Genomic DNA, 55144 nt, shown 5'->3' with positions numbered 1-55144 from the left:
GGTGGGCCGCGACGCCTTCGACCGCTCGTACTACGGCGGCCAGGACATCTACTCCCTGTTCGAGCAGGAGGCCGAGAAGATCGGCGACCAGTGGCTCTGGGGCCCGCGGATGAGCGCCACCCAGAAGGTCATGCAGGACTCCTTCGCCCGCGTCGGCGGCGGCCAGGGCAGCCTCGTCGAGTCGCTGCGCACCGCGCAGGAGGGCACCATGCCCGACCTCAAGGCCCTCGGCCTGTCCACCACCCAGCACAGCACCTGAGCCGACGAAAGGCAGGTGACACACCCATGACCACGACCACCCCCGCACGGGTGCCGGCCGGCGCCGACCGCGCCGCCTCCCCGGCACCCTCCGCCTCGGGCCCGCGCGCCCGCCGAGCGGCCAAGCGCCGTCAACTGACCGCGGCCGGCGTCCTCATGACGCCGTTCTTCGCCCTGCTGGTCACCGTCTTCCTGATTCCCGTCGGCACCGCCGTCTACCTGAGCTTCTTCAGCGACGACCAGCCCGGTCTCGGCTTCGGCCCCGAGCGCACGGTCTTCGTCGGACTGCGCTCCTACGCGGCCGTCCTGACCGACCCCACCTTCCTCGGCGGGCTCGGCACGGTCGCCCTGTACTGCCTCATCTACATCCCGCTGATGGTCGTCGGCGCACTCGCCCTCGCCCTGCTGCTGGACTCCGGCGTGGTGCGGCTGCGCGCCTTCGCCCAGCTCGGCCTGTTCCTGCCGCACGCGGTGCCCGGCATCATCGCGGCGCTGATCTGGCTGTACCTGTACACCCCCGGCATCAGCCCGGTCATCGAGCTGTTCGCCAAGGGCGACATCACGATCGACTTCCTCGGCGTGCACACGGTGGTCCCGTCCATCGTGAACATCGCCCTGTGGAGCAACCTCGGCTACAACATGGTGATCTTCTACGCCGCCCTCCAGGCCGTGCCGCGCGAGGTGATCGAGGCGTCCGTCGTGGACGGCGCCGGGCCGGTGCGCACGGCGCTCCAGGTCAAGACACCGCTGGTGCGGGCCTCCATCGTGACGGTCTCGATCTTCACCCTGATCTGGGCGCTCCAGCTCTTCACCGAGCCGATGCTGCTCAGCCAGTCCTCCCCCATGATCAGCTCGCGTTTCTCGCCCAGCATGTACATCTACGACGCGGCCTTCACCCGCAACAACTACAGCCTCGCGGCGGCCGCTTCGGTGGTCCTGCTGGTGTGCACCATCGCCCTGTCCTACGGCGTCACCCGCTTCACCAGCCGCACCGACTCCGAGGAGGCCCGATGAGCGCCGCCGACACCTCCCTGCTCCGCCCGAAGCTGCTGGGCCGCGCCACCGTCAACGTGGTCGTCGCCCTCTCCGTCCTCTACACGCTGCTGCCGGTGCTGTGGCTGGTGCTCGCCTCCGCGAAGAACCGCGACGCCCTCTTCAGCAGCGACCTGCTCTCCCTGAGCGACTTCTCCTTCCTGCAGAACCTGAAGGACCTGTTCGCCATGGACGACGGGCTGTACGGCCGCTGGTACGTCAACAGCCTGCTGTACGCGGTGCTCGGCGCGGCGCTCGGCGCGCTGGTGAGCGTGGCCTGCGGCTACGCCTTCGACAAGTACCGCTTCCGGCACAAGGAGAAGCTGTTCGGCCTGGTGCTGGCGGCGGTGATGGTGCCGCAGACGGTGCTGGCGCTGCCGCTGTACCTGATGGCGTCCGAGGCCGGCCTGGTCAACACCTTCTGGGCGGTGTTCATCCCGGTGCTGTTCAATCCGTTCGGCGTCTACCTCGGCCGGATCTTCGCGCGGGGCTACGTGCCCGACGAGGTGCTGGAGGCGGCGCGCGTGGACGGGGCCGGGGAGCTGACCACGTACGTGCGGGTGGCGCTCAGGATGCTCGGGCCCGGCCTGGTCACCGTCTTCCTCTTCCAGCTGACCGCGATCTGGAACAACTTCTTCCTGCCCATGGTGATGCTGTCCGACCAGGACCTGTATCCCGTCAGCCTCGGCCTGTACCAGTGGAACAGTTCGGCGTCCGTGTCGCCCGAGTACTACCCCGTGGTCATCATGGGCTCGCTGCTCGCCGTGCTGCCGCTCATCCTCGCCTTCGTGCTGCTCCAGCGTTTCTGGCGCAGCGGCCTGACCGCCGGAGCCGTCAAGTGACCGTGCACGCCCCCGGACCCGGCCGCCGGCCCCGTGCCGCCGTGGCCATGTCCCCGGACGCCGCCTCGGCCGTCCTCGACCCCGAGTCCCTCGCCGCGTTCCGCGAGGTCTGCGACCTGGCGCCGTTCCCGGTGCTCGACGACCTGACCACGGCGCGGGCGAGATCCGTGCTGGCGGACGTGGAGCTGCTGATCACCGGGTGGGGCTGTCCGCCGCTGGACGCGGAGGTGCTGCGTGCGGCGCCCCGGCTGCGGGCCGTGGTGCACACGGCGGGCAGCGTCCGCGGGCACGTCACCGACGCCTGCTGGGAGCGGGGCGTCGAGGTCTCCTCGGCCGCCGCGGCCAACGCGCTGCCGGTGGCGGAGTACACCCTCGGCATGATCCTGCTGAGCGGCAAGCGGGTGCTGGAGCGGGCCCGTGACTACCGGGCCTCCCGGGTGCGCGGGAACTGGCTGCGCACCCCGCGCGGCGTCGGCAACTACCGGCGCACGGTCGGCATCCTGTCGGCCTCGCTGATCGGCCGCCGGGTCGTGGAGCTGCTGCGCCCGCACGACGTGGAGGTGCTGCTGCACGACCCGTACGTGAGCGACGCGGAGGCCGCCTCGCTGGGCGTCGAGAACGTGGGACTGGCGGAGCTGTTCGCGCGCTGCGACACCGTCAGCGTGCACACGCCGCTGCTGCCGGAGACCCGGCACCTGGTCGGCCGTGCGCTGATCGAGGCGATGCCCGCCGACGCGGTGCTGATCAACACCTCCCGGGGGGCGGTGATCGACCAGGACGCGCTCACCGACGCGGTGCTGGCGGGCCGGATCCGGGCCGTCCTCGACGTCACCGACCCCGAGGCGCTGGCGCCGGACCACCCGCTGTGGGACTGCGAAAACGCCCTGATCACCCCGCACCTGGCCGGTTCCGAGGGCAACGAGTGGCGCCGGCTGGCCGACCTCGCCCTCGCCGAGACGAGCCGCTGGGCCCTCGGGTCCGGCTTCCTCCACCCCGTACGACGCGAAAGGCTGGCGTTCCTGGCATGAGCATCCCGTTCGAACTGCCCACCGAGGACCGTGCGTCGAGCCCCTTCACCGGTTACACCCGCGCCCACTGGGAGGCCGTCGCGGACGGGCTGCTGTGGGCCGCGTGGCGCTGGAGCAGCCCGGGCCGCGCCCTGCTCGACCTGCCGGGCCGCCCCTCGCGCTCGGGCGTGCGCTCCGACGGGCTGGAGGGCTTCGCGCGGACGTTCCTGGCGGCGGGCTTCCGCGTCGCCGGTGCGGGCGGCGCGGATCCCCACGGCTGGCTGGACCGCTACGCCGAGGGCCTCGCCTCGGGCACCCGTACCCCCGGCCGGGACGACACCGAGTCCTGGCCGCTGATCCTCGACCACGACGTCCAGGGCCAGCCCATGGTCGAGTCGGCCTCGGTGGCGCTCGGGCTGCGGCTGACCGCGCCGTGGCTGTGGAAGAACCTCGACTCCGGGGTGCAGGACCGGGTGGAGGAGTGGCTGCGCGGGGCGCTGCGGCACGTGCCGGCGCCGAACAACTGGTACCTGTTCCCGTACACGGTCGCCGGGTTCCTGGAGTCGGTCGGCCGCGGCGACGCCGAGACGGCCGCGGCCCGGCAGCGGGCGCTGGAGCTGATGGAGGGCTGGTACCGGGGCGAGGGCTGGTACGCCGACGGCGACGGGCGCGCCTTCGACCACTACAACGGCTGGGCGCTGCACCTCTATCCGGTGCTCGACGCCCGTCTCGGCGGCGACGGCGACGCCCTCGCCCGGTACGGGGAGCGGTTGCGCGCCCATCTCGACGGCTTCGCCCTGATGTTCGGGGCCGACGGTGCTCCGCTGCACTTCGGCCGCTCGCTCGCCTACCGCTTCGCCGCGTCGGCGGCCGTGGGCCTCGGCGCGCTGACCGGGCACTCGCCGCTGACCCCGGGCGCCTCCCGGCGGCTGGCCAGCGGCAGCCTGCGGTACTTCGTGGACCGGGGGGCGCTGACGGAGGAGGGGCTGCTGAGCCTGGGCTGGTACGGGCCGCACGAGGCGACCCTGCAGCCGTACTCGGGCCCGGCCTCCCCCTACTGGGCGTCGAAGGCGTTCGTGTCGCTCCTCGCCGCGCCGGAGCACCCGCTGTGGACGGCGACGGAGGAGCCCGCGCCGGTGGAGGAGGCGGACCGGGTGCTGGCGCTCACGGCACCCGGGCTGCTGGTGCAGGCGACCCGCGCCGACGGGATCGTACGGCTGCACAACCACGGCAGTGACCATGTCCGCCCGCACGAGGGCGAGTCGGCGGCCGAGGACGACCCGCACTACGGCCGGCAGGCCTACTCGACCCGGACGGGGCCCACTGCTCGGGAGAACGTGGCCGACAACCACCTGTCGGTCGAGGTGAACGGCCGGTCCAGCGTGCGGCGCCGTATCCACCCGCTGGGCGCGGGCGGCGGCGAGGGCTGGGGCTGGGCGGCGTCCTGGCACCGGCCGGTGTTCGCGGCCGGGGCGCCGATGGTGCCGGGACTGCGGGTGGAGAGCGTGACGGTGGCCAGGGGGCCGTACGAGCTGCGGGTGCACCGGGTGGCCGGGGCGCCGGCCGGGGCCCGCGTCACCCACACCGGGTGGGCCACCGGACCCGAGGAGCCGCTGACCTCGGCCCTGCACGGGCTGTACGGCTGGGAGCCCGGGACGGAGACCGTGCGCGCCCCGCAGGGCACCGCGTACGTGCCGTGGGCGGAGCTGCCCCGGTTGTCCGGCGCGGCGGGCGGCACCTCCGTGCACGTCTGCCTGGCCGCGCTGGCGGGCGAGCCGGCGAGCGTTTCGGTGGCCGACGCGGTCGCGGAGGTGGTGGCCGGAGAGGACGCCGTGGAGGTGGTCTGGGCGGCCGACGGCGCCCGCACCCGGGTCTCGTTCGGGCCGGTGGGGGTGACGCACACGCAGGGCTAGGGGCCGTTCGGATCCGCCCCCGGCCCGTCACCGCGCTTTCGAGGGCCCCGGCCGCGGCCGGGGCCCTCCGGCGTGCCCGCTCCCCCGCACGCACGTCCCCGGTGGCGGGCCGTGCCCGGGCCGGTGACGCTGGGACGGCACCCGTGAGAAGGAGCCGTCTCCATGCGCAAGTCGTCGTGCACCGTGATCGCGGCCGCGGCCCTGTGGGTCCTGGGCGCCGCCGGGGCCCAGGCCGCGGTGCCCCGTGTCCCGGGCCTGCCGGGCGACGTGACGGCGGCCGAGTGCGTCGGGGGCGGCGGAGTGATCGTCATTTCGGCGGACGGGGACGGGAGCGGCTCCTTCACGCAGCTCTGCCGGGGCGGCGTCCACGACGGACGGACCATCACCTGAGTGCCGCCGCCTCCGTTCCTCCCGCCCATGCCTTGAGTTCCGCACGCTGGGTACGCGGTCACGGCCCACCACGGCAGTCGGTACTCGAACACGAACGGGCGCGTGCAGCGGCCCGCCCAGAAACGGAGAAAGGCCGATGAGCGAGGCCAATCCCCTCAAGCGAGCAGTACGCAAGGTGACCGAGGGCCTGCACGGCGAGGCCGGTGGACCGCCGGACGGGATCCCCGGCAGGCCCGGGCCCGAGTCGCCTCCCGTCGCCGAGCCGACCGAACTCCGCGAGCCGCTGCCCCCGAAGCCGGACCAGAGCGGGCCGGACACGGTGTCGCCGACCGGGCAGCCCACGGGAGCGGACCAGGCCCGGGTGGCGCAGTCCGGCAGCTACCTCACGGACGCCCAGGGAACCCGGCTGTACGACACGGACCACTCGCTGAAGGCCGGACCGCGCGGTCCCGTCCTGCTGCAGGACCATCACCTGCGCGAGAAGGTCATGCACTTCGACCACGAGCGCATCCCGGAGCGCGTGGTCCACGCCCGGGGCGCCGGGGCGCACGGTGTCTTCCAGAGCTACGGCACGGCCGCCTCGGTGACCAAGGCGGCGTTCCTGGCCGCCGACGTGGAGACGCCGGTGTTCACGCGGTTCTCGACGGTGGTCGGCTCGCGCGGGTCGTCGGACACCGTGCGCGACACCCGCGGGTTCGCGACGAAGTTCTACACCAGCGAGGGCGTCTTCGACCTGGTCGGCAACAACATCCCGGTCTTCTTCATCCAGGACGCCATCAAGTTCCCGGACGTGGTGCACGCGGCCAAGCCGCACCCGGACCGGGAGATCCCGCAGGCGCAGAGCGCCCACGACACCTTCTGGGACTTCGTCTCTCTGCACACCGAGGCGACCCACCACACCCTCTTCTTCATGGGCGACCGGGGCATCCCGCGCTCGTACCGGATGATGGAGGGCTTCGGCGTCCACACCTTCCGGCTGGTGAACGCGGAGGGCGCCACGACGCTGGTGAAGTTCCACTGGAAGCCCAAGCTGGGCGTGCACTCGCTGGTCTGGGACGAGGCGCAGATCATCAACGGCGTCGACCCCGACTTCCACCGCCGCGACCTCGCGGACGCCATCGAGGCGGGCGCGTACCCGCAGTGGGAGCTGGGCATCCAGACCTTCCCCGACACCCCGGAGCAGACCTTCGAGGGCATCGACCTGCTGGACCCGACCAACATCGTGCCGGAGGAGATGGCGCCGGTGCAGCCGGTCGGGCTGCTCACCCTGAACCGCAACCCGTCCAACTTCTTCGCCGAGACCGAGCAGGTCGCCTTCCACGTCGGCCACCTGGTGCCCGGCATCGACATCACCGACGATCCGCTGCTGGCGGGGCGGCTGTTCTCGTACCTGGACACGCAGATCACGCGTCTGGGCGGCCCCAACTTCCCGCAGTTGCCGATCAACCGGCCGCAGGCGCCGGTCAACGACATGCTGCGCGACGGCATGCACCAGACGGCCGTGCACCGGGGTGTGGCGCCCTACCGGCCCAACTCCCTCGACGGCGGCTGCCCGTTCACCGCGGGCGCGGACACGAACGCCTTCGTCGAGGCGCCGGTGCGGGTGCCGGAGGGGCGCAAGGTCCGTGAGGCCCCCGAGTCGTTCGCGGACCACTTCAGCCAGCCGCGCCGCTTCTGGCTGAGCATGAGCCCGGTGGAGCGCGAGCACATCATCGGCGCCTACACCTTCGAACTGGGCAAGTGCTACGAGCAGGCGATCCGGGAGCGGACGCTGCAGGTCCTGGCCAACATCGACCCCGAGCTGTGCGCGGGCGTCGCCGAGGGCCTCGGCCTGCCCGCCCCGGAGCCGACGGTTCCCCTGGCCGACGTCCGGCCCAGCCCGGCGCTGTCCCAGGTGGGCGGCACTTGGCCGCTGGACGGCAGGGTCGTCGGCATCGTGACCGGCGGGGCGGACCTGGAGGGCGTGGCGGCCGTGCGGGAGGCGGTGCTGAACGCCGGGATGGTGCCGCTGGTGGTGGCGCCGACCGGCGGCACCCTCGGTTCCGGCGAGGCCGCGCTGACCGTGCAGCGCAGCTATGTCACCGCGCGGTCGGTCGAGTTCGACGCGGTGCTGGTCGCGGGGACGCCCGACATGGGCGGCGACGCCTACACCCCGCGCGACTACAAGGCGGGCCCGGCGCCCGCGGGTCCGGGGACGGTCGACCCGCGGGTGAGCCTGCTGCTGTCGGAGGCGTTCCGGCACGGCAAGGCGATCGGGGTGTGGGCCGGCGGCACTCCCGCGCTGGAGGCGTCCGGGGTGCCCACCGACGCGCCGGGTGTGATCGTCGCCGACTCCGGCACCGCCGCCCTGGAACAGGTGACGGAGCTGATGGGCTCGCACCGGGTGTGGGAACGCTTCACCACGCCGCGGGGCTGATCCCCGGACCGCGGGGCCGGGCACCGGTGCCGGTGCCCGGCCCCTGCCGTGTCCAAGGGCCGTGTCCAAGGGCCGGGTGCGCGGGCCGCGTTCGGGGGCCGGGTGACCGGGCTCAGGGGCTCAGGGGCTCGGAGATTCAGGGATTCAGGGGTTCAGCACAGGACGCGCAGCGCGCCGGGCAGCACCCGGGCCGTGACGGGCACGACGGCCTCGACCTCGCCGTCGGCGCCGTAGGGTATCGCCCGGTCGGCCTCGATGCGGACCTCCCGGCCGCGCAGGACCCGTACTTGGGGCCGGTGGACGTGGGCGCCCGTCGCCAGTTCGTTCATCAGGGCGAAGAACAGCCGTCGCGGTGCCCGGTGGATCATCACCACGTCGAGCAGCCCGTCGTCCACGCGGGCGGAGGGGGCGATGAGGCGGTTGAAGCCGTAGTAGCCGGAGTTGGCGGCGACCACCGTGTAGCCGGTGAAGGCGTGCTCCTCGCCGTCGACCGTGACGCGGTAGCGCGTCGCGCGCCAGCCCGCGACGGCCCGGACCGCGCCCACGTAGTACGAGGCGGCCCCGCGCAGCAGGCGCGTGGCGTTGGCGTGCCGGTTGGCCAGCGCGTCGACACCGGCGTACACGCTGCCGAGGACGACGGTGCGGTCGTGGACGGCGGAGGTGACCTCGACGGTGTCCACGGGGCGGGGCTCGCCGTGCAACAGCACCTCGGCCAGCGCGGCCGGTTCGGCGGGCAGGTTCAGGGCGCGGGCGAAATCGTTGCCGCGCCCGGCCGGGACGAGCCCGAGCACGGCCGCGGTGCCGCTGAGGGCGCCGCCGATCCCGCCCGCCATGCCGTCGCCGCCCACGGCGAGCACCACCCGCCCCGACTGCCCGGCCCGCCGGGCGAGTTCGCGGGCGTGGGCGAGGCTGTGGCTGTACTCGGTCTCCAGTTCCGCCCCGGCCTCCCGCAGCAGCCGGGCCACCCCGAGGAGCGCGGCGGCCGAGGTGGCGCCGCCCGCGGTGGGGTTGACGACGGCGGTGAACTGTCGCATCGAGGTGCCTCCGGGCTGACGGATGGTGCCGGACTGTTGTCTCACGGGGTGGCGGCTGTCGGCCGGGCGGGGTCAGTCCGCGGGCAGCAGGACGCCCGGGTTGAGCAGTCCGTCGGGGTCCAAGGTGCGCTTGACGGCGCGCAGGGCCCCGACGCCCAGGGGGCCCGCCTCCCGGGCGTACCAGTCGCGGTGGTCGGTGCCGACGGCGTGGTGGTGGGTGATGGTGCCGCCCGCGGCGAGGATCGCGTCGTTGGCGGCGTGCTTGGCCCGGGTCCAGTGCGCCACGGCGTCCTCGCCCTGGGCGGAGACGACCGTGAAGTAGAGGGAGGCGCCGTTCTCGTAGACGTGCGAGATGTGGCACATGACCAGGGGCGGGGTGCCGGACTCGGTGAGGGTGGCGGTGAGCGCCTCGCGGACGGCGGCGTAGAGGGCGGGCAGGCGGGACCAGTAGGCCGCCGTCTCCAGGGTCTCGGCCAGCGCGCCGGCGTCCAGCAGGGAGTCGCGCAGGTACGGCGCCGCGTAACGGCCGTGGGCCCAGCGCTCCCCGGGTCCGTCACCGGCGAAGGTGCCGCCGCACGCGCGCAGGACGGCGGCGGCGCCCTCGCGGCGGTGGGCGGTGTCCTCCTCGGTGCCCTCGAAACCGACGACCGCGAGGCAGCCGGCGTCCGGCTGTTCCAGGGAGGCGCCGATGGCGTCGGGCTGCGCGAGGCCGATCAGGGTCTCGGTCTCGTCGGACAGGCGCAGCACCGTGGGCCGGGGACCGTCCTGGGCGAGGCGGCGCAGGGCGGCGGCGCCCTCGTCGAAGGAGGCGAAGCGCCAGCCCTCGTAGCGGCGGACCGCCGGCCGGGGCCGTACGCGCACGGTGACGGAGGTGATGACACCGAAGGCTCCCTCGGAGCCCAGGACGAGCTGGCGCAGGTCGGGTCCGGCGGCCGAGCGGGGGGCGCGGCCCGTCTCGAGGGTGCCCTCGGGGGTGGCGAGGGTGAGGGCGAGGACCATCTCGTCGAAGCGGCCGTACCCGGCGGAGGCCTGTCCGCTGGAGCGGGTCGCGGCGAAGCCGCCGAGGGTGGCCCACTCGTAGGACTGGGGGAAGTGGCCGAGGGTGTACCCGTGTTCGGCGAGCAGCGCCTCGGCCTCGGGGGCGCGCAGGCCGGGCTGGAGCGTGGCGGTGCGGGAGACCTCGTCGAGGTCGAGCAGGCGGTTCATGCGGCGCAGGTCGAGGGCGACGAACGCGCCGTCGCGTCCGGGGGCGAGGCCGCCGACGACGGAGGTGCCGCCGCCGAAGGGGACGAGGGCCAGGCGGTGTTCCGCGCAGGCGGCCAGTACGGCGAGGACCTCGTCGTGGCCGTCCGGCAGGACGACGGCGGCCGGGGCGTCGGCGGTGTCGCCGGCCCGCATCCGCAGCAGGTCGGGGGTGGACTTGCCGCGGGTGTGCCGGATGCGGCCCTCGGCGTCCGTGCGCACGTCCCCGGCACGGCCGCCGACGGCCGCCTCCAGCGCACGGCGGGCGTCCTCGCCCAGCGGCGGCCCGGGCACCTCGATCTCTGCCAGGGGGAGCGCGGTGTCCTCGCGGGGTGCGACGCCGAGCAGTTCGCGCAGCAGTCCGGTCACCGTGTCGGGCAGCGGCGTCGCCCTGTCCGGGTCGCCCCAGCCGTTCCACAGCATGTCCATGGCCTGTCGTCCTCACGGTCGTGTCGAGGGATGCCGTCCGCACCGCCCCGCGGGGCGTTACACTGTGACACATGACGCCCAACCGTCACAACCATGCGAGCAGACAGACCCCCGCGGACAACGACACGGTGCTGGACGCCGTGCGCGACTGCGTGATGGCCGTCGGCGTGCGCCGTACGACGATGACCGACGTCGCCCGCCGCGCCGGCGTCTCCCGGATGACGCTGTACCGGCGCTGGCCGGACGTGCGCTCCCTGGTCGGCGACCTGATGACCCGGGAGTGGATCGCGGTCGCCACCGGCGCGATCCCGGCGCCCGGCGAGGGCACCGGCACCCACTCGCGCATCGTCGAGGGCCTGGTGGCGGGGGTGGAGGCGTTCCGCGCCCACCCGCTCTTCCGCAAGATCGTCGACGTCGACCCCGAACTGCTCCTGCCCTACGTCCTCGACCGGCGCGGGGCGAGCCAGGAGGCCCTGCTGGAGCTGCTGGCCGACGCGCTGGAGGAGGGCCACGCCGACGGGTCGGTGCGCCGGACGCACACCGGGGCGCAGGCCCGGTCGGTGCTGCTGGTCGTCCAGTCCTTCGCCCTGTCGCTGCGGACCATGACCGACGAGGACGACGCCGGACTGAGCCCCGCGGCCCTCCTCGCGGAACTGCGCACCATCCTGGAGAGGACCCTGACGCCATGAGCCCCGCCGACCGCCCCGCAGCCGGGGCCTCCCTGTCCGCCGCGCGGCGCTCGCGCGAGGTGGCCGACACCGTCGGCGGCCCCGAAGTGGACGTCCTCGTCGTGGGCCTCGGCGCGACCGGTGCCGGTGCCGCCCTGGACGCCGCCGCCCGGGGCCTGAGCGTCGCCGCCGTGGACGCCCACGACCTGGCCTTCGGCACCTCCCGCTGGAGCTCCAAGCTCGTCCACGGGGGCCTGCGCTACCTCGCCTCCGCGCAGGTGGACGTCGCCCACGAGAGCGCGGTGGAGCGCGGCGTGCTGATGGAGCGCACGGCCCCCCACCTGGTGCGCGCACAGCCCTTCGTCCTGCCGCTCACACCCCTGGTCTCCCGCGGTCAGGGTGCGCTGGCCTGGGCGGGGTTCCGGGCCGGCGACGCCCTGCGGCTGGCGGCGCGCACCGCGCGGGCCACGCTGCCCGCGCCGCGGCGCCTGTCCGCCGTGGAGACCCGCCACCTCGCCCCGGTGCTGCGCCCGGACGGGCTGCGCGGCGGGCTGCTCTCCTGGGACGGCCGGCTCACCGACGACGCCCGGCTGGTGACGGCGCTGGCCCGGACCGCCGCGGCCCGCGGAGCCCGGATCCTGACCCGGGTCAGGGCCCTGGAGCTGACCGGGTCCGGCGCCCGCGTGCGGGACGAGCTGACCGGCGAGGAGGGGGTGATACGGGCCCGCGCGGTGGTCAACGCCTCCGGGGTGTGGGCCGGTGCCCTCGTGGACGGCATCCGGATCCGCCCCTCCCGCGGCACCCACCTCGTCCTGCGCTCCGAGCGCCTCGGCCCGCTCCCGGCCGGTCTGCACGTGCCGGTCCCCGGCGAGACCAACCGCTTCGTCCTCGTCCTGCCCCAGGGCGACGGCCGCGTCTACGTCGGCCTGACCGACGAGCCCGTGGACGGGGACGTCCCGGACGTGCCCGAGGTGCCGGAGACGGACGTGGGCTTCCTGCTCGACGTGCTCGGCTCGGTGCTGGACGCCCCGGTCCACCGCGAGGACGTGGTCGGTGCCTTCGCGGGCCTGCGCCCCCTGCTCGACACCACCGCGCCGGACCGCCACGGTGCGGGGCCGCGCACGGCGGACGTCTCGCGCCGGCACGCCGTGCTCACCTCGTCCGAGGGCGTCGTCACCGTGGTCGGCGGCAAGCTCACCACGTACCGGCGCATGGCCGAGGACGCCGTGGACACCGCCGTCGCCGCCAGGGGTCTCGTCGCCGGGCCCTCCCCCACGGCCGCGCTGCCGCTGGTCGGAGCGGCCGCTCCGCAGGCCCTGGCGCGGGTCCGGGCGCCGGGTCGCCTGGTGCGGCACTACGGCACCGAGGCGCCGGCGGTCCAGGCCCTGGCCGCCCGCGACCCCCGCCTCGCCGAGCGGATCCTGCCGGGCCACCCCGTCACCGGGGCCGAACTGGTGTGGGCCCTGCGTCACGAGGGTGCCCTGGACGAGGCCGACGTGCTCGACCGGCGCACCCGGGTCGGCCTGGTCCCCGAGGACCGCGCGGCGGCCCTGGCCGCCGTGCGCGAACTCGTCGGCGAGGTCGGCGGGAGCGGCGCGATCGGCGGATTCGGCGGAACCGGCGGAACCGGCGAGTTCTCGGCGGAGCGGGGCTGAGACCCCGCGGCGGCCCGCCGGCACGGCGCCCGCCCGGCTCGGCGGGCTGGGGCGCCGAGCCGGACGGGGCGGGCCGACGGCGTCGGCCGGTCGGCAGGCGGCCCGGGAACGGGCGCCGCCTGCCCGATCAGATGTCCCGGTCGTCCTCCCGGACGGCCTTGCGCAGTTTCGCCTCGATCTTGTGCTGGGACTGGCCTCCCTCCTTGACGTACTCCGTCATCGCGGTCCGCGCGTCCCGGTCGAGGTCGCGCCAGGCCCGTACGGCCGTCTCGTAGGTGTGGGACTGCCGCGGGGTCCACTCGTGCTGTGTCGGTGGCCCGTACGAGTCGCGCAGCTCCTCGACCCGGTGCTGTGCCAGGTCCGCCGCGCGGCGCTTGTGCACGAGCTCCTCGAATGTGTGTGCCACCACACCTCGACCGTAGCCAGTGGAACGCCTCGGCGCGCGTCGAGCCCGCGGCGGCCGGGGGGCGGGGGCCCGGCCCATGCGCTCCGGCCGGCCCAAGTGGTCCACGCGGACGGCGAAGAGCCTTAACATCAAGCCACCGACGACGGGGCCGGGCACAAGCGGCGACACGAGAGCTGAGGGCGGCGTGACGGAGATCGAGGGAGCGGCGGTACCGGGACGGCTGCTGATCACCCGTACCACCACGGGTGACGGCGTCGACGTCGTGGTCCTCGCCGGAGAGGTCGACCTCGACGGCAGCGGCCACCTGCGCGAGGTCCTGCTGGCGTCGGTGGAGTCGGCGCCGGGCACGGTGGTGGACTTCGGTGAGGTGGGCTTCCTGGACTCCAGCGGCATCAACGTCCTCATCTCCGCGCACCGGGCCGCCGAGTCCCGCGGCGTCTGGCTGCGGCTCGCCGCCCCGCGTGACGCCGTGGAGCGCGTACTGCGGCTGGTGGGCGTCGACGCGCTGATCCCCTGCTACCCGAGCGTGGAGGAGGCCCTCGCCGCCTGACCCGCTCAGGTCAGCGGCAGGCGCGCGTACACCGTCTTGCCCCGCGCGTGCGGCTTGGTGATGACCTCGTCGCACAGCCGCGTGACGATCTCCAGCCCGTGCCGGCCGACCCGCGCGGGGTCGCGGGGCAGGAAGGTGGGAAACGCCTCCCCCGTGTCCGTCACCGCGATCTCCACACCGTCGTCCACGAGGGTCAGCTCCAGCCGGCAGGGGCCGGGCGCGTGGCGCAGCGCGTTCGTCACCAGCTCGCTCGCGACCAGACGAGCGGCGTCCAGGAACGCGTCCGCAAGCTGCACGCCCCGCTCGGCGAGGCGTGCGACGAAGCCGTGGACGACATCCCTGGAGGCGGGGATCATCGCGGATCCGCCCCTGAACTCCACCACCGCGGACACGACGGAGCCGTCGGCGGTGTCGGGTCCGTGCGCCGGAGTCATGCCGAGCCTCACCGTCCGGTCCGGGGCCGAGTGGAGGAGCGGAGGTCCCCGGTTCCCACGATACGCACCAGGGCGCCCACCACGATCCCTTTGCCCCAACTTCCGCCGGACGCGCCGTTTTCTGACCGGACCCGGCCGACTGCGCGCAAGCGGCCGGCCGGACCGGCGGGTCAGGAGGCGGTGCAGGCGCCGACCGCGGGCGCGGCGTCACTGCCGTTCTTGGTCACGGTGAACCCGAAGGTGGTCGATGTGCCGGCCGCCAGGGCGCCGTTCCAACTCGGCCGTACGGTCATGACGTTGCCGTTGAAGGCGGCCGTTCCGTTCCAGAGGGCGGAGACGGACTGCCGCGCGGGCAGGGTGACCGTCGCCGTCCAGGAACCGATCGGCTCGCTGCCCGCGGTGACGGTGACCTCGCCGTTGTACCCGCCGTCCCAGTCCGCGGTCCTGGTGTACGTGGCCGTGCAGGTCGCGGTGCCCTCTCCCGGACCGCCGGGCTCGCCCGGGCCGCCCGAGCCGCCGAGGGCGGACAGCACGGCGTCGTAGGCGGGCTTCTCGGCGTAGTTGCCGTCGAACAGCAGCGGGGTGCCGCCGCTGCGCCACGAGTACTTGTCGGTGACGCCCCACACGGTCATGCCGGTGCAGCGCTCCACCGCGAGGCAGGCCTGGACGACCTTGGTGTAGTCGGCCGCCTGCGCCGAGCCGGAGCCCTCGATGTCCAGCTCCGTGATCTGCACGTCCACGCCGAGGTCGGCGAAGCGCTGGAGGTTCTGCCGGTAGTCCGACGGGACCGGCGAGTTGCTGTTGAAGTGGGACTGGAAGCCGACGCAGTCGATGGGCACGCCGCGGGACGTGAAGTCCTTGACCATGTTGTAGACGGCGGTGGACTTCGCGTTGACGCCGTCGGTGTTGTAGTCGTTGTAGCAGAGCTTGGCGGCCGGGTCGGCGGCGCGTGCGGCGCGGAACGCCTCCTCGATGAAGCCGTCGCCCAGCTTGTCCTGGAAGGGCGAGCTGCGCCGGGCGCCGCTGCCGCCGTCCTGGAACGCCTCGTTGACGACGTCCCAGCTGTGGATCTCGCCCTTGTAGTGGCCCATCAGGCCGCTGATGTGGTCCTTCATGGCCGTGCGCAGGTCGGAGGCGCCCAGCGTGCCCACCCAGGAGGGCAGTTGGGAGTGCCAGACGAGAGTGTGGCCGCGCACGTCCATGCCCCGGCTCTGCGCGTGGTCGACGATCCGGTCGGCCGAGGTGAAGGTGAAGGTGCCCCGACTGGGCTCGGTGGCGTCCCACTTCATCTCGTTCTCGGGCGTCACCGAGCCGAACTCCCGGTCCAGCGTGGCGGTGTAGTCGGCCTCGCCGAGGTGGCCCGCCGCGACGGCGGCGCCGAAGTAGCGGCCCTGTCCGGCCGCCGCGGACCCGAGGGTGTCGGCGGCTTCGGCGGAGTGGGCCGCGGCCGTCAGCGCGGCCGCGGCCACGAGACCGGCGATGGCCGCCCTCGACAGGCGTCTCAATATCATGTTCATGTCATCCCGTTCCCTGAATCGGTGTGCGGAGGCCGTTCGGAAGGGCGGGCAGCCGCCGGACTTCACCCCGAGGGGTCGAAAGTTTCGGACGGCTTTCCGAATGTCGCGGAGCGAGATTACGGACTCCCGTCCGCGGGGTCAACGGCCCGTGACGGTGACGTCACGACGACCGGCGGTGAGGGATCGCCGCCGCTGCCGCGCCACCCGGACGGACGCACCGGGACCCTCGGCCTGCCCGCCGGGGTGGACCCGGCGGGCCCCGCGGGTCCCGTGCGGCGGTCCGCCGGGTCACAGGGGGCGCCCCTCGCCTCCTGGGGCCCGGCAGTGTAGACATGAGCACATGGTCCGACTGATGGGTCGATCGGGAGAACGGTCACCCCGTCGTCCCGGCGGCCCGCACGCCCGACACCGGCAGGACGCGGACCGGTCACGGCGGGGGGCGGACGCGCGGTCCGCCTCGGCGCTGCGCTCGGCGCTGTCCGGACGCAGCGTGGCCGGCCAGGTCTTCGTGATGAACGTGGTCATCGTGCTGCTGCTCGTGGTCGCCGCGGCGGTCGCACTGGTGCTCCAGGTACGCCACGACAGCGACACGGAGGCCCGCAACCGGTCGGTCTCCGTGGCCGCGACGTTCGCCAACTCCCCCGGCATCGTCGAGGCGCTGCGCGGCCCCGACCCCACGGCGGTGCTCCAGCCCCGGGCCGAGGCGGTGCGCAAGGCCACGGACGTGGACTTCGTGGTCGTCACCAACCCGCAGGGCGTCCGCTACACCCACCCGAGGACGAACCGCATCGGCAAGACCTTCGTGGGGAACATCGCCCCGGCGCTGGCCGGGAAGACGGTGACCGAGGAGATCGAGGGCACCATCGGCCCGCTGGTCCAGGCCATCGTGCCCGTCAAGGCCCCCGACGGGAAGGTGGTGGGCCTGGTCTCGGCCGGCATCACGACGGAGAACGTGGGCGGGGTCGCCGACCGTCAGCTCCCCCTCGTCCTGAGCGCGGCGGCCGTCGGGCTGGCCCTGGCGACCGGGGGCACGGCCCTGGTGAGCCGACGGCTGATGCGGCAGACGCACGGCCTGGGGCCGCACGAGATGACCCGGATGTACGAACACCACGACGCCGTCCTGCACAGCGTCCGGGAGGGCGTGCTCATCGTCGGCGGGGAGGGCAGGCTGCTGCTGGCCAACGACGAGGCGCGGCGGCTGCTCAACCTGCCGGCCGACGCCGAGGGCCGGCACGTCGGCGCCCTCGGCCTGCCCTCCGACCTGGCCGGACTGCTGGCCTCGGGCCAGGCCGCCACCGACGAGGTGCACCTGGTCGAGGACCGGCTGCTGGCCATCAACCAGCGGCCCACGGACGTGCGGGGCGGCCCGGCCGGCAGCGTCGCGACGCTGCGCGACTCCACCGAGCTGCGGGCCCTGTCCGGCCGGGCCGAGACCGCCCGGGAACGCCTGGACATCCTGTACGCGGCCGGGGTGGGCATCGGCACCAGCCTGGACGTCACCCGCACCGCCGAGGAACTGGCCGAGCTGGCCGTGCCCCGGTTCGCCGACTACGTCACCGTGGACCTGTTCGACCCCGTGATGGCCGGCGGTCAGCCGGACCGCGCGATGCCGCTGCGCCGGACCGCGCGCAGCGGCATCAGCGAGGACGTCCCGCTCTACCCCGTGGGCGGACAGATCCGCTACGTGGACTCCTCCCCGCAGGGCCGCACGCTCCGCGAGGGCCGGGCCGTCCTGGAGCCCCGCCTCGGCGAGGCCCCGGGCTGGCAGGCGCAGGACTACGAGCGCTCCGCGCAGGTGGTGGCGTACGGCGTCCACTCCCTGATCACCGTCCCGCTGCGCGCGGGCAGCCTGGTGCTCGGAGTGGTGAGCTTCTGGCGTTCGGTCAAGCCCGAGCCGTTCGACGAGGACGAGCTGGCGCTCGGCGAGGAACTGGTCGCACGGGCCGCGGTCTCCATCGACAACGCGCGCCGCTACACCCGCGAGCACAGCATGGCGGTGACCCTCCAGCGCAGTCTGCTGCCTCGCAGGCTGCCCGACCAGAACGCCCTGGACGTCGCCTACCGCTACCTGCCCGCACAGGCGGGAGTGGGCGGCGACTGGTTCGACGTGCTCCCGCTGTCCGGGGCCCGGGTCGCGCTCGTCGTCGGCGACGTCGTCGGGCACGGTCTGCACGCCGCGGCCACCATGGGGCGGCTGCGGACGGCGGTGCACAACTTCACCGCCCTCGACCTGCCGCCCGACGAACTGCTCGGACTGCTGGACGAACTGGTCGGCCGGATCGACCAGGACGAGACGGCCGACGACGGCACCGCCCCGGTGACCGGCGCGACCTGCCTCTACGCGATCTACGACCCGGTCGCGGGCTCCTGTGTGATCGCCCGGGCGGGCCACCCGCCGCCGGCGCTGATTGGGCCCGACGGCACCGTGGAGTTCCCCGAGGTTCCCCCGGGGCCCCCGCTGGGCCTGGGCGGCCTCCCGTTCGAGACGACGGAGCTGCGGCTGGCGGAGGGCAGCCGGCTCGTGCTGTACACCGACGGGCTGGTCGAGGACCGCGCGCACGACATCGACGTCGGCCTGGAGCACCTCCGCCGGGCGCTGGAGACGTCCGGCGAGACGCCCGAGGAGACCTGCCGGACCGTCCTGGACGCCCGGCTTCCGGACCGGCCGGGCGACGACATCGCCCTGCTGGTCGCCCGCACCCGGACGCTGGGCCCGGACCAGGTCGCCGAGTGGGACGTCCCGAACGATCCGGAGGCGGTCGGCGAGGTGCGTTCCCAGGTCACCCGGCGGCTGGGCGAGTGGGGCCTGGACGAGCTGGTGTTCACCACGGAGCTGATCCTCAGCGAGCTGGTCACCAACGCGATCCGGTACGGCGGCGAGACCGTCCACGTGCGGGTGCTGCGCGACCGCAGCCTGATCTGCGAGGTGTTCGACAGCAGCAGTACCTCCCCGCACCTGCGCTACGCCGCCATGACGGACGAGGGCGGGCGCGGTCTGTTCCTGGTCGCTCAGCTCGCCGAGCGCTGGGGCACCCGCTACACACCGGCCGGCAAGGTCATCTGGGCGGAGCAGCCGGTGCCCTGACGGGCTCGCGGGGGCGGTCGCGCCGCGAGGGGCGCGGGGTCCGGCGCGCTGGGTCCGTACCGATCCGGTGCCGGACGGGTGTGCAGCACGCGGATTGTCTGGTAGGAAACTTTCCTGTCAGTGCCCGCACTCCCCCCACACACCTGGAGTTTCCGTGAGGCACCCGTTCCCCGACCCGGCGCGCCCCGCAGGCCCCTCGCGCCGTACCGTGCTCGCCATGGCTGTTCCGGCGACGGTTCCCTTCCTCACCCCCTCGCACGCCGCGGCTGCGTCCGCGCGCCCGGCGGGACTAGACGACCCGGCGAAGAAGGAGATCGCCATGCAACTGGTGTCGAGCGCGGAGAACTCCACGCTCGACTGGAAGGCGCAGTACCGCTACATCGAGGACATCGGCGACGGCCGCGGCTACACCGCGGGCATCATCGGCTTCTGCTCCGGCACCGGCGACATGCTCGACCTGGTGGAGTCGTACGCCGAGCGCAGCCCCGGCAACGTCCTCGCGCCCTATCTGCCGGCGCTGCGCCGGGTGGACGGATCCGACTCGCACGAGGGGCTCGACCCCGGGTTCCCTCGGGACTGGCGCCGGGCCGCCGACGAGGACCCCGTCTTCCGCCGGGCCCAGGACGACGAGCGCGACCGCGTCTACTTCGACCCGGCCGTGCGGCGCGCCCAGGAGGACGGGCTGCGGACGCTGGGGCAGTTCGCGTACTACGACGCGATCGTCATGCACGGCGACGGCGGTGCCCTCGGCTTCGGCAGCATCCGCGAGCGTGCCCTGGGCCGGGCCCGGCCGCCGGCCCGGGGCGGCGACGAGGTCGCCTACCTGCACGCCTTCCTCGACGAGCGGGTACGGGCCATGAAGCAGGAGGAGGCGCACAGCGACACCAGCCGGGTCGACACGGCCCAGCGCGTCTTCCTGGACGAGGGCAACCTGGACCTCGAACCGCCGCTGGACTGGCACGTCTACGGGGACGCCTACCACATCGGCTGACCCCGGGCACGGGGCGGGCCGCGGAACCGGCCGTGTGCCGGATTCCGCGGCCCGTGTGCCGCCAGGACGGTACCGGTGTCAGTGCCGGAACGCGTCCTTGCCCTTCTCCTTGGCCTGCCGGGCGTCGCCCTTGGACTGGGCGGCGCGGCCCTCGGCCGTCATCCTCTCGTTGCCGACGGCCCGGCCGACCGCTTCCTTGGCCTTCCCCTTGGCCTGCTCCATCTTGGCCTTGGACTTCTGATTGCCGGCCACAGTGGTTCACCTCTCGGCGTTGGCTTGCGCTGTCTGCCCGGCGGGTCGCCCGGTACGGCGGTTCCAAACGTGCCGGTTCGGGCGGGGCGGTCAGTTCTGCCCGGCGTGCGTGTGGCTGTGGGAGGTCTCCGGCGGGCAGCTCCGGTCGCCGCCGGCACGGTCCCGGTGCCAGTCGCGGACCGCGACGGTCAGCGCGCACAGCATGGCGGCGACGCCGGTGCCCACCGACAGGCCCACCGCCCGGTGGTAGTCGTCGTGGGTGGCGTTCAGCGTCAGGTAGAAGAGCCCCGGCAGCGCGGCGGTGCCCACGGCGCCGCCCAGCCGCTGGCCGGTCTGCAGGGCGCCGCCGGCCGCGCCCGCCATCCGCACCGGCACGTCGCGCAGGGTCATCGTGATGTTCGGGGAGATCACGCAGCCGCTGCCCAGTCCACCGAGGAGCAGGGCGGGCGCGGCGAGCCAGGCGCCCGTGTCGGAGGGGACGAGCCAGAGCAGCAGCGCGGTGGTGCCCAGACCCACCATGACCGCGACCAGTCCCCAGACGGTCAGCAGCCGCCCCAGCCGCTCCACCAGCCGGCCCGCCACGGCCGCGGCGACGGCCGAGCCCGCGGCGAACGGGGTCACCGCCAGGCCGGACATGAGGGGCGAGTAGCCCAGTCCGTTCTGGAAGAAGAGCGCGAAGACGAGCCAGACCCCGCTGAACCCGACGAAGTACAGGGCTCCCAGTCCCGCGCCGGTGGCGTAGCCGCGGGTCTCGGTGAGCAGTCCCGGCTCCAGGAGCGGCTGGCCGCCCCGGCGGGCGACGCGGCGCTCCCAGCGCGCGAAGGCGAGGAGGACGACGGCACCCGCCGGGAACAGCCACCACACCCGGGTCAGGCCGCCGCCCTCGGCGAGCACCAGCGGCAGCATCAGGGCCAGGATCCCCGCCCCGAGCAGCGCCACGCCCACGGGGTCGAGCCGTCCCCGGCCGCCGGGCGCCACCCGGGGCAGCAGACGGAAGCCGAGGAACAGGGCGACCAGGCCGACCGGCACGTTCACGTAGAAGATCCACCGCCAGCCCCCGGCTCCCGCCAGCGCGAGGATCAGACCGCCGACCACCGGGCCCACGGCGCTGGACACGCCCACGGTGGCGCCGAAGAGCCCGAACGCGCGCCCGCGTTCCGCACCCCGGAACAGCTGCTGGATGAGTGCCGAGTTCTGCGGGGCCAGGCTGCCCGCGGCGACTCCCTGGGCGAGCCGGGCGGCGACCAGCAGTTCGATGCCGGGCGCGGCCCCCGAGGCGGCGCTGAAGAGCACGAAGGCGGCCAGGGCCGCGAGGAAGACGCGCCGCCTGCCGAACGCGTCGCCGATCCGGCCCGCGGTCACCAGGGTCAGGGCGAACGCCAGCGCGTATCCGGACACGACCCACTGCACGGACGTCGGCGAGGCGTGCAGCTCCCGTTGCATGGAAGGCAGGGCCACGGCGACGATCGTCACGTCCAGCAGGGTCATGAAACCGGCGACCAGGGTCACCCACAGGGCCCGCCACCGGCGGGGGTCGGGTTCGTCCTCCGTATCCTGCACACGGGCTCCCCTCGTGAGGCTGCACGGGACGCGCCACTTCGCCCCACGCCTGCGTCACCCGTGGCGGGCCCTTCAAACACCGTGCTCAACGACCTGCTCGACCGGCGACCCCCAACCTCAACCATGAGATCCCATAAGGTGTGCTTATGACCTCATAGACCGGACCCGCGTACCGACTTAGGCTTGCCTTAGCTTAGGCTTCCCCGAGAGTCGATCTGTTACCGCTCGAAGGGAACCTGAACATGCCCCGCCCACTGCGGGTGGCCATCGTCGGATCCGGCCCGGCCGGGATCTACGCCGCTGACGCCCTGCTCAAGTCCGAAGTGGCCGCCGACCCCGGTGTTTCCATCGACATCTTCGAGCGGATGCCCGCCCCGTTCGGACTCATCCGGTACGGCGTGGCACCCGACCACCCGCGGATCAAGGGCATCATCACGGCCCTGCACCAGGTCCTCGACAAGCCGCAGATCCGCCTCTTCGGCAACGTCGACTACCCGAGCGACATCAGCCTGGACGACCTGCGCGCCTTCTACGACGGTGTGATCTTCGCCACCGGCGCCACGGCCGACCGTGACCTGCCGGTCCCCGGCATCGACCTCGACGGCTCGTACGGCGCGGCCGACTTCGTCGCCTGGTACGACGGCCACCCCGACTTCCCGCGCACCTGGCCGCTGGAGGCGGAGAAGGTCGCCGTCCTCGGCGTCGGCAACGTCGCCCTGGACATCGCCCGGGTCCTCGCCAAGACGGCGGACGAGCTGCTGCCCACCGAGATCCCGCCGAACGTGTACGAGGGTCTCAAGGCCAACAAGGCGCTGGAGGTCCACGTCTTCGGCCGCCGCGGCCCGGCGCAGGCGAAGTTCAGCCCGATGGAGCTGCGGGAGCTGGACCACTCCCCCAACATCGAGGTGATCGTCGACCCCGAGGACATCGACTACGACGAGGGCTCGATCGCGACCCGGCGCGGCAACAAGCAGGCCGACATGGTCGCCAAGACCCTGGAGAACTGGGCGATCCGCGACGTCGGCGACCGGCCGCACAAGCTCTTCCTGCACTTCTTCGAGTCGCCCTCGGAGATCCTCGGCAAGGACGGAAAGGTCGTCGGCCTGCGCACCGAGCGCACCGAGCTGGACGGCACGGGCAACGTCAAGGGCACCGGCACGTTCAAGGACTGGGACGTCCAGGCGGTCTACCGGGCCGTCGGCTACCTCTCCGACCGGCTCCCCAAGCTGCCCTGGGACCTGGAGACGGGCACGGTCCCGGACGTGGGCGGCCGGGTGGTCCAGGAGTCCGGCGAGCACCTGCAGTCGACGTACGTCACCGGCTGGATCCGGCGCGGCCCGGTCGGCCTGATCGGCCACACCAAGGGCGACGCCAACGAGACGGTGTCCAACCTGCTGGAGGACTACGCGGGCGGCCGTCTCCAGACGCCCGCCTCGCCCGAGCCGGAAGCGGTGGACGCCTTCCTCGCCGAGCGGAACATCCGCTTCACCACCTGGGACGGCTGGTACAAGCTCGACGCCGCGGAGAAGGCGCAGGGCGAGCCGCAGGGCCGTGAGCGCGTGAAGTACGTCGAGCGCGAGGACATGCTCCGGGAGAGCGGCGCCTGAGCCGTGCACGTCCGGCACCGGCCCTCCCAAGGGGTGGCCGGTGCCGGACGTGTCCCGCCGGATCGGGACGGGCTGACGCGGGGAGGGGTTCAGACCTCCAGTTCGCCCTCGATCCGGCGCAGCTGGTGGCGGGCCATCGCCAGGTTGGCGCGGTTCGCGTCCAGCACCAGGTAGAGGAAGAGACCGTTGCCGCCGCGCCCCTTGAGCAGGCGGATCATGTGGTACTGGGTGTTGAGCGTGATCAGGATGTCCTCGATCTCGTCCTTGAGCCCGAGGTGCTCCATCGTGCGCAGCTTGGACCGCACGACGTCGGTGTTCCCCGCGGCGGCGACCTCCAGGTTGAAGTCCTTGCCGCCGCCCAGGGTGCCGAGCGCCATGCCGCTGGTGTAGTCGACCAGCGCGACGGCGGTCGATCCGTCGATGGAGCTGAGGCATTCCTTGAGCGAGGTCTCCAGGTTGGCCATGGTGTTCCCTTTCCGGACGTGTTCGGTGTGCGGTCGGTGCTTCAGGTCGGCCGGTGGTGGCCGCCGGCCTGGGGGGTGGGCTGGTGGGTGGGCCGCTGCGGGGCGCGCACCGGCAGGGTGCCGATGGGGCGGGCCGTCCCCTCGACGGGCGCCGTGACGGCTTCGGCGGCCGGGGCGCGGCCGCGTTCCGGCCCGAGGCCGGCGGCGACCAGTTCCCCGATCCGCGCGCCGCTGCGCCGGCCCTCCAGGTGCAGCCGGCCCACGTTGACCCGGCCGTCGGCGAGCAGGGTGAGCACGGCGGCCGGACCGGCGGCGTAGGTGGCCACGTAGCCGTCGGCCCCGCGCAGCAGCAGCTCGCGGAAGTCGCCGCGCGCGGTGGCCTCCGCCATGCGGTGCGCGACGCCGAGGGCGGCTGCGGTGAGCGCGGCGAGCCCCTCGGGCTCGGTGCCCGGCGCGTCGTGGGCCAGGACGAGCCCGTCCACGGTGGCCGCGAGCGACCCGGTCATCCGGGGAACGCGGTTGCGCAGCCGGTGCAGTTCCTCCAGGACGTCGCTCTCGACGGCCATGAGCAGTCTCCTTTCGTCGCGCCTGCGGCGCGCGCGGATCACAGGGCCTCCAAGGCGTCTCGAAGCCGTCGCAGCAGGGCCGTGTCGGGGTCGTCCCACACCACCGCCCGCGGTGGCGGCCCGGGCGGCAGGGGCGGAGCGGCGGGCGGTGCCGCGCGCACGAGCCCGTCGGCGGCCAGTCGGCGCAGTTCCACGAGGGTGTGGTACGTGCGGCAGGCGAGCGCCGAGGCGATCTGCGCGGCGGTGCGGACGCCGTCGACCTGGGTCAGGGTGCGGCCGCGCCGCACGGGCAGCGCGGCGGACCCGGTGCCCGGCACCCGGGTCAGCGGGAGGGTGTCGATGGCGGGGTCGGGCCAGATGCGGTCCAGCAGGGCGCGCCGGCGCCCGGACTCGCGCACGACGACGTCCACCGGCACCGAGCGGACCGCACCGAGCCAGTGCGCCGCGCCGGGCCGGAAGCGCTGCGCGCGGCCGTCGTGGGCCAGGACGAAGTAGGCGGCGTCGAACAGGGCGCCCAGGTGGCAGACCTCCAGCGCGCCGGCGGCAAGCCTGCCACTGTCGACGAGCCGGTGGCCGACCCGGTGCTGGGTGCCGCCCCGGTCGACCGCCTCCCACCAGCCGTCCGGCGGCACGGCGCCGCTGCGGGTGAGCAGCGCGCCGAGGTCGGGGGCGAAGGCCGACTCCACGTGCACGACGCGGCCCGCCTTGAGGTAGACGATGCCCCGCTCGCCCGACAGGGCGCCGGTGGCCCCTTCGGCCGCGAGGGCGGCGAGGGCCTCGGCGGTGGTCTCGTACGCGGTCCAGGTGGTCGTCACCCGGGTCATCCGAGCACCAGCCGGTCGGCCAGCTCGGCCAGCCTGATGCGGGCCAGGGCGAGGTTCCCGTCGTTGCGGTCGAGCCACAGGTGCAGGAAGACGGTGCTGTCGAACGGGGTGCTGACGAACCTGAGCAGGTGGTAGGCGTCGCCGGTGGTGGCGATCAGGTCCTCCACCGGTGGTTCCTTCCCCGGCTCGGCACCGCCGCCCGCCGTGCCGGCCGCCGCCAGGGACCCGCTCTCCGTCACGTGCCGGCCCAGCTCCGCCGTCTCCGCGGCCGTCGCCTCCCAGTCGCCGCCCGGGGCCTCACCGACGGCGCCGAGGGCGAGCCCGCTGATCCAGTCGACCAGCGACGCGCCGCGCGCGCCGGGCAGCCTCATGGCTTCCAGCAGACTCTCGTCGATTCCGGGCACGCCGGATCCCCTCCCCTGCACGGCTGTACCGCGAACGTGACGACGACACTACGGAAGGTGCACGCATCCGGTGAGACCTTTGGCATTTTCCAGAGGAACGTGCCCGCGGTGCGGCATACTGCGTGGTTCGGCCGCGGCCCCGCACGAGTGGCCGAGCGTGCCCGCGCCGGGACGGGCAACCCGGGGGGCATGGCCCGACTGCACTTCTCCCGTCACGGGAAGCACCCGAAGCACGCACCGCCGGACGAGTCCGCACACCCGCCGGTCTCCGGGCGGCCGGACGGGGACTTCGGCCCGGACGCCGCCACCGAGGACGCCGCCCCGGACTCCCCCGCCGAACTGCCGAAGCGTTCCTGGTCCGCGCTGCTGCGGCGCGTGCTGGCCGAGTTCAAGGACGACGAGCTGACCGACCGGGCCGCGGCCCTGACCTACTACGGGATCCTGGCGCTGTTCCCGGCCCTGCTGGTGCTGGTGTCGCTGCTGGGCATCGCCGGGGCGTCCGCCACCCAGGAGGTGCTGGACAACATCCAGAAGCTCGCGCCGGGTTCCGCGCGGGACGTGCTCACGAACGCGGTGGAGCAGCTGCGGGCCAAGGCGGGTCTGGGATCCGCGCTGGCGGTCGTCGGTCTGCTGGGTGCCGTCTGGTCGGCGTCCGGCTACGTCGCCGCGTTCATCCGGGCCGCCAACGCGGTCTACGACGTCCCCGAGGGGCGCCCGGTGTGGAAGGTGCTGCCGCTGCGGGTGGCCCTGACCGTGGTGCTGCTCGTGCTCGCGGTGGTCAGCGCGCTCATCGTGGTCTTCACCGGGAGCCTGGCCCGGCAGGCGGGCACCGCGCTGGGAATCGGCGACACGGCCCTGACCGCGTGGTCGATCGCCAAGTGGCCGGTGCTGGTCCTGCTGGTCGCCTTCATGATCGCGATCCTGTACTGGGCCGCGCCGAACGCCCGGGTCAGGGGCTTCAGGTGGGTCTCCCCGGGCAGCCTGGTCGCGCTGCTGATCTGGCTGGTCGCCTCCGGCGGGTTCGCCGTCTACGTGGCCAACTTCGGCTCGTACAACAAGACCTACGGCACCCTGGCCGGCGTCATCGTCTTCCTCGTCTGGCTGTGGGTCACCAACCTGGCCGTCCTGCTCGGCCTGGAGTTCGACGCGGAGCTGGCCCGGCAGCGGGTCATCGACGGCGGGTTCCCGCCCGGGGAGGAGCCGTACGTGGAGCCGCGCGACACCCGGGCCTGGAACGAGGCGGACCGGCGGCGCGCGGCCGGGGACGAGGGCGGGGACGGGAACGGGAGCGAGGGCGAGGGCGGAGGCAAGGACGAGGGGGCGGACTGACGGCTGAAACCTAGGACTGAGGACTGAGGACTACGGGAGGATCGAGTCGACGTAGCCGCCGTCCACCCGGACCGCGGCGCCGGTGGTGGCGGACGCGAGGGGTGAGCTGAGATAGACCACCAGGTTGGCGATCTCCTCGGGCTCGATCAGCCGCTGGAGGAGCGACTGCGGCCGGTGCTCGCGCATGAAGACGCGCTGTGCCTCGTCCCAGGGCAGGTCGCGGTCGACGAGCTGGTACACGAAGTCCTCGACGCCCTCGGTGTGGGTGGGTCCCGCGATCACGCAGTTCACCGTGACCCCGCTGCCCGCCGCCTCCTTGGCGAAGCCGCGGCCGACCCCGAGCAGGGCCGTCTTGGAGACGCCGTAGTGGATCATCTCGGCCGGGATCACGACGGCCGAGTCGCTCGCGATGTAGAGCACCCGTCCCCAGCCGCGGTCCCTCATCCGGGGGAGATGGGCGCGCGTCAGCCTGACGCCCGCGAGGACGTTGATCTCGAAGTAGCGGCGCCACTCGTCGTCGTCGATCTCCAGCGCGGGCGCGGCGCCGAAGACGCCGAGGTTGTTGACGAGGATGTCCACGTCGGGCAGCGCCCGCAGGGCCCGCTCGGCGCCCTCCGCGGTGCCGAGGTCGGCCGCGACCGGCACGAACGCGCCGTCCGGCACCTCGGCCCGCAGCTTCCCGAGGCTCTCCTCCAGGCGGCCGGCGTCCCGCCCGTTGACGCCCACGGTGGCGCCGGCCCGGGCCAGCCCGGCGGCGATCGCCGCCCCGATGCCCTGCGAGGATCCCGTCACCAGTGCGGTGCGTCCGCCGAGGTCGATGTTCATCAGGTCGCTCCTTGTCGTGCCGTACGGTCGGTCGGGTTGCTTCCTGCCCACCCTCGCCCACCCCGCACCCGTGGCCCGGTCGGCCGCACGGTGCGCCGCGCCGCGGCACGCCCGGTCGGCGCACCCCCTGTGCTCTCGGCTGACCTGCGGCGACAATACTTGCCTACGTCCGTGCCCCTGCTGCCCGATGGACCCATGCCGACCTCTCCCACCGCCCGCCCCACGTATCCGCCCACGCTGTGGGCCGCTCGCGGCCGCCATGTCGGCTCCGCGGCCGAGGACACCGTCCGGCACACGCTGGAACGGCTCAAGGACGACCACGTCGTCGACGACTTCCTGGAGCCTCCCGACGAGCCGGCGGCCGAACCCGGCATCGCCGGGGCGCCCGGCCCGCGGATCTTCGAGGCGCGCTGGCGGGCTCCCGGGGACGTGACCGTGCGGGCCAGGCTGATCCTGGAGCCGGCCTCGGCGGGCGGGCAGGAGTGGACGCTGCTCGCGGAGGCCGAGGAGGCCTGGGACCCGGCCTGGCCCTCCCCGGCCACCGTGTTCTGGCCGGACGACCCCGACGTCACGTGGGACCGGGACATCGCCACGGGGCTGCGGCTGCGGGGGATCAACACCCTCCCGGACGACGACAAGGCCGTCCGCAGGCTGCTCAAGGAGGCGGGACGCAGCCCGTGGAACATCCACGTGGTGGTGCACGAGGCGATGACCCCGGACCACCGCGGCAGGGTGCCGCTGGTGCGGTGGCTGCCGCCCGGTCTGCGGCACCGGGTGGTCGAGCACCGTGCCGCGCCGCAGCAGTTGCGGGTGGTGAACTGGGCCCTGGAGGACTTCGGCGTGCAGGTGCCGCGCGGCGGTGCGGTGGTGCTGCCCGGCACGCCCGCCCCGGAGGAGTACGCGGCCGGTGACTTCTCGGTCCGCACCGTCTTCCTGGACGGCTCGGAGCCCACCGCGCTGATCGCGGCGGTGACGTCCTTCGCGGCCCTGGCCAGGCCGTTGCCGGAGGACGGGGTGGCGGCGCTCGGCTCGCTGCGGGAGGACTGGCGGCTGCTGACGCTGCGGGAGGAGCTGGAGCGCGAGCGCAAGCTGGTGGCGATGTACGCCGAGGCGCTCGAGGCCATGACACAGTCCCGCGACCTGTACCGGGAGGCGGCGGAACGGGCGGCCGAGGCCCTCGCCGTGTACCGCGAGTCGGCGGGCACCGCACCGGCCGCACCGCCACCGGCCGAACCCCCGGCGTCCCCGCTGCGCGGACTGACCCGCACCCTGGAACGCTTCCGCGGCAGCGCCCGCACCCCCCGCCCCGGGTCCGAGCCGCCCCCGGCGGAGGACTGACGGGCGGGGAGGGCGACGCCCGGGCACAGACGGTGCCCCGGCCGCCTCGGCCCCCGCCCGCCGACGGGCGGGGGCTCCGCTGAGGGCACCCTCACGTGTCATCCGGCGTGTGGTGGATACGCGGACGGCACAGGAGCCAGGCCCGTCCCGGAAGGTCAGCGACGCCATGGACAGCCAGCACGAGAGCGCCCCCGCTTCCCGCCCACCGGAGTCCTCCCGCTCGGAGACCACGCTCCGCGTCAACGGCAAACCGCACACGCTCACCGTCGACCACCGCCGCGTCCTGCTGGACCTCCTGCGGGAGGATCTCGGTCTCGCGGGCGCCAAGAAGGGCTGCGACCACGGGCAGTGCGGTGCCTGCACCGTCCTGGTCGACGGGCGGCGCGTCAACAGCTGCCTGCTGTTCGCGGTCGCCCTGGACGGCTGCGAGGTCACCACCGTCGAGGGTCTCGCCGGTGACGGCGAGGAACTGCACCCGGTGCAGCGGGCCTTCCTGGACCGCGACGCCTTCCAGTGCGGGTACTGCACCCCGGGCCAGATCTGCTCCGCGGTCGGCGCGCTCGCCGAGGCCGCGGCCGGGCACCCGTCCCACGTCACCGGCCCGGCGGTGCCCTCCGGGGAGCCGGTCGCGCTGGACCGGGAGGAGATCCGGGAGCGGCTGAGCGGCAACCTGTGCCGGTGCGGTGCCTACCCCCGCATCGCCGACGCGGTCGAGGACGTGATCCCGTGAAGTCCTTCGCCTACGTACGCGCGGGCAGCGTCGAGGAGGCCACCGACGCGTTCGCGGCCCACCCGGGCGCCCGCTACCTCGGCGGCGGCACCAACCTCGTCGACCTGATGAAGCTCGGCGTGGAGACGCCCGCCGCGCTCGTCGACGTCACCCGGCTGCCGCTGGACACCGTGGAGGAGCTGCCCGACGGCTCGCTACGGGCCGGCGCGACGGTCCGCAACAGCGACCTCGCCGCCCACCCCGCCGTGCGCGACCGCTACCCGGCGCTGTCCCAGGCGCTGCTGGCCGGCGCCTCCGGGCAGTTGCGCAACGCCGCCACCACCGGCGGCAACCTGCTGCAGCGCACCCGCTGCCCGTACTTCCAGGACGTCTCCAAGCCCTGCAACAAGCGCGAGCCAGGCACCGGCTGCGGCGCGCTGCAGGGCGTGCACCGGGACCACGCGGTGCTCGGCCACTCCGACCAGTGCGTCGCCACCCACCCCTCGGACATGGCGGTGGCGCTGGCCGCCCTCGACGCGCGCGTGGAGCTGCACGGCCCCGAGGGCACCCGGAGCGTGCCCGCCGCCGACTTCCACCGGCTGCCCGGCATGCACCCCGAGCGGGACACGGAGATCCACCCGGGCGAGCTGATCACCGGCGTGGTCCTGCCCGCGGCCACCGCCGGACTGCCCTCGGCCTACCGCAAGGCCCGCGACCGGGCGTCGTACGCCTTCGCGCTGGCCTCCGTCGCCGTGGTGCTGCACCTGGCGGACGGCGTGGTGGCGCGCGCCGGGATCGCCTTCGGCGCGGTGGCGCACCGGCCCTGGCGGGCCCGGCGGGCCGAGGACGCGCTGGTGGGCGCGGCGCCCACCACGGCGGCCTTCGAGCACGCGATCGACCTGGAACTGGCCGCGGCCGAACCGCTGCGGGACAACGCCTACAAGGTGCCGCTGGCCCGCCGGCTGGCCCTGGACGTACTGGGCCGGCTCGCCCCGCCGGCCACGACCTGACGGACCCGGCGTCCACGAGGAGGACTTCATGACCGCCACCGATGCCGTCCTGGGCGCTCCCGTCGAGCGCCGGGAGGGGCGGGAGAAGGTCACCGGCACCGCCCGGTACGCCGCCGAGTTCGACGCGCCGGGACGCGCGCAGGCCTGGCCCGTGCCGGCGACGGTCCCGCGCGGCCGGGTGACCGGCGTCGACACCGCGCCGGCGCTCGCGCTGCCCGGTGTGCTCGCGGTGCTCACGCACGAGAACGCGCCCCGCCTCGGCGCTCCCGACGACCCGACCCTTGCCGTGCTGCAGGGCCCGCACGTCCCGCACCGGGGCTGGTTCGTGGGCGTGGTGGTGGCCGAGACGCTGGAGGCGGCCCGCGCGGGCGCCGCCGCCGTCCGGATCACCTACGAGGCCGAGCCCCACGACGTGGTGCTCACCGCCTCGCATCCCGAGGCGTACGTCCCCGAGTCGGCCAACGGGGGTTTCCCGGCCGTCACCGGGTACGGCGACCCGGACGGCGCCCTCGCCTCCTCGGCGGCCCGGGTGGACGTCGCGTACACCGTGCCGCCGCTGCACAACCACCCGATGGAGCCGCACGCCAGCACGGCACAGTGGGACGGCGACCGGCTGACCGTGCACTGCTCCAGCCAGGGCACCTCGGCGGTGCAGAAGGAACTGGCCCGCCTGTTCGACCTGCCCGAGGACCGGATCACGGTGCACGCCGAGCACGTGGGCGGCGGCTTCGGCTCGAAGGGCACGCCGCGCCCCGAGGTGGTGCTGGCCGCGATGGCGGCCCGCGAGACGGGGCGGCGGGTGACCGTCGCCCTGCCGCGCCGCTACCTGCCCGCCGTGGTCGGACACCGGGCGCCGACCCTGCACCGGCTGCGCCTGGGCGCGGACTCCGGCGGCCGGCTCACCGCCCTGGTGCACGAGGTGACGACGTACACCTCGCGGGTGAAGGAGTTCGTGGAGCAGGCCGCGGTCCCCGCCCGCGTCATGTACGGCACCCCGGCACTGCGCACGTCCCACCGCGTGGCGGCGCTGGACGTGCCCACGCCCTCCTGGATGCGCGCCCCGGGCGAGTGCCCCGGCATGTACGCCCTCGAGTCCGCCATGGACGAACTGGCCGCCGAACTCGGTGTCGACCCGGTGGAGCTGAGGATCCGCAACGAACCGGAGACCGAGCCGGACAGCGGGAAGCCCTTCAGCAGCCGGAACGTGGTGGAGTGTCTGCGCGAGGGTGCCCGGCGGTTCGGGTGGGAGGGCCGCGACCCCCGCCCCCGTTCCCGTTCCGAGGGGTCCGTGCTGATCGGCAGCGGGGTGGCCTCGGCCACCTACCCGGTGCTGGTCTCCCCGTGCGTCGCCTCGGCGCGGGCGGTGCCGGACGGCGGATTCCTGGTGCGGGTCAACGCCACCGACATCGGCACGGGCGCCCGTACGGTGCTCGCCCAGATCGCGGCCGATGCGCTGGGCGCCCCGCTGGACCGGGTGAGGATCGACGTGGCCGACAGCGGCATCGGGTTCGCCCCGATGGCCGGCGGTTCCTCGGGCACCGCGTCCTGGGGGTCGGCCGTGCACGAGGCGTGCACGCGCCTGGCCGGCCGGCTGGCGGAGCACTCGGGGCCGCTGCCCGACGAGGGGATCTCCGCCGAGGCCGACACCTCCGGGAAGGCGGACGCCGAGAGCCCGTACGCCCGGCACGCGTTCGGCGCCCATTTCGCCGAGGTGAGCGTGGACACCGTCTCCGGGGAGGTGCGGGTGACCCGGCTGCTGGGCGTCTTCGCCGCCGGGCGCATCCTCAACGCCCGTACGGCCCGCTCGCAGTTCATCGGGGGCATGACGATGGGCCTGGGCATGGCGCTGACCGAGGACAGCACGATGGACCCGGTCTTCGGCGACTTCGTCGAGCGCGACCTGGCGTCGTACCACGTGCCCGCGCACGCGGACGTCGGGGACGTGGAGGCGCACTGGGTCGACGAGACGGACGACCATCTCAACCCCATGGGCAGCAAGGGGATCGGGGAGATCGGCATCGTGGGCTCGGCGGCGGCCGTGGGCAACGCCGTCCACCACGCCACCGGTATCCGCTTCCGCGAACTGCCGCTCACTCCGGACCGGGTGCTCACCGCCCTGCTCGAACACGGGCATCCCGCGGGCATGCTGGGGGTCTGAGCGGGAGCGCGGAAGGGGGCCGCGCCGGGACTCTCCCGGCGCGGCCCCCTTCCGTCTGCCCGTACGCGTACGCGCCCGGCCGGCCCTCAGTCCGCGGCGGCCCGGCTCGCCACGGCCACGCGGCGGGGCGGCCTGCGCCGCGCGGAGGCCGGCACGGCCACCCGCACGCACAGCGCCGTCAGCGCCACGAGCGAGGCGGCCACGGCCACCGCGACCGCGACCCAGGTGGGGGCCAGCGTGAGGTCCGTTACCGGGGACACCCGCGCGGAGGGGGTGGCGCTGCCGTAGAGCTTGGCCGCGGCCAGCGCCGCCGGTGCCACGACCGCGGCGGCGAGCAGCGGTACGGCCGGACTGACGGTCAGCAGCAGGGCCAGCACCAGGCAGAGGGCCGACAGGCCGAGGGCCACTCCGTAGGCCGGTGCCGAGGCGTCGGCGCGGTGCAGCGGGAAGTAGGCCACGCCGCACCCGGCCAGGACGGCGACGGCGAGCCAGGCCGGCCAGGCCGGTCCCCGCACGGCACGTCGCGCCGCGCGGGCCTCGGCACGCTCACGCGTGGCGCGGGCCCTGTCCCGGTCGCGAGCCGCGCGGGCCTCGTCGCGGTCACGTGCGGCACGGGCCTCGTCCCGGTCGTGAGCGCCGCGGGTGTCGTCCCGGTCCCGTGCGGCACGGGCCTCGTCGCGGTCGCGAACTCCGCGAGTCCCGTCCCGGCCGCGCGCCGCGCGGGCCTCGTCCCGGTCGCGTCCCCGGCGGATCCGGAGCGGCGGCCTGCGCCGTTCGCGGCGGTCCGCTCCGGCGAACGCGCCGTCGCGTGCCACGGGCCGCCGGGTGTCCGGCCCATCCGGCCCCTGTCCGTCGTCCTGACCGGCCGCTTCCCGCGCCGCGCGCAGCTGCCGGGCGTCGGGCTGCTCGGGACGTACGTGTCCGTCCTCGGCGAGCCGGCCGATCAGTTCGACCAGTTCCTCGACGGGCCGGCCGGTGGCCGCGGCCCGCACGGCCTCCTGTCCGCAGTGCGCTTCCAGCGGCGTGCGGTGCAGCAGCGCCATCAGCCGGGTCACGTCCTCCACGGAGCGGCACTCCGCGGCGGCGCGGATCGCCTCGTCCGCGCTGTCCGACGGGCGCGGCGGCCGGGTCAGCAGGCCGACCAGCCGGGTGACGTCCTCGACGGAGCGGTGCACACCGACCGCGCGGAGCGCGTCGACGGTGGCCTGCGCGTACTGCGGCGACCGCTCCAGCATCGTGATCAGGTCGACGACCTCCTCCAGAGGCCGGTCGGCGACGGCGGCGCGCACCAGGTCGCCGACGGGATCGCCGTGCGTCGGCGGCGCCGCCTCGTGGGCGTCGGCGGCGGTGTCCGGGCCGGGCGCGGGCTGGTCGGGGTCGGGATCGAGTTCGGGGAGGTCGTCGTCGAGGTCGACGTCCCACAGGTCGCCGTCCGGCTCGGGCGACGGACGTTCGGTGTCCCGGGCGTCGGGACCGGTGCCCCTGCCGGGCGGTCTCGCCGTACCGGTGGTCGTGGTCGTCTCCCCGGTGGGAACGTCCAGGGAGGATATGGCGTACTCGGGCGAGCGGGATGAGGAAGAGCCGGTGGTCATGATCTCTCCGTGTGGTGGGGGTGCGGCCGCCCTGCGTCCCCGACATGCGACTCGCGCTGTGTGCTGCCCATTACTAGGCACGCCCACCGCGCCGTGCCACTCCGGTGGGCCACAGGGATGAGAGACCCCCGGCCGCGGACTTGCGGCCGTCGCGAGCGGGCATCCGGGTAGGGAGGCGCGTGCCGCGCGCCGGAGGAGGGGCGGTGTGGACACGACCACGGTGATCGTCGTGGCGGTGCTGCTCGCGGCGGTCGTGCTCGCGGCGGCGCTCGCCGTGCTGGTGCGCCTGGTCCGCACTCGACGGGACCTCAGGCGGGCCGGTCTTCCCACGGGTCCGCGCTGGGTCTTCTGGGGGGCCGTCCTCTACTTGGTGCTCCCGGCGGACCTGTTGCCCGATCCGGTCTACCTGGACGACATCGGCGTCCTGCTGCTCGCGCTGCGCTCCATGCGCGGCCGGACGGGCTCCCGGGAGGAGGCCGGGGACCGGCGGCGGTCCACCGGCCCGCCCGGTGATTACGCAGCGTAAGGAAACCAATCACCCGTTCGATTCGTATAAGTCTCTGGAAGCCGAAGGAAGTCGGCGGACCAGGCGGGGGCGCACAGGGGCCCGTCGTCTGATCGGCGCAGCACCGACTAGGGAGAGACGATGCAACCGTTCGCGCTCAACTACGCACGGCCCGCAGTGGAGTTGGAAGCCACCACTCCGTACGTCTACGATTCCGGGCTGCAGTTGAACGTGCTCCTCGACGGACGGGTCGCCGCCTGCGACCACGCGTTGCTGAGAGAGCTGGGGACCACGACCTCCACCGCGGGGTCGAAGACCCACTTCGACGACTGAACACGGGCCGTCGAGAATGACCGTGCTGATCCTGACCAGTGAAGAGGACGTCACCGCGGACATGGTGGTGGTGCACCTGAACGCGTCGGGAGTGCCGGTGGTCCGCCTGGACCCCGCCGACCTCACCGACTCCGTCGCCCTGTCCGGCGAGTTCGTGCACGGCTCCTTCCGGGGCCATCTGTCCTCGGGGGGACGTCTGGTGAGCATCGGCGGGCTGCGGTCGGTCTGGGTGCGCAGGCCGGGCGGCGCGGCCACCCGGGCCGCCGAGCCGTCCGCGTGGCTGACCGAGGAGGCCGGCCAGGCGCTGTACGGCATGCTCCGCGGCTCGGGGGCACGCTGGATGAACCAGCCCGACGCCGCGCACCGGGCCCGGTACAAGCCCTGGCAACTGCGTCTCGCCCAGCAGTGCGGGCTTCCGGTGCCGGCGACGCTGATCACGACGTTTCCCCGGGCGGCCCGCGAGTTCGCCGAGCGCTATCCGGACCTGGTGGTCAAGCCGGTGTCGGGCGCGCATCCGCAGGATCCGCCCCTGGCGGTGCCGACCAGCAGGGTTCCGCCCGAGGCCGACTTCTCCGCCGTCGCCCACGGTCCGACGCTGCTGCAACGCCGGGTCGCCAAGCGTGCCGACATCCGGCTGACGGCCGTCGGCGACGTGCTGCTGGCGGCGCGCAAGACGACGCTCGCGCACCTGGATCCCGACGAGGTGGACGTGCGTTTCACGAAGTCGGGCGAACCGTGGCGGCCGGCCGAGGTGCCCCCGCGCGTGGCCGAGGGGGTGCGGGCCTACCTGCGGGAGGCCGGACTCGCCTACGGGGCCCTCGACTTCGCCGAGGACGGCGACGGCACCTGGTGGTTCCTCGAGTGCAACCAGTCCGGGCAGTTCGGCTTCGTGGAGGTGGACACGGGCCAGCCGATCGCCCGCACCATCGCCGCGTGGCTGGCCCGGCCCGGCGCTGCGGATCCCGCGGAGGCGGGTGGCGGTCCGGGCACGGCGGCGGCCGGGTGAGACCGGGTGTGCCCGCCGCCCCGGTTCCCTGCGCCGGCCTCTCGGCGCGGCCGTTGCCTCGCGGTGCCGCCGTCAGCGCGGGCCGGGCAGCAGGGCGGTGCGCTGCCAGCCGGCGCCGGGGGACGGCTGGCGTTCGGCACCGGGCAGGTGCCCGGGGGTGCGCAACGGACGCATGACCACCTCCAGTTCCCTGCTCACACGCTCGGCGTCCCGCCGCACCTGCTCGGGGACGTCACCGCGTTCGGCGACGAGTCGGTCGTAGATGGGGGAATCCTGGAACACCCGTCAACGTGCCTTTCGTGTCGTCCGCCCCCGTACGGAGGCGCGACTGAGCAGTCTAGGCCTCCGTTCACGCCGGGGTGTGCATTCCACCAGGATGTGAACGGTCCTGCGGGCGGTGCCGGGACCGGCGACGGTCCCGGCACCGGGCCGTCCCCGCAGCACGTGCCGTGAACGACAGGACCGGACCGGCTGCCGAGCCGGTCCGGTCCACGGTGCGGGCCGCCCGGGGCGGCGGTGTCACACGGCCAGCGACAGGCCGCTCTCCCCGTCCGGGGCCGGCGAACCGGCTTCCTGCGCACGCCCCTTGGCGAGCAGCAGCGCGTCCGCCTTCGCCACCGCGTCGTGGACGGCGGTCGTCGCCATCATCACGCACAGGGTGTAACTGACGTCCGCCAGCTCCCGCGCCGTCTCCGGCCTTTCCCTCTCCGCCTGAGCGATCCGCAGCGACGCGTACCGCGTCAGCAGCTTCCTGACGACCTTCGGGTCCGGTTCGAGCACGAAGCGCCCCTCTCTCGGTTTTCGCTGCGTATGCCCGAACCCCGCCGGAACAGTCACATCACGCCCGTCCGCCTTCGCAATTGACCAGATCCTGTCCTTTCCTGTCCGAACGCCACCGCGAGCGGGCGACGAGCCGGTGGAAAACGGACGGACCGACCGTCACCGGCGCGGTCAGGCGACCTGACCGCTGTGGAGTGCCGTGTACGCCCCTCCCCCGGCCAGGAGTTCCTCGTGGGTGCCCGTCTCCAGGATCCGGCCCTCACCCATCACCACGATCCGGTCGGCGCCCCGCACGGTGGAGAGCCGGTGCGCGACGACGAACGTGGTGCGGCCGCGCAGCAGCCGGGCCAGCGCCTGCTGGACCAGCGCCTCCGAGCGCGTGTCCAGCGCCGAGGTGGCCTCGTCCAGGATCAGCACCCGGGGGTCGCGGATCAGGGCGCGGGCGATGGCGAGGCGCTGGCGCTGGCCGCCGGACAGCCTGGCCCCGTGCTCCCCGACCAGGGTGTCCAGCCCGCGCGGGAGCCGGTCGACGAACTCCAGGGCGTTGGCGTCGCGCAGGGCGCGGCGCACCGTCTCCTCGTCGGCGTCGTCCATGCCGTAGGCGACGTTCTCCCGGATCGTGCCGTCGAACAGGATCGACTCCTGGGGCACCACCGAGACGAACCGCCGGTAGGTGCGCAGGTCGAGGGTGTTCATGTCGGTGCCGTCGAGCAGCAGCCGGCCCGAGGTCGGCCGCAGGAAGCCGATCACCAGGTTGAGCACGGTGGATTTGCCGGCGCCGGACGCGCCCACCAGGGCGATGGTCTCACCGGGTTCGACGCGGAGGGTGAAGTCGCTGACCGCGGGCCGCCCGTCGCTCTCGTAGAGGTGCCCGACGCCCTCGAAGGTGACGGCTCCGCGCAGCGAGGTCACCTCCGCCTTGCCCGCGTTGTCCTCCAGCTCGGGGGCCTGGAGCACCTCGCCGACCGAACGGACGGACTCCAGGCCCTTGGTGATGACCGGGGCGAGGCCCGCCAGCGTCGTCGTGGAGTTGGTGAGGGTGGTCAGGAAGGCGCTGAGCATGACGACGTCGCCGGCGGTGACGCCCCACACGCCGTAGTAGGAGATGAGCGCGGCTCCCGCGAGCACCAGCACCCCGACCACGTTGAGGACCACCCAGGACAGCGAACCGAAGCGGCCGTTGACGAGGTCCAGGCGCATGCCGGAGGTGAGCAGCCGGTCCAGGGTGCCGTCCATGCGGCGCAGGGCCTTGCCCTCCAGGCCGTGGGCCCGGGTGACCGGGATGAGGCGGGTCATCTCGGTCACCCGGGAGGACAGGGTCTCGACCTCGTGGCGGAAGTGCTCGTTGTGGGTGCGCAGCCGGGCGCGGAGCCGGGCCACGAGGAGGGACGCGGCGGGGACGACGACGAGGAAGACGGGCAGGAACTCGGGGGTGCGCACGGCGATGATGACGAGGCCCCCGGTGAGCACGGTGAAGGCGCCGAGGCCGGTTTCGGCGGTCTGCTGCACCATCTGTTCCACCGTCTCCACGTCCCGGACGACCTTGGCCTGCAGGACGCCCGCGCTGACCCGCGAGTGGTAGCCGATGGAGAGTTGCTGCATGCGCGTGCACAGCGCGGAGCGCAGGGCGGTTCCCATGCGGCGCACGCTGCCGTACAGGAGGCGGACGTACAGCAGGTGCAGCGGGTAGTTGACGACCAGGATGAACATGATGATCCCGGTGCTGGTCCACAGGTCCTCGATCGGCCCGTGCTGGACGACGGTGTCGATGATGGCGGCGGTGACCAGGGGCAGCAGCCAGACGGGGCTGTGCTTGACGGTGAAGACGACGACCGCGGCGGCCAGCCGGCGGCGGTCGGCGCGGAACAGGTAGACGAGGGTGCGTATCGGGTGCTCGCCCCGGTAACGGTGGTCGAGCGGTTTCTCCAACGGCGACGCCATCGGCGTGGTCCTCCTGAGTGACCGGGTGGGGACAGCAGGGAAAGCGCTTGCTTCCCGCGCCTTCCTACCCCGTCGGCCAGGAGTGCGCCACACCGTTCCGCACCGTGGAAGGGGACCCGCGCCTTCTCCCCCGTGGAGGGCGCGGGCCCCGGTCTCCCCGGTCTTCGGGCGGCGTGCGGGCTCAGTCCCCGAGGGTGCGGGCGAGTTCGGTGGTGGCGCGCGTGATCTCGGTGTCGTCCTCGGCCAGCAGTCGCTCCAGTCCGTCCCGCCGGGCGCGGACGGCCTGGCGTGCCGCGCGCTCCCAGGCCACCGGGTTCTCACGGTGGTTGAGCAGCTTGGGGTAGGCGGTGGCGGTGGTCTCCCACTGCCGGGCGTCGGCGATGTTCTTGAGCAGCTGGATGATCTGCGCCCGGCAGCTCACCTGGGGCCGCTGCGCCAGCTCCCACAGGAAGGGGACGGTCGCGGCCGTCGCCTGTTCGACGACGAAGCCGTACTGGCAGATGCGCCTGCGCAGGTCGCCCAGGGCGGCGCGGGCGGTCTCGGCGTCTCCCCGGGCGACCTTGCGCAGCAGCCGGGGGATGGCCGCGGCCGAACCGGTGGAGTCCTGGATGTCGCTCCAGGGCACCCCGTCCAGGCCCGCCAGCAGGGCGGTGGTACGGGGCGGGCCGGACGGCTGCTGGTGACGGTCGGTGCGCTGGATGCTCGGCTCGGGTGTCGGAGCGCTGCGCATGGTGTGGGGCCCTTCCGCGGCAGTCGGTGTCAGGTCAGGGTGCGGGTCGACAACGTGGCCCAGACCGTCTTGCCCGCCGGAGGACGCGGGGCCCAGCCCCACTCCTCCGCGAGGGCGTCGACGATGCCCAGGCCGCGTCCGTGCTCCCGGAGTGCGCAGCCGTCGGACGGCTGGAACACGGGCGCGTTGTCCCCGGGGTCGGAGACGGTCAGCGTCAGCCGGGCCCGGCCCAGGGCGAGCCCGAGCCTGACCTCCGGCGCTCCGGCCGGGGCGGACGGCACCGCGTGCTTCACGGCGTTGGAGACGAGTTCGGTGACCACGAGGACCGCGTCGTCGCCGCAGTGGTCGAGCGACCACCCCCGCAGTGTGTCCCGGGTGAAGCCCCGGGCCCGGGCGAATCCCTCCCCGTCGCACGCGACGTGCAGTACGGCGGGGGCCGGTCCACCGCCGAGGACGGGACGCCCCGCGTACGGAGGGGGCAGCGGCAGGTCGGTCCGGCGGGCGGCTTCCCACAACGGGTACGGGAGGCCTCCCGGGTGGCTCGTCGCGCCTGCCTCCGACACGGGTTCGCCGGGCGACCGGAGCGTTGGATGCGCAGGTGACGGCACAGCATCTCCCTGATGCGACGTCAAGACGGGGCCTCAACCGGGGGGTTGACGCCACGGCTATTATCCACGCTGAGAGCGCTCGCGTGCAATTGCACGAGAAATTGCGCGAAAAAAGTCGGATGGGGGCGCTCGGGGACCGGTACGGCCCGGTCCGCTCCCCCGAACAGCAAGGAGACCGCGGTGCCACCAGTGCGCAACGGAGTGCAGGCCAGTCTGTTGGACGTCTGCTGGAAGAAGAGCCGGCACAGCAACGCCGAGGGCAACTGCGTCGAGGTCGCCCTCGTGGACGGGGGCATCGCGATGCGCAACTCCCGCTATCCGGACGGTCCCGCGCTCGTCTACACGCCGGCGGAGGTGGCCGCCTTCCTCGCCGGCGCGAAGGACGGCGAGTTCGACCACCTGCTGTAGGGCCGGGCGGCGAGTCGGCCACAGCGGGACGTGACGGCGGGGCGACGCGCCCACCCGGCCCGCGGCGACGGCGAAACGGAGCCCAACTACCCGATTTCTACGGGCGGATGCACCGGGCGCCGGCGGGATGAGATAGTCTTTCCCTCAAGTCTGCCGGTCTGCTGGGAGTCAGGATGTCCGCCGCGTCGCATCGCATCTCCCGTCTCGAGCCCTATCTCGACCGGGCCGAGCCCGCCCCGACCCTGCTGAAGATGCTCGTCGGCGTGCAGCTGGCGGGCTTCCGCGAGGACGCCGGCCTCTCCCAGGACCAGGCCGCCCGCGACGTGGGGTTCAGCGGCGCGAAGCTCTCGCGCATCGAGTCGGGCAAGGGCCGCAAGCCCCCTGCGGAGAACGACGTCCGCGCCCTCCTCGACCGGTACGGCACCGATGCCTACGAGGCTTCGGTGCTGCTCAAGCTGTTGCGGCGCGCGGGCGAACCGGGTTGGTGGCAGCGCTACGACAAGCGCCTGATGCCCGAGTGGTTCGACCGCCTGGTCGGTCTCCAGGAGGCCGCGTCGACCATCCGCACCTTCGAGATCCAGTACGTCCCCGGTCTGCTCCAGACCGGGGCCTACACCGAGGCCGTCGTCCAGCGCGGCCTGCCGAACGCCGCTCCGGGCGAGGTCCGGCGCCGCGTCGAACTGCGCAAGCGCCGCACGGAGTTGCTGGAGCGCGCCGACGCGCCGCAACTGTGGGCGATCATCGACGAGTCCGTGCTGCTGCGGGTGCTGGGCAGCCGCGAGATCATGCGGGAGCAGCTGGAGCACCTCGTCGAGATGGCGAAGAAGCCCCATGTGACGCTGCAGATCGTGCCGCTGGACGTGACGAACGCGTCGGCGCCCGCGATCCCGGTCACCTATCTGCGTTTCGGCGGCGCCGACCTGCCCGACGTGGTCTACCTGGAGCACATCAGGAGCGCCAACTTCCTCGAGGACCGGGACGAGACCGAGGAGTACCGGGTCGCGCTGGACCGGCTGGCCGACGAGGCGCTGACTCCCCGCGAGTCGCTGAACCGGCTGCGCGAGACGATGGCGACGCGTTACGCCGCCGACAGGTAGCGAGCCGCCGCAGGAAAGAGGGGGCCGCACGCGATGCGCGCGGCCCCCTCTTTCCTGACTGCCGTCGGCCGTACGGAGCCCGGGCGGCTCAGCGCAGGCGGCCCAGCCCGCCGAACTCGATCCACTCGTCGGTGAGCTGACGCGGGGCCACCTCCGTGTCCGGGCGCCAGGTGGAGACCTCCACGAGACCCGGGTCAAGGATCTCCATGCCCTCGAACAGGTCCTCGACGTCCTTCGGCTCACGCACCCGGCCCCAGTGGCCCTGGGTCGCCTGGTCCATGAAGTCGGTGACGAACTTGCGCACCCCGGGGTCCTCGCTGACCAGCTGGCACATCACGGCGAAGCTGCCGGGCGCGAGCCGCTCGGTCACCCGGCGCACGACCGCCTTGGGTCCGTCCGTGTCGCTGTCCGGGATGCAGTGGAACACCGAGTTGAACAGCACGGCGACCGGCTGTGAGAAGTCGATCAGGCGCTGGGTCTCCGGGTGGGAGAAGATCTCCTCCGTCGCACGCATGTCGGCGTGTATGACGGCGGTCTGGTCGTTCTGGTCGAGCAGCGCCCGGCCGTGGACCAGCACCATCGGGTCGTTGTCGACGTAGACGACGCGGGACTCGGGGGCCACGCGCTGGGCGACCTGGTGCACGTTGTCCTGGGTGGGCAGACCGGAGCCGTGGTCCAGGAACTGGCGGACGCCGTAGTCCTCGGCGAGGACGCGGACGACCCGCTGGAGGAAGCGGCGGTTGTTCAGCGCCAGCCGGCGCGTACTGGGAACGACCTTGTCCAGCTCGCCGACGGCCTCCCGGTCGGCCGCGTAGTTGTCCTTGCCGCCCAGATAGAAGTCGTACATACGTGCCGCCGTTGGCACGTTGGCGTCGATCTCCGTGGACAACTGCTTGTCGGCTTGCATCGTTCCCCCAGCTCCGTACGGGGCCAACTGGACTGGCATGACAGACAGTACATCCTAGGGACCCGGTGGTCAGCCAATCCAGAGGGCGGCAGGAATGGCCGCCAACCCTGTTGCGCTGCGGCGGAGTTGGCGGCCACCGTCCCCTCTCAGCCGCGCCCGGCCAGGTACGCGTCCACTCCGGCCGGCTCGTGGGCGTCCTCCACTCCGGCCAGGCCGCCGAGGGCCTTGGCGTCGGGCTTGAGCACATAGGTGGACCGGCTGGCCGGCGCGGTCACGTAGGTGAAGTCCTGCGGGGTGCCCAGTCCGGTGTCCGCGTCCTTCTGGGAGCGGTGCGCCTTGACCACGTCCTGCCGTGCCAGGCTGCCGCCCTGGCAGGCCTTCTTCAGATCGGTGCCGATCAACTGGGCGGCGTTGTACCCGGAGAGCACGCCGGAGTCGACGGGCTCGCCCGGGTACGCCTTCTGGTAGGAGGCGGCCATCTTCTTGACCCCCGGCAGGTCGGAGCTGACCGCCGGGGCGGCGCTGACCACGTGGACCATGGCCTCCAGCGCCGCCGCGGCGGGCGTCTTGAGCAGCTGGGGCGCGTAGCCGGGGGCGCTGGTGACGATCGGCACCTTCAGGCCACGGGCGGCGGCCACGCCGGCCAGGGAGGCCGTCTGGGCGGGGCCCGCGCTGATCAGGATCGCCTTGGCCCCGGCCTTGCTCAGCGCGGCCACCTGCGCCGTCAGGTCGGTGTCCGTGGCCTTGATCTTCTGCCCGGCGATCTTCATCCCCGCCTGCTCGGCGGCCCATTCGGAGCCCTCCAGCGCGTTGGCGCCGTAGTCGCCCTCGAAGTAGACGTGGCCGATCGTGTCGCCCTTGGCGAGCTTCTTGGTGCGGGTCAGGAAGTCGACGGCGGCGATCATGTCGATGTCGTAGGTGGTGCCGAGTACCTGGACGGAGTCCCGGCCGAGCAGGGAGGCCGCCCAGGCCTGCGGGAAGGTCAGCATGTGGTCCCGCTCGATGTCGTCGAGCAGGGCGGAGACCACCGGCGAGCCGATGACCTGGGGCAGGGCGACGACGTCCGGCGCGATGTCGGCGTAGGCGGTGACGGCCTTCTGCACGTCGTAGCCGTGGTCCTTGACGACGATCTCGACCCGGCGTCCGCAGATGCCGCCCGCGGCGTTGGTCTCGTCGGCCCACATCTGCTGGGCCTGCACGATGCTCTTGCCGAGGGTGGCGTAGGGGCCGGTGAGGTCGGTCAGCGCGCCGAGTCTGATGGTCTTCTCGCCGACTCCGGGACCGGTCCTGACGCCGTCGGCGGCGTCGCCGGTGCTCCCGCCGTCCGCCTTGGAGCTGCAGGCGGTGCCCGCGAGCAGCACGGCGGCCAGTGCCGCGGCCAGGGCGGCGGTCCGGGCGGGGGTGCGGGCGGCGCGGGGTCTGGGGTGCGTGACGTTCACGGGGTGTGCTCCTTGGCTCGTGCGGTGGTGTCGGTGGTGACGGGTGAGGCGGCGGCGGAGGGCACCGGTCCGGCGCCGGGGGCTCCGGGGGCGGGCGCCCGGCGGCGCAGGCGGGCCCGCGCGCGGCGGGCCAGTCCGTGCAGGCCGTCGGGGGCGAAGAGGAGGACGGCCACGATCGCCGCGCCGTAGAGGTAGCGGGACGCCTCGGTCGGGCCGATCGAGCCGTCGCCGGAGCCCGGAGCCGCCACCAGGGGCAGTTGGTCGGCGTAGCGGGTCATCAGCAGGGGCAGCGCGGTGACGAAGACGGCCCCCGCGGTGGCTCCGGCCACCGAGCCGAGGCCCCCGATGACGATCATGGCGAGGTAGTCGACGGAGAGCGCGAGGGAGAAGTAGTCGGGGACCACGCGGCGGAAGGAGAGCGCGAGCAGGACGCCGGCGAGGCCCGCGTACATCGACGAGACGACGAACGCGGCCGAGCGGTAGCGGGCCACGTGCACGCCCATCACGGAGGCCGCCGTCTCGCTGTCCCGCAGCGCCACCAGGGCCCGTCCGGGCCGTCCGCGCAGCAGTCCGCGCGCCGTGAACCAGGTGACGGCGAACAGGGTAAGGCCCAGGTACCAGAGCCGCTCCTCGGCGCCGAACGGCACGCCCAGGACGGTGAGTCCGGGACCGGACCCGTCGAAGGCGAAGCCGCCCAGCTCCAGCGGCGGCACCGAGCGGCCGTTGAAGCCGCCGGTGACGGAGTCCGCGGTGAGCAGGACGTGGTGGCCGAGGAAGACCAGGGCGAGGGTGGCCACGCCCAGGTAGATGCCCTTCACGCGCCCGGCGACGGGACTGAACAGCCCGCCCGCCGCACCGGCCAGGAGAACGGCGAGGACGAGGGCCACGGCGGGCGGCAGCCCGGGGCCCGGCTCGCCCGCCAGCCACACGTAGCCGTAGGCGCCCACGGCGAGGAAGAAGGCGTGCCCGAGGGAGAGCTGCCCGGCGGTGCCGCTGAGCAGGCCGAGCCCGACGGCACCGATGGCGGCGGCCATGGAGAACAGGCCGATGCGCAGCCAGAAGGCGTCGAGGTAGAAGGGCAGGGCACACAGGAGCAGGGCGGCCGCCAGGAGCGGGCCGCGCCGCAGGAGGAGGGAGCGCAGGTCAGACACGGACCGCTCCCTTCGCGGCGAAGAGTCCGGCGGGGCGCACCAGCAGGACGAGCACCATCACGGCGTACGGCGCGACGTCGCCGAATCCCTCGCCGAGGACGTGCAGGTCCGTCTGGTAGCCGGCGACGAAGGCCTCGGTGAGACCGATCAGCAGGCTGCCGACCAGGGCGCCGACCGGGGAGGCCATGCCGCCGAGGATGGCGGCCGGGAAGGCCTTCAGGGCGAGTTGCCCCGTGGTGCGTTCGAGGCCGGGCGCCGGGAAGGCGACCAGGAAGACGGCGGCGAGTGCGGCGAGGCCGCCGGCCAGGCACCAGGCGGCGGTGCGGACGCGGGTGAGCCGTACGCCCATGAGGGCGGCGGCCTCGCGGTCCTCGGCGGCGGCGCGCAGCGCCAGGCCCCAGGGCGTGAACCGGAAGAGGGCGAAGGCGCCGCCGATGGCGGCGGCGGACACGAGGATCGCGGCGACGCGGCTGTCGGCCACGGTCACCGGTCCGAGGTCGCTCACGGCGGAGCCCCAGGGGTCGCCGAGCGGCAGCAGGTCACCGCCGATGCGCCGGGCGAGGTCGGTGACCAGGACGATGTCGACGCCGATGGTCACGATGGTCTGCACGTGCGCGGCGTGCGGGTCGCTCCCGCCGACGCGTTGCAGCACGAGCCGGTCCAGCACCCCGGCCGCCGCCGCCGTCACCAGGACCGCGAGGGCGAGCGCCCCGGCGAAGCCGAGGTCGTCGTGGAGGACGGCGACGAGGTAGCCGCCGAGCAGCAGCAGGGAGCCGTGGGTGAAGCTCAGGACGCCGGACGCCTTGAAGACGGTGACGAAGCCGAGGGCGATCAGGGCGTACACGGAGCCCAGGGCGAGGCCGTTGAACAGGCTGTCGAGGAAGCCGGTCATGCCGCGTCCTCCCCCGTGGCGGTGCCGAGGTAGGCGCGGAGCACCTCGGGGTCGCGCCGGACCTCGTCGGGGGTGCCGTGGGCCACGGCCCGGCCGAAGTCGAGGACGGTGACCTCGTCGGCGAGCCGCATGACCAGGCCCATGTCGTGCTCCACCAGCACGACGGAGAGGCCGAGTTCGGCGCGGATCTCGCGGACGACCTCGGCCGTGCGCAGGCGTTCGGCCGCGTTCATGCCGGCCACGGGTTCGTCGAGCAGCAGGACACGGGGCTCCAGACACAGGGCGCGGGCGAGTTCGACACGTTTGCGGTCGCCGTAGGACAGCAGCGCGACGGGGGCGTCGAAGTGGGCACCGAGGCCGGTGAGTTCGGCGATCTCGCGGGCCCTGGCGAGGTGGGCGCGCTGTTCGCGCCGGGCACCCGGCAGGCGCAGGGCGCCCGCGGCGAAACCGGCGCGGGACAGGGCGTGCCGGCCGAGCATCAGGTTGTCGGCGACGGTGCCCCGGGTGGTGACGATGTTCTGGAAGGTGCGGGCGACGCCGAGGGCGGCGATCCGGTGCGGGGCGAGCCGGGTCAGTTCCGCGGCGCCGAGCCGTACGGAACCGGCGGTGGGACGGTAGAGCCCGGACAGGACGTTGAAGCAGGTGGACTTGCCGGCGCCGTTGGGTCCGATGACGGCGTGCACGGTGCCGGGGGCGACGGTGAAGGAGACGTCGTCGAGGGCGAGGAGACCGGCGAAGCGCACGGTCACGCCGCGCACGTCGAGCGCGGGCGGCGCGGCGGGGGCGGTCACGCGGCCCCCTTGCCGTCGGCGGCGTCGGTGGTCTCGCCCAGGTAGAGGCGGCGCACGGCGTCCGTGCGGGCGAGTTCGGCGGCGGAGCCGGACAGTCCGATCTCGCCGACCTCCAGGACGTATGCGTGCGCGGCGAGCGACAGGGCCATCCCGGCGTTCTGCTCGACGAGGAGGACGGCGGTGCCCTGGGCGTTGATCTCGCGCACGACCCCGGCGATGCGGTCGACCATCATCGGGGCGAGTCCGAGGGAGGGCTCGTCGAGGAGGAGCAGGCGGGGGGCGGCCATCAGGGCGCGGCCGATGGCGAGCATCTGCTGCTCGCCGCCGGACAGCAGGCCGGCGGCCTGTCGGGTGCGCTCGGCGAGCCTCGGGAAGAGGGTGAAGACCCGCTCCCGGGCCTCGCGGACCTGGTCCGGGGCCCGCCGGTTGAGGCCGAGTCCCCCGGCCCGCAGATTTTCGTCGACGGTGAGTCCGGCGAACACCCGCCTGCCCTCGGGAACTTGGACGACCCCGGCGCGTACGGCGGCCACCGGGTCGCGGCCGTCGAGCACCGTGTCGCCGTAGCGGACGCGGCCGGCCGTGACGGCACCGCGGTGCAGGCGCAGGGTGCCCGAGACGGCCCGCAGCAGGGTGGTCTTGCCGGCGCCGTTGGCACCGAGCAGGGCGACGACGGCACCGGGCGGGACGGTCAGGGACACGGAGCGGAGGGCGGACAGAGCGCGCCCGTACGTCACGTCGAGGCTCTCGACGTGCAGCGCGGGCGCGCCGTCCGATGGTGCTGCGGGCATCGCGGCTCCTTGGAACCGGGCCGGGAGGGCACGGTGACGGTGGTCGGGGAGAGCTCACGACAGCACGGGCGCGGGGGGCGGTACAGGGGGACCGGGCGGGATCGCTGCGGGGTCCCAGTCCGGGGCGGGCGAGTCTGTGCGGATGCCCAGGCGGGCGGGGCGGGGGCGCTCGCCGGCGGCCGTCCCCGCCCCGTGTCTCAGTCCGGCAGGACCCGGCGGGCGGTGAGGGCCAGGCTGAACTCGACGACGTCGGCCGGACGGGCCAGGGAGCGGCCGGTGAGCTGTTCGCAGCGGCGGAGGCGGTTGAGGACCGTGTTGCGGTGGCAGTAGAGGCGCTCACCGGCGCGCTGGGCCGAACCGTCGCACTCCAGCCACGTGGTGAGGGTGTCCAGCAGCACCTCGCGGTCGGCGGGTTCGAGGCGGAGCAGGGGGCCGAGCACGCTCTCGGCGAGGGTGCTCCCCAGCTCGGGGCTGGAGACGACCAGGGCGGCGGGGAGCTGGTCGGCCAGGCGCACCGCGCCGCCGGACGCGGGGCAGATCTCCAGCGCCGTGTCCGCGAGCCTGCGCGCGTCGCCGACGCAGGCGAGTCCGTCGACCGGGATGCCGACGCCGATCCGCAGGCCCGGAACGGGGGCGTGGGGCTGCGCGCCGGTCGGCCCCGGGTCCGTGGGTGCTTCGGGGGCGCCGACGAGGACGATGCCGTAGTCCGTCCCGGGACCGGCGTGCCAGTGGACGCGGGAGCCGGGCGGTACGGCGGCGGCGCGGGCGGCGTCGGACCGGCCCGGGGGGACGCCGGTGACGGCGACGACGACGTACCGGCCCTGTTCCGGCAGGTCCAGGACGCGGGCGGCCTCGGGCAGGTCGGCGATGCGGCCGGTGCCGTCGAGCAGACCGGCCGCCAGCAGCCGGGCGCGGTTCTCGCGGCGCCGGCCGATCCTCCACTCGGTCTGCCGGTAGGCGTCCGCGACGAGGGTGCAGTGCTCGTCGACGAAGTTCCACACGTCGGCGGCCACGTGCACGAGGAGCCGCACGTCTTCGGGGGCGGCCCTGGAGGTCTCCTCGATCAGCCGCTGCCACACCAGCGAGCCGCCCAGGCGGAAGGCGTGCAGCAGGGCGTCCAGCGGGAGTCCCTGCTCGGCGCGGGCGGCGCCGATCCGCCAGGAGCAGCGGCGGGCCGCGTCGCGGGTGCCGCGCGGGTCGAGCAGTGAGGTCACGCTGTGCCGCAGGGAGCGGTGGGCCTCCTGCCAGGTGGCGGTGGGGTCCTGGGCGACGGCGGCCCGGTAGGCGGGCTCCTGCTCCTGCAGCAGGACCATCAGGCGGTCGGTCAGGTCCGGCAGGTCGTCCAGCAGGCCGCGGGCGGCCCGGTGCAAAACACGCAGGGCGTCGGCGTCGATCAACGACGTGACGCCGGGTGTCCGCGGGCGTGGAACGGGCGTCAGCCCGGTGCGGATCGCTGCTCGTGACCGTACGGCGTGCTGCATCGCGGTCCTTCCCGGGGCAGGGCTCGCAAAGGCTCCGCCGCGCGACGGGCCGTCCCGCCGCGCCGGGCCCGCCCCCTGACTCGTCCTGCCCCGAAGGATGGCATACCGTCCGGTCGGTCCCTAGGGTTGTGCACCGGTCTTTTCCTGCTGACCGGCCGTCCGGCGGGTCTCCTGGCCCCGCTCCGCCTGCCCGATCACCCGGGCCAGCTCCAGGCGGGAACGGACCCCGAGGGCGGCGAACACCTTGCGCAGGTGGTAGTCGACGGTGCGGGTGCTCACCGCGAGGGTCAGCGCGACCTCCCGGTTGGTGGCGCCCTCGGCGACGTGCCGCGCGATGCGCAGTTGCTGCGGGGTCAGGCGGCCGAGGCGGGCCGGTGCCGCGGCACCGCTTGCCTGCGGAGCCGCCCCGAGGGCGCGCAGTTCGTCGTGTGCCTGCGCGGCCCAGACGCCGGCGCCGCAGCGCTCGAAGCCGGCCAGCGCGGCGCCGAGGCGGCCGCGGGCCTCGCGCGGTCTGCGGCGCCGGCGCAGCCACTTGCCGTACAGCAGCGCGGTGCGGGCCCGTTCGAAGTCGCCGCCCGTCTCGTCGTGCTGGGCGAGCGCGCGCCGGTAGAGGCCGTCGGCGCGGTCCGGCGGGGCGAGGAGCGCGTGGCAGCGGGAGAGTTGGGCGGCGGCCTGGGGGTCGGCGCCGAACGCCGCCCAGCCCGCGAAGTCCGTGAGGACCGCACGGGCGTCGTCCTGGCGTCCGGCGAGGACCGCGGCCTCCACGAAGCAGGGCACGGCCAGCCGCCAGACGGCGAAGTGGCCCCGCCCCGGGCCCGGCAGGACGAGGAGTCCGAGCCGGTCGGCGGCGTCGAAGGGGCGTCCGCGCCCGAGGTCGGTGCGGGCCGCCGCCCACTGGGCGAGGGTGGCCGCCTGGGCGAGCCCGTGCCGCCGGGCCGTGTCCAGGGCCGCCGCGACGTGCCCGGCGACGACGTCGGGTTCCTCCTCGATCGACGCCGCGAGGGCCAGTACGGCCCGGTGGTGCGCCGCCCTGTTGCGCTGCCCGGCCCGCAGTGCGGTGCGCAGCCCCTCCTCCGCGTGGGCGCGGGCCTGCGGGTGCCGGCCGGCGCGCAGTTCGGCGTAGGCGAGGTACTCCAGTGCCTGCGGTTCCAGCGCGTCGGACCCGAGCTGCCGGGTGGCGGCCAGGGCGCGGGCGCCGGCGCGGCGGGCCGCGTCCACGTCCCCGAGCAGCAGCGCGGCCGCCGCCGACCGCAGCAGCGGCTCGGGCCGGTCCTCGGTCCTGCCCCGCCGCACCACGTGCGCGAGCGGCGCCCCCGCCCGGTCGAGCCGCCCTTCGAGGAGCGCCCGCATGCCGGCGCGGTGGTCGCGCACGCCGGGCGCCTCGGCGGCGCGGTGGGCCGGTCCGGGGGCGAGTGTGGCCAGGCAGCCGGGCAGGTCGCCCGCCGCCCAGGCCGCGCCGGCGGCGGCCAGGGCGGCGCTCGCGGCGTCGGCGGGCGCGTCCGCGGCGAGCAGGGAGGCGGCCAGCAGCAGGGACTGGTGGGCGTCGCCGACCGGTCCGTCCCCGAGTTCCACGAGGCCGCGCACCAGCTCCGCCCGGCCCCGTGCGGCGGCGGGTGCGGCGCGGTCGCGGGCCGCGTCGAGCAGCGGGCGGGCCTGGTCGGGGCGCCCCGCGTGCAGGGCCTGTTCGGCCGCGGCGGTGTACCGCTCCGCCCGCCGCGCTCCGTCGGCCGTCAGCTCGGCGGCGCGGGCGTACGCCGTCGCGCGCAGCCGGTACGAGGCGGGCACGGTGCCGTCGGCGGCCGCCGCCGCGAGCCGGTCCGCGTGTGCCGGGGCGGGCGCCGGACCGCCGCGGGCCCAGGAGCGGTGCAGCAGCCCCGGGAGCCGGTCGCCGCCGCTCTCCAGCACGTCGGCCAACGCCGCGTGCACGGCGCGGCGTCGGTCCGGCGCGGCGGTGGCGTACACCGTGCGGCCGACCAGCGGACTGCGGAAGCGGAGCCGGTCACCGGACGGGGCGAGCTGGGCGGGCAGCGGTTCGAGCCGGGCACCGGCCTCCCGTGCCGGGCGCAGGCGCCCGAGCGCGTCACGGACCGCGCCGGCGTCGACGTCCGGCCCGTCCGAGGCCCGTACGGCAGCCGCCACCGTCAGCAGCAGGTCCCGGGCATGCGCGGACGGGCAGGCCGGCACGCCGCCCGCCGCCTCGACGAGGGCCGCCGGGTCCGCCGGCGGGCCGGGCAGGGGCCGGTGTCCGCGCAGTTCGGCCGGTGACAGCCTGCGCAGGAGGGCGACGAGGAGGGCCGGGTTGCCCTCCGCCTCGGCCAGGAGCCACTCGCGGACGGCCGGGGCGGCGGCGCCGTCGGTCAGGTCGTCCAGCAGGGCGGCGGCCCGTGCCGGTGACAGCGGGTCCAGGCGGACGACGGGCAGGCGGGCGAGGTCCGGGGCGAGGGCGCGGTCCGAGGCGGCGGTGAGGAGCAGCCCGGCCCGTCCGGGGCCGCTCAGGCGTTCCACCGCGCGGCCGAGCGCGTTCCGGGCCGGGGCGTCCCACCGGTGCGCGTCGTCCACGCACACGAGCAGGGGTGCCCCGCCGGCCGTGGACCGCAGGGTGTCGAGCAGGCGCCGGGCGGTACCGGGCGCCTCCGGTGCCGGTTCCGGACGCAGGTGGAGCACGGGCCCCTGCCGGAAGGAGCGGGCGGCCCACTGGAGCAGCGTGGTGCGGCCCAGTCCGGGTTCGCCGGCCAGCAGGAGCCGGCCGCCGTGGGCCGGCAGCCCGTCCAACAGGGCGCTCAGCGCCTTGCGTTGCGCGCCGCGGCCGTGGATCCGCACGGCCGTGGGTACGGTCGTCTCTCCGGTCATCCCGGGGAGGTTACGCGCGCGTAACCCCGGGTGGAAGGCGTCCGTCCGGCCGACCGCGCCGTGGTTCGGCGCCGCCACCTGCGGTGGTGGGCCGTGGGCCCGGTCCGCGGCCTGTGCCGCCGCCCAGGCGGATCCCGCCGGGGCCGTGCGGCCGCACAGCGGACCGGCGGCGGCCGTGAGGTGTCCGCGGCCGCCGCCGGCCGGTGCCCACGAGGCGTGTGGGGCGTGTGGATCGAGGGGAGGCTCAGGAGCCGTGCGGGCAGTTGCCCCGGTACTCCTCGATGGTCAGGCTCGGCCGGGGCAGCGGGCACAGGAACTGCTCGTAGCGGGTGTCGTTGTCGATGAACCGCTTGAGCCAGGAGATGCTGTACTTCGCGATCGTCGTGTTCGACGTGTTGGGCGAGAAGTGGGTCGCGTTGTTCAGCTCCAGATAGGCGCGGTCGGTGCTCGACGGCAGGCTGGAGTAGAACGGTTCGGCGTGGGTGAGCACCGGGGCGACGGTGTCGCCGTCGGCCCCCACGATCAGCGTCGGGGTGCTGACCTCCGGCCAGGTCTTGTCCAGGTTCCAGGGCGTGAGGGGGATCGCCGCCTGGAGCGAGGGCCGGGACTTGGCGGCCTCCAGGGTGCCGCCCCCGCCCATGGAGTGGCCCATGACGCCGAGCCTGCTGCTGTCGATCCGGCCGCGGACGGAGCTGCGTTCGGTGAGGTAGTCCAGCGCGGCCAGCAGCTGCCGGCCGCGCGAGTCGGGCTGGTCCAGGGTGGTGTTGGTGTCGATGGTGAACACGACGAAGCCCTGGGAGGCCAGGCGCGGACCGAGCCAGGCCATGGAGGACTGGTAGGCGGTGAACCCGGGCGCGACCACGACGGCGCCGAAGGTGCCCTCGCTCGTGCTGGTCGGGTAGTAGATGGTGCCGCCGCCGAACCCGCTCACGCCGAGCCGGGAAACGCTGGTGTCGGCCACGGAGTAGGGGCCGCGCAGCGCCTCGATCGAGGCCTCGGTCGGCGCCGGACCGCGCTCGTAGGGGTTGTCGGCGGCCTGGGCGCCCGGGCCGGTGAGGGTGGTGAACGCGACGACCGCGGCCACGGCGGCCGTCATGCCGGCGAGGCGCCGCCGGGCGCCCCTGGAGGCGGGGCGTGGGGCGGCGGGGGTGTGGGGGTTCTGCACGAGGGGTCGTCCTCTCGGTCGTGGCGAGCGGCCCGCCCGGCGGTCGCACCCGGCCCGGGGACACGCGGGGTCGCGTCCCGGGCCGTCCGCCGAACGGGTCTCGCCGGTGAGTTGGCGATGCCACTGTCGACGGGCGGGGCGGGCGGGGGGATCGGCAGAATCACCGGTCTCGTGCGCCGGGTCCGCCGGCCCCGGCGCGCACCGCCCTGTCCGGACACCCGGTCGGTGTGGCACGCTCGGCAGCGGCCGGGGCCGTGGCGCTCCGGCCGGCAGCAGGGAACGTCGGCGAGCCCGTACCGGGTCCGGCACCGTGGAGAGGCGACGGCATGCGCATCGGACTGCTCGGCACCGGCCCCTGGGCGGACATGGCGCACGCCCCCGCGCTGGCCGGACACGGCGGGCTGGACTTCGTGGGCGTGTGGGGGCGCCGTCCGGACGCCGCGAAGGAACTGGCCGGGCGGCACGGCACCCGCGCCTACGACGACGTCGACGCGCTGCTGGCCGACGTGGAGGCCGTCGCCGTCGCGCTGCCCCCGGCCGTGCAAGCGGACCTGGCGGTGCGCGCGGCGCGGGCCGGGCGCCATCTGCTGCTCGACAAGCCGCTCGCGCCGACGGTGGCCCAGGGACGGGCGGTGACGGAGGCGGTGCGGGCGGCGGGCGTCGCCTCGGTGGTCTTCTTCACCACCCGGTTCCAGCCGGAGACCGAGGCGTGGATCACCGAACAGGCCGCCGAGGAAGGCTGGTTCACCGCGCGGGCGCAGTGGCTCGGCGCGGTGTTCGGCGACGGCGGGAGCGCGTTCGCCGACTCGCCGTGGCGGCGGGAGAAGGGCGCCCTGTGGGACGTGGGGCCGCACGCCCTGTCCGTGCTGCTGCCGGTCCTCGGTGACGTCCGGAGGGTGGCGGCCGCCGCGCCGGGCCCCGGGGACACCGTTCATCTGGTGCTCGACCACGCGGGCGGGGCGTCCAGCACGCTCACGCTCAGTCTGACGGCGCCGCCCGCCGCGGCGGGTGCCGCCGTGGAGCTGCGCGGCACGGCCGGCGTGGCGCTGCTCCCCCAGGCCCCGGAGGGCCCGGTGCCCGCGCTGCGGCGTGCCGCCGACGCCCTGCTGGCCGCCGCCGGCGGCGGGCGCCCGCATCCGTGCGACGCCGCGTTCGGACTGCGGGTCACCGAGATCCTCGCCGGGGCCGAGGCCCTGCTGACCGACCGGGGGTGACCGCGGTCAGCCCCCGGCCGGCTCCTGCCCGAAGGGTTTCTCGCTCCACCGGAACCAGGCCCGGTCGCCGTCGACGTGCAGCAGGAACTCGGCGACCGGACCGTCGGGCGACACCAGCCGCACCCGGCGCCCGATCTCCCGGTGGACGGTCTCCCACTCCGCCCGGTGCTCGTCGTCGTCCTGTTCCACGAGGGCGAATTCGCGGGCGAAGAGGTCCCGGACGGCGCCGTAGGCCGGACCGGCGCGGAAGCGCCCGGAGAGCCAGGGGAAGTCGGCGTCGTCGATCGAGATCTCCCCGATCTCCGCGCCGGCCGCCGCGGGCTCCCCCGCATCCGGTGCCCCGCGCACGTACCAGGTCTCGCCCTCGAACCCCATGTCGCCTCCGCCGGAACCCTCGCTGGTCATCGCCTTGCGGGGTCAGCATGCCACCCGCCGCCGACACGGGCCGGAGTCACCCGCCCGGCCCGCTCCTGCCCGGTCCGTCAGCGCACGGCATTCCCCGGACTGAGGTTGATCCGTTCCCGCACGACCGGGTAGCCGGCCCGGGCGAA

The 55144-nt window shown here is 74.4% G+C and carries 53 protein-coding genes and 1 pseudogene (2 of these 54 only partly in view); 24 read left to right on the top strand and 30 right to left on the bottom strand.

Translation table 11 applies throughout. From position 1 onward, the window contains the following. The 7 genes from Sdi02f_RS04850 to catB all read left to right on the top strand — a co-directional run. A protein-coding gene (locus tag Sdi02f_RS04850; RefSeq protein ID WP_031185474.1) for an ABC transporter substrate-binding protein crosses the window boundary here: on the top strand, positions 1–259 show its 3' end. It extends 1073 nt beyond the left edge of the window; 259 of the gene's 1332 nt are visible here — the last part of the coding sequence; its start codon lies off the left edge, out of view; the stop codon is at positions 257–259. A 26-nt stretch (positions 260–285) separates the two neighbouring features. After that, on the top strand, positions 286–1272 hold the full coding sequence (locus Sdi02f_RS04845; protein ID WP_031084911.1) for a carbohydrate ABC transporter permease: 987 nt from the start codon (positions 286–288) through the stop codon (positions 1270–1272). Then, positions 1269–2132 (top strand): carbohydrate ABC transporter permease, encoded by an 864-nt coding sequence (locus Sdi02f_RS04840; RefSeq protein ID WP_030402993.1) that lies wholly within the window; start codon positions 1269–1271, stop codon positions 2130–2132. The genes Sdi02f_RS04845 and Sdi02f_RS04840 overlap by 4 nt, the downstream gene beginning before the upstream one ends. After that, entirely contained in the window at positions 2129–3160 is a 1032-nt protein-coding gene (locus Sdi02f_RS04835) for a hydroxyacid dehydrogenase (protein ID WP_031084908.1), read from the top strand. Before Sdi02f_RS04840 ends, Sdi02f_RS04835 begins: the two co-directional genes overlap by 4 nt. Then, entirely contained in the window at positions 3157–5052 is a 1896-nt protein-coding gene (locus Sdi02f_RS04830; protein WP_108932738.1) for a DUF2264 domain-containing protein, read from the top strand. The genes Sdi02f_RS04835 and Sdi02f_RS04830 overlap by 4 nt, the downstream gene beginning before the upstream one ends. Before the next feature lie 162 nt (positions 5053–5214). After that, positions 5215–5442, top strand: a complete 228-nt coding sequence (locus tag Sdi02f_RS04825; protein WP_030402990.1) for a hypothetical protein — start codon at positions 5215–5217, stop codon at positions 5440–5442. A 136-nt stretch (positions 5443–5578) separates the two neighbouring features. Next, positions 5579–7858, top strand: coding sequence for a catalase CatB (catB, locus tag Sdi02f_RS04820; protein WP_108932737.1), 2280 nt, complete (start codon positions 5579–5581; stop codon positions 7856–7858). Between the two features lie 152 nt (positions 7859–8010). On the opposite strand, the gene Sdi02f_RS04815 is transcribed toward catB, so the two are convergent. Next, on the bottom strand, positions 8011–8892 hold the full coding sequence (locus Sdi02f_RS04815; RefSeq protein ID WP_108932736.1) for a YegS/Rv2252/BmrU family lipid kinase: 882 nt from the start codon (positions 8890–8892) through the stop codon (positions 8011–8013). A 72-nt stretch (positions 8893–8964) separates the two neighbouring features. Continuing rightward, positions 8965–10563 (bottom strand): FAD-binding oxidoreductase, encoded by a 1599-nt coding sequence (locus Sdi02f_RS04810; RefSeq protein ID WP_031084899.1) that lies wholly within the window; start codon positions 10561–10563, stop codon positions 8965–8967. 71 nt (positions 10564–10634) lie between these two features. Between Sdi02f_RS04810 and Sdi02f_RS04805 the strand changes: the two genes are divergently transcribed. Together Sdi02f_RS04805 and Sdi02f_RS04800 are read left to right on the top strand one after the other, a co-directional pair. After that, positions 10635–11252, top strand: a complete 618-nt coding sequence (locus tag Sdi02f_RS04805) for a TetR/AcrR family transcriptional regulator (protein ID WP_108932735.1) — start codon at positions 10635–10637, stop codon at positions 11250–11252. Beyond that, positions 11249–12886, top strand: coding sequence for a glycerol-3-phosphate dehydrogenase/oxidase (locus tag Sdi02f_RS04800; RefSeq protein ID WP_245962134.1), 1638 nt, complete (start codon positions 11249–11251; stop codon positions 12884–12886). Before Sdi02f_RS04805 ends, Sdi02f_RS04800 begins: the two co-directional genes overlap by 4 nt. 127 nt (positions 12887–13013) lie before the next feature. Here the strand turns inward: Sdi02f_RS04800 and Sdi02f_RS04795 are convergent, their stop codons facing one another. Then, a complete protein-coding gene (locus tag Sdi02f_RS04795) occupies positions 13014–13268 on the bottom strand; it encodes a hypothetical protein (protein ID WP_053638365.1) in 255 nt (84 codons plus the stop codon). A gap of 208 nt (positions 13269–13476) precedes the next feature. On the opposite strand from Sdi02f_RS04795, the gene Sdi02f_RS04790 reads away from it, so the two are divergent. Beyond that, complete coding sequence (locus tag Sdi02f_RS04790; protein WP_108932734.1) at positions 13477–13842, top strand: STAS domain-containing protein; 366 nt, start codon at positions 13477–13479, stop codon at positions 13840–13842. Positions 13843–13847: 5 nt separating this feature from the next. Here Sdi02f_RS04790 and Sdi02f_RS04785 read toward each other — a convergent pair whose 3' ends face one another. Both Sdi02f_RS04785 and Sdi02f_RS04780 read right to left on the bottom strand, forming a co-directional pair. Then, positions 13848–14276 (bottom strand): ATP-binding protein, encoded by a 429-nt coding sequence (locus Sdi02f_RS04785; protein WP_167458118.1) that lies wholly within the window; start codon positions 14274–14276, stop codon positions 13848–13850. A 170-nt stretch (positions 14277–14446) separates the two neighbouring features. Beyond that, positions 14447–15793, bottom strand: a complete 1347-nt coding sequence (locus Sdi02f_RS04780; protein WP_108932732.1) for a glycoside hydrolase family 10 protein — start codon at positions 15791–15793, stop codon at positions 14447–14449. 340 nt (positions 15794–16133) lie between these two features. Here Sdi02f_RS04780 and Sdi02f_RS04775 point away from each other — a divergent pair, with 340 nt between their 5' ends. Continuing rightward, a complete protein-coding gene (locus tag Sdi02f_RS04775; RefSeq protein ID WP_174843303.1) occupies positions 16134–18878 on the top strand; it encodes a SpoIIE family protein phosphatase in 2745 nt (914 codons plus the stop codon). Between the two features lie 154 nt (positions 18879–19032). Then, complete coding sequence (locus tag Sdi02f_RS04770) at positions 19033–19869, top strand: chitosanase (RefSeq protein WP_108932730.1); 837 nt, start codon at positions 19033–19035, stop codon at positions 19867–19869. Positions 19870–19947: 78 nt separating this feature from the next. Here Sdi02f_RS04770 and Sdi02f_RS04765 read toward each other — a convergent pair whose 3' ends face one another. After that, positions 19948–20121 (bottom strand): CsbD family protein, encoded by a 174-nt coding sequence (locus Sdi02f_RS04765; RefSeq protein WP_037799605.1) that lies wholly within the window; start codon positions 20119–20121, stop codon positions 19948–19950. A gap of 90 nt (positions 20122–20211) precedes the next feature. Then, on the bottom strand, positions 20212–21681 hold the full coding sequence (locus Sdi02f_RS04760) for an MFS transporter (RefSeq protein WP_030402978.1): 1470 nt from the start codon (positions 21679–21681) through the stop codon (positions 20212–20214). 242 nt (positions 21682–21923) lie between these two features. Here Sdi02f_RS04760 and Sdi02f_RS04755 point away from each other — a divergent pair, with 242 nt between their 5' ends. Beyond that, positions 21924–23288 carry an FAD-dependent oxidoreductase gene (locus tag Sdi02f_RS04755; RefSeq protein WP_030402977.1) on the top strand — a complete coding sequence of 455 codons (1365 nt, stop codon included), beginning with the start codon at positions 21924–21926 and terminating at the stop codon, positions 23286–23288. A gap of 89 nt (positions 23289–23377) precedes the next feature. Here the strand turns inward: Sdi02f_RS04755 and Sdi02f_RS04750 are convergent, their stop codons facing one another. The 4 genes from Sdi02f_RS04750 to Sdi02f_RS04735 are packed head-to-tail and all read right to left on the bottom strand — an operon-like array spanning position 23378 to position 25546. Beyond that, entirely contained in the window at positions 23378–23752 is a 375-nt protein-coding gene (locus tag Sdi02f_RS04750; protein ID WP_030402976.1) for a roadblock/LC7 domain-containing protein, read from the bottom strand. A gap of 41 nt (positions 23753–23793) precedes the next feature. Next, the gene (locus tag Sdi02f_RS04745; RefSeq protein ID WP_108932729.1) at positions 23794–24318 is read right to left on the bottom strand and encodes a roadblock/LC7 domain-containing protein; all 525 of its coding nucleotides are present in this window, start codon (positions 24316–24318) and stop codon (positions 23794–23796) included. A 38-nt stretch (positions 24319–24356) separates the two neighbouring features. Next, entirely contained in the window at positions 24357–25142 is a 786-nt protein-coding gene (locus Sdi02f_RS04740; protein WP_167458116.1) for a hypothetical protein, read from the bottom strand. Next, the gene (locus Sdi02f_RS04735) at positions 25139–25546 is read right to left on the bottom strand and encodes a hypothetical protein (RefSeq protein WP_030402973.1); all 408 of its coding nucleotides are present in this window, start codon (positions 25544–25546) and stop codon (positions 25139–25141) included. The genes Sdi02f_RS04740 and Sdi02f_RS04735 overlap by 4 nt, the downstream gene beginning before the upstream one ends. A gap of 189 nt (positions 25547–25735) precedes the next feature. On the opposite strand from Sdi02f_RS04735, the gene Sdi02f_RS04730 reads away from it, so the two are divergent. Continuing rightward, on the top strand, positions 25736–26875 hold the full coding sequence (locus Sdi02f_RS04730) for a YihY/virulence factor BrkB family protein (protein ID WP_167458115.1): 1140 nt from the start codon (positions 25736–25738) through the stop codon (positions 26873–26875). A 30-nt stretch (positions 26876–26905) separates the two neighbouring features. Here the strand turns inward: Sdi02f_RS04730 and Sdi02f_RS04725 are convergent, their stop codons facing one another. After that, on the bottom strand, positions 26906–27700 hold the full coding sequence (locus tag Sdi02f_RS04725) for an SDR family NAD(P)-dependent oxidoreductase (protein WP_030402971.1): 795 nt from the start codon (positions 27698–27700) through the stop codon (positions 26906–26908). A 195-nt stretch (positions 27701–27895) separates the two neighbouring features. Here Sdi02f_RS04725 and Sdi02f_RS04720 point away from each other — a divergent pair, with 195 nt between their 5' ends. The 4 genes from Sdi02f_RS04720 to Sdi02f_RS04705 all read left to right on the top strand — a co-directional run bounded on the left by Sdi02f_RS04720 (position 27896) and on the right by Sdi02f_RS04705 (position 32915). Beyond that, positions 27896–29038 carry a hypothetical protein gene (locus Sdi02f_RS04720; protein WP_108932727.1) on the top strand — a complete coding sequence of 381 codons (1143 nt, stop codon included), beginning with the start codon at positions 27896–27898 and terminating at the stop codon, positions 29036–29038. A 166-nt stretch (positions 29039–29204) separates the two neighbouring features. Then, entirely contained in the window at positions 29205–29768 is a 564-nt protein-coding gene (locus tag Sdi02f_RS04715) for a (2Fe-2S)-binding protein (protein ID WP_031084883.1), read from the top strand. Beyond that, positions 29765–30757, top strand: a complete 993-nt coding sequence (locus tag Sdi02f_RS04710) for an FAD binding domain-containing protein (protein ID WP_030402968.1) — start codon at positions 29765–29767, stop codon at positions 30755–30757. Before Sdi02f_RS04715 ends, Sdi02f_RS04710 begins: the two co-directional genes overlap by 4 nt. 28 nt (positions 30758–30785) lie before the next feature. Next, entirely contained in the window at positions 30786–32915 is a 2130-nt protein-coding gene (locus tag Sdi02f_RS04705) for a xanthine dehydrogenase family protein molybdopterin-binding subunit (RefSeq protein WP_030402967.1), read from the top strand. Positions 32916–33001: 86 nt separating this feature from the next. Here the strand turns inward: Sdi02f_RS04705 and Sdi02f_RS36245 are convergent, their stop codons facing one another. After that, the gene (locus Sdi02f_RS36245; RefSeq protein WP_108932726.1) at positions 33002–34507 is read right to left on the bottom strand and encodes a hypothetical protein; all 1506 of its coding nucleotides are present in this window, start codon (positions 34505–34507) and stop codon (positions 33002–33004) included. Between the two features lie 205 nt (positions 34508–34712). Between Sdi02f_RS36245 and Sdi02f_RS04695 the strand changes: the two genes are divergently transcribed. From Sdi02f_RS04695 to tgmB, 3 genes are all read left to right on the top strand, one after another. Next, entirely contained in the window at positions 34713–35033 is a 321-nt protein-coding gene (locus Sdi02f_RS04695) for a YkvA family protein (RefSeq protein WP_030402965.1), read from the top strand. Positions 35034–35153: 120 nt separating this feature from the next. After that, positions 35154–35345 carry a putative ATP-grasp-modified RiPP gene (tgmA, locus tag Sdi02f_RS04690; RefSeq protein ID WP_003978169.1) on the top strand — a complete coding sequence of 64 codons (192 nt, stop codon included), beginning with the start codon at positions 35154–35156 and terminating at the stop codon, positions 35343–35345. 16 nt (positions 35346–35361) lie between these two features. Then, a complete protein-coding gene (tgmB, locus tag Sdi02f_RS04685; RefSeq protein WP_030402964.1) occupies positions 35362–36351 on the top strand; it encodes an ATP-grasp ribosomal peptide maturase in 990 nt (329 codons plus the stop codon). A gap of 72 nt (positions 36352–36423) precedes the next feature. Here the strand turns inward: tgmB and Sdi02f_RS04680 are convergent, their stop codons facing one another. The 5 genes from Sdi02f_RS04680 to Sdi02f_RS04660 all read right to left on the bottom strand — a co-directional run bounded on the left by Sdi02f_RS04680 (position 36424) and on the right by Sdi02f_RS04660 (position 40317). Then, entirely contained in the window at positions 36424–36633 is a 210-nt protein-coding gene (locus Sdi02f_RS04680; RefSeq protein WP_030402963.1) for a hypothetical protein, read from the bottom strand. Between the two features lie 237 nt (positions 36634–36870). Next, positions 36871–37131 (bottom strand): DUF5133 domain-containing protein, encoded by a 261-nt coding sequence (locus Sdi02f_RS04675; protein ID WP_030402962.1) that lies wholly within the window; start codon positions 37129–37131, stop codon positions 36871–36873. A gap of 171 nt (positions 37132–37302) precedes the next feature. Next, complete coding sequence (locus Sdi02f_RS04670) at positions 37303–39072, bottom strand: ABC transporter ATP-binding protein (RefSeq protein ID WP_030402961.1); 1770 nt, start codon at positions 39070–39072, stop codon at positions 37303–37305. A gap of 181 nt (positions 39073–39253) precedes the next feature. Then, entirely contained in the window at positions 39254–39802 is a 549-nt protein-coding gene (locus Sdi02f_RS04665) for a hypothetical protein (protein WP_030402960.1), read from the bottom strand. A 29-nt stretch (positions 39803–39831) separates the two neighbouring features. Continuing rightward, entirely contained in the window at positions 39832–40317 is a 486-nt protein-coding gene (locus Sdi02f_RS04660) for an ATP-binding protein (RefSeq protein ID WP_368668274.1), read from the bottom strand. A 273-nt stretch (positions 40318–40590) separates the two neighbouring features. On the opposite strand from Sdi02f_RS04660, the gene Sdi02f_RS04655 reads away from it, so the two are divergent. Beyond that, on the top strand, positions 40591–40818 hold the full coding sequence (locus Sdi02f_RS04655; protein WP_030402958.1) for a DUF397 domain-containing protein: 228 nt from the start codon (positions 40591–40593) through the stop codon (positions 40816–40818). Between the two features lie 173 nt (positions 40819–40991). Beyond that, the gene (locus Sdi02f_RS04650; RefSeq protein ID WP_030402957.1) at positions 40992–41915 is read left to right on the top strand and encodes a helix-turn-helix domain-containing protein; all 924 of its coding nucleotides are present in this window, start codon (positions 40992–40994) and stop codon (positions 41913–41915) included. A gap of 88 nt (positions 41916–42003) precedes the next feature. Here Sdi02f_RS04650 and Sdi02f_RS04645 read toward each other — a convergent pair whose 3' ends face one another. The 10 genes and pseudogenes from Sdi02f_RS04645 to bdeA all read right to left on the bottom strand — a co-directional run bounded on the left by Sdi02f_RS04645 (position 42004) and on the right by bdeA (position 53379). Further along, a complete protein-coding gene (locus Sdi02f_RS04645) occupies positions 42004–42822 on the bottom strand; it encodes an SAM-dependent methyltransferase (protein ID WP_030402956.1) in 819 nt (272 codons plus the stop codon). A gap of 146 nt (positions 42823–42968) precedes the next feature. Then, entirely contained in the window at positions 42969–44261 is a 1293-nt protein-coding gene (locus Sdi02f_RS04640; RefSeq protein ID WP_030402955.1) for an ABC transporter substrate-binding protein, read from the bottom strand. Beyond that, positions 44258–45412: a branched-chain amino acid ABC transporter permease gene (locus Sdi02f_RS04635; protein WP_108932724.1), complete on the bottom strand. Its 1155-nt coding sequence runs from the start codon at positions 45410–45412 to the stop codon at positions 44258–44260. Before Sdi02f_RS04635 ends, Sdi02f_RS04640 begins: the two co-directional genes overlap by 4 nt. After that, positions 45405–46304, bottom strand: a complete 900-nt coding sequence (locus tag Sdi02f_RS04630) for a branched-chain amino acid ABC transporter permease (protein WP_030402953.1) — start codon at positions 46302–46304, stop codon at positions 45405–45407. Before Sdi02f_RS04630 ends, Sdi02f_RS04635 begins: the two co-directional genes overlap by 8 nt. Further along, the gene (locus Sdi02f_RS36960) at positions 46301–46435 is read right to left on the bottom strand and encodes an ABC transporter ATP-binding protein C-terminal domain-containing protein (RefSeq protein WP_435799244.1); all 135 of its coding nucleotides are present in this window, start codon (positions 46433–46435) and stop codon (positions 46301–46303) included. Before Sdi02f_RS36960 ends, Sdi02f_RS04630 begins: the two co-directional genes overlap by 4 nt. Before the next feature lie 117 nt (positions 46436–46552). After that, positions 46553–47047, bottom strand: a pseudogene (locus Sdi02f_RS36955) (ABC transporter ATP-binding protein); the annotation flags it as partial. 44 nt (positions 47048–47091) lie between these two features. Further along, entirely contained in the window at positions 47092–47883 is a 792-nt protein-coding gene (locus Sdi02f_RS04620; RefSeq protein ID WP_108932723.1) for an ABC transporter ATP-binding protein, read from the bottom strand. Positions 47884–48080: 197 nt separating this feature from the next. Beyond that, positions 48081–49364 (bottom strand): PucR family transcriptional regulator, encoded by a 1284-nt coding sequence (locus Sdi02f_RS04615; RefSeq protein WP_108932722.1) that lies wholly within the window; start codon positions 49362–49364, stop codon positions 48081–48083. Positions 49365–49484: 120 nt separating this feature from the next. Next, a complete protein-coding gene (locus Sdi02f_RS04610) occupies positions 49485–52214 on the bottom strand; it encodes a helix-turn-helix transcriptional regulator (protein ID WP_108932721.1) in 2730 nt (909 codons plus the stop codon). Positions 52215–52458: 244 nt separating this feature from the next. Next, on the bottom strand, positions 52459–53379 hold the full coding sequence (gene bdeA / locus Sdi02f_RS04605; protein WP_031084873.1) for a bis(hydroxyethyl) terephthalate hydrolase: 921 nt from the start codon (positions 53377–53379) through the stop codon (positions 52459–52461). Between the two features lie 326 nt (positions 53380–53705). Between bdeA and Sdi02f_RS04600 the strand changes: the two genes are divergently transcribed. Next, positions 53706–54593, top strand: a complete 888-nt coding sequence (locus tag Sdi02f_RS04600; RefSeq protein WP_030402947.1) for a Gfo/Idh/MocA family protein — start codon at positions 53706–53708, stop codon at positions 54591–54593. 6 nt (positions 54594–54599) lie between these two features. On the opposite strand, the gene Sdi02f_RS04595 is transcribed toward Sdi02f_RS04600, so the two are convergent. Both Sdi02f_RS04595 and Sdi02f_RS04590 read right to left on the bottom strand, forming a co-directional pair. Next, positions 54600–54968, bottom strand: a complete 369-nt coding sequence (locus Sdi02f_RS04595) for a hypothetical protein (RefSeq protein ID WP_108932925.1) — start codon at positions 54966–54968, stop codon at positions 54600–54602. Positions 54969–55075: 107 nt separating this feature from the next. Next, on the bottom strand, positions 55076–55144 hold the 3' portion of the coding sequence (locus Sdi02f_RS04590) for a GNAT family N-acetyltransferase (RefSeq protein ID WP_108932720.1). 831 nt of this gene lie beyond the right edge of the window; 69 of the gene's 900 nt are visible here — the last part of the coding sequence; its start codon lies beyond the right edge, outside the window; it ends in the stop codon at positions 55076–55078.

The sequence above is a fragment of the Streptomyces ardesiacus genome (assembly GCF_003112575.1).
Classification (GTDB): Bacteria; Actinomycetota; Actinomycetes; order Streptomycetales; family Streptomycetaceae; genus Streptomyces; species Streptomyces ardesiacus.
Note: the sequence above shows the minus strand (reverse complement) of the source record. Positions and strands in the feature narration are given on the sequence as shown.

Excerpts from the sequence above, each read along its gene's own strand:
- Sdi02f_RS04845 (WP_031084911.1), top strand. The coding sequence starts at position 286 with ATGACCACGACCACCCCCGCACGGGTGCCGGCCGGCGCCGACCGCGCC.
- Sdi02f_RS04840 (WP_030402993.1), top strand. The coding sequence starts at position 1,269 with ATGAGCGCCGCCGACACCTCCCTGCTCCGCCCGAAGCTGCTGGGCCGC.
- Sdi02f_RS04830 (WP_108932738.1), top strand. The coding sequence starts at position 3,157 with ATGAGCATCCCGTTCGAACTGCCCACCGAGGACCGTGCGTCGAGCCCC.
- Sdi02f_RS04825 (WP_030402990.1), top strand. The coding sequence starts at position 5,215 with ATGCGCAAGTCGTCGTGCACCGTGATCGCGGCCGCGGCCCTGTGGGTC.
- catB (WP_108932737.1), top strand. The coding sequence starts at position 5,579 with ATGAGCGAGGCCAATCCCCTCAAGCGAGCAGTACGCAAGGTGACCGAG.
- Sdi02f_RS04815 (WP_108932736.1), bottom strand. The coding sequence starts at position 8,892 with ATGCGACAGTTCACCGCCGTCGTCAACCCCACCGCGGGCGGCGCCACC.
- Sdi02f_RS04810 (WP_031084899.1), bottom strand. The coding sequence starts at position 10,563 with ATGGACATGCTGTGGAACGGCTGGGGCGACCCGGACAGGGCGACGCCG.
- Sdi02f_RS04805 (WP_108932735.1), top strand. The coding sequence starts at position 10,635 with ATGACGCCCAACCGTCACAACCATGCGAGCAGACAGACCCCCGCGGAC.
- Sdi02f_RS04800 (WP_245962134.1), top strand. The coding sequence starts at position 11,249 with ATGAGCCCCGCCGACCGCCCCGCAGCCGGGGCCTCCCTGTCCGCCGCG.
- Sdi02f_RS04785 (WP_167458118.1), bottom strand. The coding sequence starts at position 14,276 with ATGACTCCGGCGCACGGACCCGACACCGCCGACGGCTCCGTCGTGTCC.
- Sdi02f_RS04780 (WP_108932732.1), bottom strand. The coding sequence starts at position 15,793 with ATGAACATGATATTGAGACGCCTGTCGAGGGCGGCCATCGCCGGTCTC.
- Sdi02f_RS04775 (WP_174843303.1), top strand. The coding sequence starts at position 16,134 with ATGGTCCGACTGATGGGTCGATCGGGAGAACGGTCACCCCGTCGTCCC.
- Sdi02f_RS04755 (WP_030402977.1), top strand. The coding sequence starts at position 21,924 with ATGCCCCGCCCACTGCGGGTGGCCATCGTCGGATCCGGCCCGGCCGGG.
- Sdi02f_RS04750 (WP_030402976.1), bottom strand. The coding sequence starts at position 23,752 with ATGGCCAACCTGGAGACCTCGCTCAAGGAATGCCTCAGCTCCATCGAC.
- Sdi02f_RS04745 (WP_108932729.1), bottom strand. The coding sequence starts at position 24,318 with ATGGCCGTCGAGAGCGACGTCCTGGAGGAACTGCACCGGCTGCGCAAC.
- Sdi02f_RS04740 (WP_167458116.1), bottom strand. The coding sequence starts at position 25,142 with ATGACCCGGGTGACGACCACCTGGACCGCGTACGAGACCACCGCCGAG.
- Sdi02f_RS04730 (WP_167458115.1), top strand. The coding sequence starts at position 25,736 with ATGGCCCGACTGCACTTCTCCCGTCACGGGAAGCACCCGAAGCACGCA.
- Sdi02f_RS04725 (WP_030402971.1), bottom strand. The coding sequence starts at position 27,700 with ATGAACATCGACCTCGGCGGACGCACCGCACTGGTGACGGGATCCTCG.
- Sdi02f_RS04720 (WP_108932727.1), top strand. The coding sequence starts at position 27,896 with ATGCCGACCTCTCCCACCGCCCGCCCCACGTATCCGCCCACGCTGTGG.
- Sdi02f_RS04715 (WP_031084883.1), top strand. The coding sequence starts at position 29,205 with ATGGACAGCCAGCACGAGAGCGCCCCCGCTTCCCGCCCACCGGAGTCC.
- Sdi02f_RS04705 (WP_030402967.1), top strand. The coding sequence starts at position 30,786 with ATGACCGCCACCGATGCCGTCCTGGGCGCTCCCGTCGAGCGCCGGGAG.
- Sdi02f_RS36245 (WP_108932726.1), bottom strand. The coding sequence starts at position 34,507 with ATGACCACCGGCTCTTCCTCATCCCGCTCGCCCGAGTACGCCATATCC.
- tgmA (WP_003978169.1), top strand. The coding sequence starts at position 35,154 with ATGCAACCGTTCGCGCTCAACTACGCACGGCCCGCAGTGGAGTTGGAA.
- tgmB (WP_030402964.1), top strand. The coding sequence starts at position 35,362 with ATGACCGTGCTGATCCTGACCAGTGAAGAGGACGTCACCGCGGACATG.
- Sdi02f_RS04670 (WP_030402961.1), bottom strand. The coding sequence starts at position 39,072 with ATGGCGTCGCCGTTGGAGAAACCGCTCGACCACCGTTACCGGGGCGAG.
- Sdi02f_RS04665 (WP_030402960.1), bottom strand. The coding sequence starts at position 39,802 with ATGCGCAGCGCTCCGACACCCGAGCCGAGCATCCAGCGCACCGACCGT.
- Sdi02f_RS04650 (WP_030402957.1), top strand. The coding sequence starts at position 40,992 with ATGTCCGCCGCGTCGCATCGCATCTCCCGTCTCGAGCCCTATCTCGAC.
- Sdi02f_RS04645 (WP_030402956.1), bottom strand. The coding sequence starts at position 42,822 with ATGCAAGCCGACAAGCAGTTGTCCACGGAGATCGACGCCAACGTGCCA.
- Sdi02f_RS04630 (WP_030402953.1), bottom strand. The coding sequence starts at position 46,304 with ATGACCGGCTTCCTCGACAGCCTGTTCAACGGCCTCGCCCTGGGCTCC.
- Sdi02f_RS36960 (WP_435799244.1), bottom strand. The coding sequence starts at position 46,435 with ATGCGGCTCGCCGACGAGGTCACCGTCCTCGACTTCGGCCGGGCCGTG.
- Sdi02f_RS04620 (WP_108932723.1), bottom strand. The coding sequence starts at position 47,883 with ATGCCCGCAGCACCATCGGACGGCGCGCCCGCGCTGCACGTCGAGAGC.
- Sdi02f_RS04615 (WP_108932722.1), bottom strand. The coding sequence starts at position 49,364 with ATGCAGCACGCCGTACGGTCACGAGCAGCGATCCGCACCGGGCTGACG.
- Sdi02f_RS04610 (WP_108932721.1), bottom strand. The coding sequence starts at position 52,214 with ATGACCGGAGAGACGACCGTACCCACGGCCGTGCGGATCCACGGCCGC.
- Sdi02f_RS04600 (WP_030402947.1), top strand. The coding sequence starts at position 53,706 with ATGCGCATCGGACTGCTCGGCACCGGCCCCTGGGCGGACATGGCGCAC.
- Sdi02f_RS04595 (WP_108932925.1), bottom strand. The coding sequence starts at position 54,968 with ATGGGGTTCGAGGGCGAGACCTGGTACGTGCGCGGGGCACCGGATGCG.